Consider the following 56,713-nt stretch of genomic DNA (forward strand, 5'->3'; position numbering starts at 1 on the left):
TGTCGGAGGTCACCCCGTCATAGGCATAACCGATACGAAGGTTCGGCGTGATGCCGAAGTTCACCAATCCCGAGAACGAATCGTCCAATCGGTACGAGGCCCCGATCTCGAAGCGGTCGTAGAACAGCGCGTTCACGTTCACGTCAAAAGACGTCGGCGCAGAAAAGGCGGACTTCACCATGAACGAGGGCTTCAGCTTCGTGTTGTCCGATACCTCGAACACATAGCCCCCCGTCAAAAAGTAGTGGCTCACCTCTGAGCCAAGCTCGTAGCCATCGGCATCAAGGTGCACCGAGTTCAGCATGTTGGGCACGGAAAAGCCAACATAGTAGTGCTCCGTGTAGTAGAACACTCCCGCACCGATGTTCGGCGTGGTGCTGTTGATGTTCTCAGAGAAGAACGGGTCGTTCTCATCGATCACGGACACATCGTCCAATAGGCCGATGTCGTGGAAGGTCGCCCCGGCCTTGATCCCGAACGCCAAACGGTGCTCACCGCCAAGCTTTAGGGTATACGAGAAATCGGCATAGACGTTGTTCTCCATAACCGGACCGATCTGGTCGTTGATGAACGACAGCCCAAGCCCCATATTGCTCCCGATGGGCGCGTGGCCGAAGAAGGTACCCGTGCGTGGCGCACCATCGATGCCGCTCCACTGCCAGCGGTAGAGCACCCCTAGGCTAAGAGCCTCCTTCGAACCCGCATACGCCGGGTTCACTACGTTCATGTTGTACATGTACTGCGTGTACTGTGGGTCCTGTTGACCCTGCATAAATGCCGTGATAAACAGGACTACAATTAAGCATAGTTTTTTCATCTGCTATTAATTATTGCGTTAGTTCTTAGTTTGTTCTTATTTGTTGATATATACCCAAGCGCTACGAGTTTTACCCTCTTCGTACTCCATGGTATAGAAGTACGTCCCGACAGGAAGGTCCTCACCATCGTTGGTCTGGCCGTACCACTCGTTGGTATAGTTGTTCTTAGAATATACCAAGGTTCCTAAACGGTTGAAGATTTCGATCTTGCTTACCCTAAAACTGCTCAAGTCAAAGTTATCATTCATACCATCTCCGTTTGGTGAGATCCCTTGAGGAATGATACAATTTTCCAACTCAATCACATCTGCAGATACTTCATAAGAACAGCCCGAAGCGTTACTTGTCACTACAGCGGTATAAGTCCCTTGAGTTAAAACTGGCAAGGTTAATCCTGACTCTCCTGCTATCAAGCCACCATCTTGAGACCATTCCACAGTTACCTCATCAGCTGTGAAGCCTTCTTCAAGAATTAAAGATATTTCAATAGGCACAGTTGCATTAGGACAAACTTCATAAGCAACCTCATCCGTATTGAATGAAGCATATGGTACGGCATCCACTGCAAGCACCACTTCACCAACAGAGTAACAATCATAAGCTACATTACTTTCAATTCTTACATAGATTGTTTGAGGATTACTAGTATTCTCATATGGAGATTCCAATGCATTGGTACCCGCCTCTGCATCTGCTTCATTTGCATAGTAAGACACAATATAAATGGAAGGATCTTGACCATTCAAAACATCAGCATCTATAGAGGTTAAGTCAAAACTTTCAACGCCATCTCCGGATTCATCATCACACAAATTATAGCTTGTATCGGTAACTGTTGGGGTAGGCCCCGAAATCACCAAGTCGAAAGACGTGGTATCAAAACAGAACGTTGCATTGGCATCCTCTATTCTCGCATAAACAGTTTGAGGGTTCGTAATATTGGAATAAGGAGACGACAAAGCATTGATTCCTGCTTGGGCGTCATCTAAACTTGCATAATAGGTTACATCGAATAAGGATGGATCTTGACCAGCCAATATTCCGGAAGTTTGCATTTCCAAATCGAAATCTTCAATTTCATCACCTGAAGCATCATCACAAGTAATGATATCTTCCACATCATTGGCAATTGCCTCTAACCCCAAAACTATAGTTACTTCATCCTGTGCCTGTGTATCACAATTCTCGTCGTATGCAATTACAGTGTAAGTTGCCGTCTCAGTTACTGTTAAACTAGCAGAAGTTTCTCCTTCAATGATAAATCCATCAGCATACCACTCATAAGTATCAGCGAAAGGAGATTCAGCATTCAAAACATATTCAGGGAATCCACAGAAACTTTGGTCCTCTCCCAACTCTACTTCAATCTCCGAAGTAATGGAACCAGAACCATCAACACTCGCATTGGTCTGCTCTATTTGAATGGTTCCTACACCACCATTAAAATTGGTTACTAATAATACATAGATTTCCCCTTCAATAGCATTATCGATCGTTACATTTTCTACAGAAGCAGCTGAATAACTACAGTCTACAATATTTCCAAAAGGATAGAAATCTGGATTCCAAGTATTGTTTGGACAAGTTGGACAGTCTACCAACAGATCCAAGTCACAATAATCAATTTCATTATCGAACGGCCCCCAAAGTACAAAATCAACATCTAGACCTGTCCCTGTAGGGTTGCCATCTTCATCAAATTGGGTGTTTTGGACAATTTGAATATTGATTGGTCCGGACTCACCAATTTGAAGCACATTCCATGTTGGATTAGGAATACTTCCTAAACAAGCAACTTGCCCCGTAGAAGGGATTCCGATAACATTGGATGCATAAAGAGCTCCTCCTTCACCACAGAAAGGTGTTGCATTTTCACATACCGTATTTTCTGGAGCTTCCTTAATACATAAATCAAACGTGGTTGTTTCTTCGTTAGAACTGAAAGAGAATACTCGTAGATAATAAGTTTCTCCTACTACCAATTCAGGCGTCACACTCGCGGCATTGTTAGAACAGTAAAGCTCTACCAATCCATCACAAGTTCCTTCATAAACCGCATGATCTAAATTAAATGTACCTCCTGAAATGTTAAGTAATGTAATTAATTGCACTTCGTTAAGCGCTGTAAATTCGAACCATACATCGTCATCTGGATCGCCTCCACAAGCTGTAGCAGGAACACCAGAAGGTGTAGCAGCTAGAACCGTTCCGGAAGTTGTCAAATCACAAGAATCATTATCATTAACTTCAACTACAGTGGCGTTACAAGGATTATCATTATCTGGTGGACAAGCCATAACCTGAATTGCCTGACTATTTATAATACAATTTACATCCTGGTCATTACTAATAGTAATTACGATATCCGTAAGGAATGGATATGGACCAAATTGAGTAACTCCAGTTTCGGTAACTTGTACCCCTGTGGTACCCTGATTATCTGTAATTGTAACAGAAGTAGCATCCCCTAAACTTGTCACATCCACATCAATCAAGAACTGATCCCCATTGTCACAATCATCCACAACCATATAAGTAGCTTGAGGATTGATACAAGTAGCACAAGATACGGTATATTCTATCGTAGTCTCACTACCTGAACTACAACTAAAGATACCGTCGGCTTCAATCCAAAAGGAAATGGTATCCCCCTCAGATTGCCAAGTCAAACCAGAAAGATCACCTCCATTTCCATAATAATCTGCTGGAGTCATTTCTGTTCCGTCAGTATTATACACATGTAATTCATCCCATCCACTTTCAACAGTACCTGAGTTAAATGTTAAGTTAAGAGGCGTTCCATCATTACTCGTGAACGTTATAATATTGGTATCTCCATTTGTATAACAATACGTACCAACCAAAGGACCTTCACTACAGTCCACATAATTATCTAAACAAAACTCCTGAGTCAATGAAGGACCAGTAATGATACAATTGGTATCTTCATCATTAGCTAACGTAATTTCAACAGCAGTTCCATTATCATATGGACCAAAAGACAATAATCCAATCTCTGTAATAACCTGAGCATCGCTCTCTTGGTTATCGGACACTGTCAAAGAGGTTGCAGAACCTATATCGGTAACATCTACCTCTACAAAAAACTGAGCGCCGTTGGCACAATCACTTACAACTTCATAAGTAGCCGAAGGATTCACACAAGTTGCACACATAACAGTGAAATCCCATTCTGTCGTACAACAAGAACTTCCAGAGGCACAACTTACAGAACCATCCGAATCAATTTCAAAATACATTGAATCTCCAGTAGAATCAAAAGTCAAACCTGCTAGATTACCTCCATTGTTACCGAAATATAACACTGGCGCAGTATTATCAGCACCATCATATATAATAATGTCATCACAACAACTTTCAATACCTCCACCATTAAAAGTAATTCTAATAGGGCTTCCATCCGTAGATTCAAACAACCAAGCCGTATCATCGTTGTTTCCATAACAATAATTAAGCTCTAAAGGTCCTTCTTCACAATCCACAATATTCAATTCACATTGGTCTTGCGTTAAACTTGGACTGTTTATAATACAATTGGTATCCTCATCATTGCTTACCGTAATAACAACTTCAGTTCCATTGTCAAACGGTCCAAATGAAACCACTCCTATTTCGGTTATTGTTTGAGCATCACTTCCTTGGTCATCTGTAATGGTCAATGACGTTGCAGAGCCTAAATCTGTAATATCAGCCTCTACAAAAAACTGAGGACCATTTACACAATCTTGTACCACTGCATATGTTGCACTTGGATTGACACAGGTTGCACACATTACAGTGAAGTCCCACTCTGTAGAACAACAAAAACTACCCGAAGAACAGCTTACAGATCCATCAGAGTCAATTTCAACAAACAGAGAATCTCCAGTAGAATCAAAAGTCAAACCAGACAGATCTCCTCCGTTATTCCCTGAATACAAAACGGCTCCAGTGTTATCCGTACCATCATAAATAATGATATCATCACAACAACTCTCTATACCCCCTGCATTAAAAGTGATTCTTAATGGACTACCATCACTAGAAGTAAACAACCAAGTAGTATCATCATTATTTCCGTAACAATACGTAATGTTTTCTGGCCCTACTTCACAATCCACAATAATAGTAGGATCGTCCATTGTTGTATAACTTTGCTCTATACAGGTTTCAGTTGTTGTACCAACATTATTATAAGGTGTAATTGTTATATAATATTGAGTTGAATAGCTTAACTCTCCAATATTGTAGGAAGTAACATTCCCAACATCTTCATTATCTAAAATATCATTCCCACCTGCAGTAGTACCTACAGTTAAATAATATCCCGTAGGAATTCCCGATGCTGCAGACCATGTGATATTGCCATCGATTGGAGCATCCACACCCCCATCAGTTGGCATGGTCAAAACAGAATTACATGATGGTGCTTCAGTTGCTTCCTGAACAGCCATTACATTATCATAGTACATATAATAGTCTCCTCCTGCCCAAGTAATATTAAGCCTCAACATAAAATCACTGCCATCTGGAAGATCTGCGGCAGCAACAGTATAGGACATGCTAGCACATTCATTGGAGGTAACATGGTTCTCATCATCAATGGTATCTACATCCACCCAATCTGTACCGTTATTGGTAGAATATTGCACAATAAAATTACCCCAACCCGCGGCAGTGGCATTTGTAGCTGCAGACCAATCCACAATCTTATAATCGAAACTAATAGTTAAATCCGTCTCGTTAGACTCACCAACTATATTTGGTGAGGTCAAGTTACCTGTATTAGAAAAACTGTAAAGATTATCCCTAACCGACTGTCCTGAACACGATTGTGTAGCACTGGCATAAAATGTACTTGTCCATCCCACTGGGATTCCACTGTCGAAGTTTTCATTAATGTTAATTTGCCCAAACGTGGACACCCCCATTAATAATGCTAAAATCCAAAGCGTAATTTTTCTCATAAAATTCAATTTTTATATTAAATGAATCCAAAACACACCCGTAACACATTGACTAAAAGTGCGTTAAAAACAAAACATTAAAAATGATTAATAGCTAATTAAATTCCTGAATTATGATCTATACAGAAATAAGATTCCGAATATAAAAAAAATGCCTATTAACATACCATTAACATTGGCATAATAGATTAAATGCATTAATCTTCGACGAAGTGAATTGGTAGGATTTTCGAAGTAATCAAAGTATTTTTTTAACAAGAATATACACTGGAAAATGATCGCTAAAACCACCCATATATTTCTTTCCTACATAAGTTCTGTAAGGCTGTCCGCTATATTTTCCTTTGTATTGCGACAAGAACTTGTCATTGAATATTTTGGCATAGTCAAACTTATGGGTCCCGGTCTTTGTTTCCAAAAAATTGATGGAACATAAAATCTGGTCGAACAGGTTCCAATGGAACTGAAAATTGATACTACCATGCTCCAAATCCAACAAGGTTTCCATTGGATTAAAAAGTAATTCATGCTTCACCAAATGACGGATGCTCTCATTATCCGGATTATCATTAAAATCACCAAAAATAATAACCTTAGGATTTTCATAATTTAACTTTAGATTATCCAAAATTTCCATGACCATGTTTGCCGCCGCCAGTCGCTTATAGGCCGATTGGGTTTCCCCTTCCCTACGCGATGGCCAATGGTTAACAATAAAGTGCATTTCCTCGCCTTCCAAGAGCCCCGTGACCAGCAAAATATCCCTTGTATAGTCCCGAACCCCATTTTCACCTTCAATAAACACCGTAAAACGTTCGGAATAAGTCAATTCAAACACCTTTTTATTATACAATAGTGCCACATCTATTCCCCGCGTATCAGGAGAATCATAATGTACATACCCATAATCATATCGCTTTAAATCTGGGCTGTGAATCAAATCCTCCAAAACACTATCATTTTCAATTTCTGCCAATCCAACAATAGCTGGTGGGTGCTTGGTTTCCTGCTTTCCTATTTTAGCAATTGCCGAGCCTATTTTGTAGATTTTCCGTTGGTAGCGTCGCTTGGTCCAATGCCTGTCAGAAGTAGGCAAAAAATCATCATCGTTGGTATACGGATTATCCTCAACGTCAAATAAATTCTCAATATTGTAAAACGCTATAGTCTGCTGCATGGTAAAAGGAAATGATTTTTGGAATATTAAGATCTACTCTCAAAGATAACCTTTAAATTATAAAAAGTAAAATGCCCACAATTGCGTAAATTTGCACTTTAATTACATTTATGTTAGAGAAGAAAGACATTTCGCTTGAAAAAGCAGTTCTAGTTGGAATCATTACCAAAGACCAAGATGAAGCCAAGTCTAAAGAATATCTGGACGAGCTGGAATTTTTAACCTATACAGCTGGAGGTGAAGTCGTGGCAAGATTTACCCAAAAAATGGACATGCCCAACCCACGCACCTTTATAGGGACAGGAAAAATGGAAGAGGTTCAAGACTATATTAACGAGTACAATGTAGGCACTGCTATTTTTGACGACGAGCTTTCCCCTGCCCAAGAGCGAAACATAAGTAAGCTACTGAATTGCAAAGTCCTGGACCGAACCAACCTTATTCTGGACATTTTTGCCCAAAGGGCCCAAACAAGTTATGCCAGAACCCAAGTGGAATTGGCGCAATGCGAGTACTTGCTCCCGCGACTTAAAGGAATGTGGACCCACTTGGAACGCCAAAAAGGGGGGATTGGAATGCGTGGTCCTGGAGAAACCGAAATTGAAACTGACCGTAGGATTGTTAGGGATAAAATAGCCTTGTTAAAGGCCAAGATTAAAACAATCGATAAGCAAATGGCGGTGCAACGCGGGAACCGAGGCCAAATGGTTCGCGTGGCACTGGTTGGATACACCAATGTTGGGAAGTCTACCCTAATGAATGTGATCAGTAAAAGTGAAGTATTTGCTGAAAACAAACTCTTCGCTACACTTGATACGACCGTTAGAAAAGTGGTGATAAAAAATTTGCCATTTTTGATGAGTGATACGGTTGGATTCATCAGAAAATTACCTACTCAACTTGTGGAGAGTTTTAAAAGTACCTTGGATGAAGTTAGGGAAGCTGATTTACTGCTGCATGTCGTGGATATTTCGCATCCCAATTTTGAAGAGCACATTGAATCGGTAAACAAAATTTTGGATGAAATAGACAGCGCCGATAAGCCAACTATTATGGTCTTCAACAAAATTGATGCCTACGAAGCAGAACCTTTTGATGACGATGATTTAGTTGCAGAACGCACCAAAGTAAACTATACTCTAGACGAGTGGAAAACCACTTGGATGAGCAAGATTGGAGAGAATGCTTTGTTCATTTCGGCCACCAACAAAGAGAATTTGGAAGATTTCAGAAAACGCGTCTACAATGAAGTAAGGAAAATTCATATTACAAGATTCCCTTACAACCATTTTCTGTATCCAGATTATGATGAAAATTACGACGATGCACAATAAAAAAAGAGCGCTTGAATACAAGCGCTCTTTTCATTTTAATATTTAGCTCCTTAAAACTTATAAGACAAACCTAAGGTATAGTATGTCTGTAATTCATTGTCAACATTATCAAATGTAGGTTCTGTATCTACGAGTGGATCGTATTGCTGTAAGGCATAATTCAAAGCTTCCTGCTTGTTGCTTCTCAAGCCAAAATCAAAACCTATTCCAATGTTCTTCCATAAGGTATACGTGAAAGAATTGGTCCAAGTCCAGTTAGACAAATTCGAGCTTTTATAGCTTAAAAACATCGATAAATTGGTTTTAAAATCTATAGGCCCCAATTTTCTGGTATAATCGGCAACAATTTTAGAACCAAAAGACGATTCAAAAACCGTATCCTCATCACTAAAAACAATATTGTAGTTCAAAGGGTGTACTACTACAATTAAATCCGTAATAGGCGTCCAGGTGGCACCAATACCAAGATCCAAATATCCAGGATCGTTAAAATTGTCCAAAATAGTGGTTCGATATTCCATCAAGGCAGAGGCCGCCAAGTTTTTTGTAATCTTATACCCGTACAAAGACGTTACATTAAACACATCTGTAGTAGGCTGAAAACTATCGTCATCATTAGGATCGTCCTTGTCATCCAACTTTACCCATTTCAAATTCAGATTCAAGGCATTTTTCCAAAAGTACTTTTCCCTATCTAAATTGGCATAGGCATTTACCGTACCTCCAAAATTACCGGAAGAGTTGTTAGGTGCTCCTTGAGCGTACCAGTTTTCAAAGTTAGAAAGACTTCCTCCTACTACTCCAAACGCACCAATTTTCCAACCTGGAAAGGCATCAATTTGGGATTGTAGATCATCCACTCGTTTTTGAATGTCACTTATAGAATCTTTCTTAACCTTTTGTTCCGCTTTTAATTCCTCCAAGGTTTGTGCATTCGTAGCCATAGCACAAGCCACCAACACCAAAGAACACAGTAATTTCTTCATTTTGATTGTTTTATAAATGGGTTTACACCCTACAAAAATAGGTTTTTTCTGAAATCCTCCTAGAATAAAAGCGATGGAAGTCTATTTTTTATACAGCGGCACAGTAGAACAAGCCTCCCCAAACATAATGGATTTTGCAACACGATTCAATCTGGAAACCAACAAGGTATAAGCTGTTTCTGGAATTGGTTTATTGGAACAACCTTTAATGATGACAGGTTTATCTCGAAATTCTTCTACATCCATTTGGGAAACGATCTCTTGAAAAATAGACGCCTCCAAATCCTGAAGATTTCCAACAATCACCTTTTTAGCATATGAAGAAGCTTGAGTAGCAATCAATAGATAGGCCCAAGAGGGAATAATGGCATCAACCGAACAGTGTAAAGCCAAATAACCATCTTGATATTGACTCCAATCGTGTTGCTTTACGTATTCACGAAAGTCCTTCTCCTTTAAAATCAACTCTTGAAATAACCAGTCCTTGATATCGAAAAGTACACGGGCGCCTTTTGGATAAAAATCTTCCAAATCTATAGTTACCAATTTACTATTGGCTACGCGGTTTATAATTTCATCTGCCATGACGCAAAATTACATTTTTATTGATAGCCTTCGGCTTGCAGGGTAAACAATTCGGCGTATAACTTTGGATGTGCCATGAGTTCTTCATGGGTGCCAATTTCCAACACACGGCCTTCTTCCAATACCAAAATTCTATCGGCCTGCCGTACGGTACTAAACCTATGCGAAATCAAAATACTGGTCTTTCCTTTGGTTAAGCCAATAAAACGCTCAAACACTTCACTCTCTGCTTTGGCATCCAAAGCCGAAGTAGGTTCATCCAAAATCATCACTTCCGCATTCTTCATATAGGCTCTTGCCAAGGCCACTTTTTGCCACTGCCCACCAGAAAGCTCCTGACCACTCACAAAACGTTTCCCTAACTGTTGGTCGTAACCTTTACTCAAAGCTTCCACAACCTCGTTTGCCAAACTTAAGCGGGCCGCGTTTTCAATCTTTTCAAGGTTGCCAAGCTCCTTGATATCTCCAATGGCTATATTTTCCTTAACCGTGAATTCATACCTAAAGAAGTCCTGAAAAATAACACCAAAAAATTGCTGATAATCTGCCTTTTTAAACCGATTGATATTTACTCCATCCAAAAGAATTTCTCCCGAGGTTGGCTCATAAAAGCGTAATAGCAACTTGGTGAGCGTTGTTTTCCCGGCACCATTCTGCCCCACAAAAGCCAACTTTTCACCAGCTTTCAAAGTAAAACTAACGCCTTTCAAAATTTGGCGCTCCGAATCTGGATACGAAAAATATACATCCTTAAATTCAAAACCTTGTTGGATATGCTTGGGAAGCGGCACATCTTCTGTTGTATCGGCATCTACGGAAATATCAATAAAATCGAAATAATCCTTTAAATACAGGGCACTCTCCGAAATACGGGTAAATCTTGAAAAGAACTCCTGAAGATTCTTCATCAACCTATTAAAAGAACCCGATAAAAAGGTCAATTCACCCAACGTAATCACACCCGACAACACGCGATATATAATGAATACATAAGCTGCGTAATAACTTATAGACCCCAAAACATTGAACAAAAATCCTAAAGCCGAACGTTTCACAGCCAAGGTTTTATTGAGCTGGTAATATTCTTCGGAAAGATTTCGAAATCGATCTACGATAAAATCGGTAAGGCCAAACAGTTTGATCTCTTTAGCTGTTTTATCGTTGGCACCTATAAACCGTAAATAGTCCAATTCCCGACGTTCCGAAGTCCAACTTCTAGCCAAAGAATACTGCTGTTGGCTAAACCTCACTTCATTGATAAAGGAAGGAATAATACTCAGCACCAACAAAATAATCAGATAGGGTTCAAAATACACAAGTCCGGCTACCAAAGTGGCAATGGAAATGGCGCTTTGTGCTTGACCCAACACATTAGACATCAATCCTACCCTACCCGTAGTTTGGGTACGCGCGCGCTCCAGTTTATCATAAAACTCAGAATCTTCAAGGAGGCTAATCGTCACCTGATTGGTCTTTTTGATAATGGTAACGGAGGTTGCGATATTGTATTCATCTCCCAACAAAGCATCCGTTAGGGAAATGGCCCTACTAATGAGATCTGATAGGATTATCAAGCCAAATTCAATAGCTACATAGGTCCAAAGCTGAGTATACTCTGTGGTTTCAATTGTAGTTTGGGTGACAATCTCATCGATAATCAATTTGCCCACCCATAAAATGACCACGGGAAGTAAGGCTCCAATCAAGCGACAAAAAGCGGACAAGACAAAAAGTTTCTTATTGACATTCCAGATTTCCTTAAAAAACCGAGGAATGTACACCAAAGCATTAAAGGAAGTCCTTATACTGGTCTTTTCTTCATCCTTTATTGATTTGGGTCGATGTCTTGCCATTTGCGTAAATCTTTTTACAAAATAGAAAAGGACTTAATTAAGTCCTTTTTGTTCATATGAATACGAAATGCTACAGCATTCCCAATTCCAATTTTGCTTCTTCACTCATGAGTTCTTGCGACCATGGTGGATCGAAAGTAATCTCTACCTCTGCAGACTTAACGTCATTCAGGGATTTTACCTTTTCCTCAACTTCCAATGGCAAGGTTTCTGCCACAGGACAATTGGGCGTAGTTAATGTCATTAAGATTTTTACATCGTAATCCTCGTTGACAAACACATCGTAAATCAACCCCAATTCGTAGATATCTACAGGAATTTCAGGGTCGAAAATAGTTTTTAAAACCCTTACAATTTTTTCTCCAAGGGCATTGGTATCTATAGTGGTATCTCTCATCTTAATTTAATTGTGTTTGGTATGCTATGGCATACATTTTTAATTGTTTGATCATACTCACCAAACCATTGGCACGGGTTGGCGATAGATGTTCCTTCAATCCAATTTCGTCAATAAAATCGGTATTGGCAGCAATAATATCCGAAGGACTTTGGTTGGAAAAAACCCTGATTAGAATGGCTATGATCCCTTTGGTGATAATAGCATCACTATCGGCAGTAAACACCACCTTTTCATCTTCCAATTGAGCATGCACCCAAACCTTACTTTGGCAACCTTTGATGATATTGTCATCGGTTTTGTATTGCTCATCGATTAATGGCAAGGTCTTGCCCAAATCGATCATATATTGATAACGTTCTTCCCAATCGTCAAACATTGAGAACTCGTCGATAATTTCATTTTGAATATCCTGTATACTCACGTTGTTTATTTTCATACAAAAATACAAAAGTTAGTTGTTATTCAACTTTTTCCGCCAAGGATAGTAATTGAAGAACAAGCGGTTCGATTTCTTTTGGAGGATTGCCATGATCAAAGGAAGGGCTATGATATAACGTCCCTTGATTCGTAATTTTTAGCACGGCAATCAAGGCTCCGTCATACTGATGCGCCTTAGAGGGCACCTCCAAATTTTGGAGTTCGTTTAACTCTAGTTTAGCTACGAAATCATAGATTGAAGACAGCTCTTGGGATGTACACGTCACAACTTTCGGCTCTTGGGCTCTATCCAATTGTACAGTCAACAAATCGCCTTCCAATACAATTCGTTTGTAAGCGCCTCGCGTCAACGCTGAATATTCTATAACATACTGGCGCTTCTCCTGCTCTTGCAACTTTGAATCTTCAATTGCCTGCGCTTTGGTCCCACAGCAACTGTATAACACAAAAAGACTTAAAACTAACAATAGCTTATTCACAAATAATTGATTTTAGATTTTGAATAAAACAGTTACAAAAAAAACGCCAAACTTTGGCTATGACAACATCATTTTAGCCTTTTTAACTCCGGATACCAAAGCATCTATTTCCTCCTTGGTATTATAAAAAGCGAAGGAAGCCCTCACCGTTCCTGGGATTTTAAAGTAATCCATAATCGGTTGCGCACAGTGATGTCCTGTACGGACAGCAATGCCCATTTTATCCAAAATAGTTCCCACATCATATGGGTGGATACCTTCCAAATTAAAGGAAATCACTGAAGTTTTCTCTTCGGAAGTTCCGTAGATTTTTAAACCTTCAATTTCCAGTAATTTTTCAGTGGCGTACTCCAATAACTCATGTTCATAGGTAGCAATGTCATCAAAACCTATCGCGTTTAGATAGTCTATAGCAGTCCCAAAAGCTATCCCACCACAAATATTTGGCGTCCCCGCTTCAAATTTATGAGGCAAATCGGCATAGGTTGTTTTTTCAAAGGTCACCTCTGCAATCATCTCACCACCTCCTTGATAAGGTGGTAATTTTTTCAGCCATTCCTCTTTTCCATACAGCATTCCCACTCCCGTTGGTCCGCACATTTTATGTCCTGAAGCCACATAAAAATCTACATCCAATTTTTGAACATCCGGTTTTATATGTGGACATGCCTGAGCGCCATCAATCAAAACTGCTGCACCTACCGCATGGGCCTTTTCAATTATGGTTTCAATAGGATTGATAGTCCCCAAAGCATTGGAAATATGATTGACAAACACCAACTTGGTATTCTCACTTAAAAGTTCTTCAAAAGCACTCATTACCAAAGCGCCTTCATCATTCATAGGAATCACTTTTAAAGTAGCTCCCGTACGCTCACACAACATCTGCCAAGGCACAATATTACTGTGGTGCTCAAGTGCCGATACAATAATTTCGTCTCCTTGCTTCAACAAAGCAGAAAATCCATTGGCCACCAAATTAATACCATGTGTGGTCCCTGAAGTAAAGATGATTTCATAGGGATGTTTGGCATTAAAATGTGTTTGAATGGTATGCCTCGCCTGCTCATATTTATCTGTAGCCTCTTGGCTTAAACTATGCACCCCCCTATGGATATTGGCATTGTAATGACTGTAATAATCAACAATAACATCAATCACCTGTTGCGGTGTTTGGGATGTGGCGGCATTATCAAAATACACCAAAGGTTTTCCATTCACCTGACGGTTAAGAATGGGAAAATCTTGTCTGATGGCTTCTACTTTAAACATGGTAATGATCTCTCTTTTTATAATAGCCCATAGGCTAACATTGACCCAGTGCAACAAAAAAGGGAAGGGTTTTACATATTGGCCCTTCCCTTAATTTTTGTTTTATAAGTCAAATCCAATATTGACACCCAGTTTTTTGGCAATCAATTTTGTAATACGTTTTTTAATTTCAGGAATTTTAACGGAATCCAATACATTGTTACTGAAAGCGTACATCAAGAGTGCACGCGCTTCCTTTTCTGGAATTCCTCGGGAACGCAAGTAGAACATCGCGCTCTCGTCCAATTCTCCAATAGTACATCCATGCGAACACTTCACGTCATCGGCAAAAATCTCCAACTGTGGTTTCGTATTGATCGTCGCTTTATCACTCACCAAAATGTTATTGTTGGACTGGAATGCATTGGTTTTTTGCGCTTCTTTTTCAACAATCACCTTACCATTGAATACGCCCGTAGCACTATCACCATAAATGCCTTTATAATCTTGATGGCTTTCACAGTTTGGCTCTATATGATGCACCAACGTACTGTGGTCTACATGTTGTTTGTCACCAATAATGGTCACCCCTTTTAGAGTAGAATCGATACGCTCACCATGTTGGAAGAAATTAAGATTGTTTCTTGTCAATTTTCCTCCAAATGAAAAGGTATGTACCGACGCATGACTCTCCTGCTTTTGCTTGATAAAGGTATTATCAATCAAAGACGCATTTTCGTTGTCGTTCTGTAGTTTGTAATAATCTACAATCGCTCTTTTATTGGCAAAAATTTCGGTAACACTATTAGTCAACACAGGGTTGTCCGTCAAACTTTGATGACGCTCGATAATTTGAACATGTGAGTTTTCATCAACCACAATCAAGTTACGAGGTTGCAACATTAAAGCCGCTTCGTTACCAGTTGAAAAATGCACAATTTGAATAGGCTTTTCAACAATTTTATTCTTTGGAATATGAATATAGGCTCCTTCATTTGAAAAGGCCGTATTCAAAGACGTCATGCTATCATCCTTAGCTGCCTTGTTGAAATAATTTTCAATTACCAAGCGGTATTTTGGTTTGGTGATGGCAGAGGACATCAAGCATACATCCACCCCTTCATGGGTAGTTTGTGATAAATGTGAAGAATACTTTCCGTCGATAAAAATGATTTTATACGAATCGATATCATGAATCAAATACGGTTTGATATCCTTGTATTCTATCGCTTTTTCACCTTTGGAAAACAGGCTGTAATCATGCTTTAAAACCGTGTTTAAAGACGTGTATTTCCAAGCCTCTTCTTTTTTGGAAGGAAAGCCTTTTTCCTCAAATGTTTTTATGGCATTGTTTCTTATGGCATGTAGAGGCGAGTGATCTTCTAAGTTATCCTCGAATGCAAAGTAAGAAGCAACTAATTTTTCTTTTAAATCCATATGTTCAATCTTCAATAATCAGTAAGAAAACAACGGTTTTCCAAATTAGGCGTTTACTTCTTCTTTAACCCAATCGTATCCTTTTTCTTCTAATTCATGAGCCAATTCCTTGCCTCCTGATTTTACAATTCTACCTTTATATAACACATGCACATAATCTGGCACGATATAGTCCAGCAAACGTTGGTAGTGCGTAATTACCACCACAGCATTGTCCTTACTTTTTAATTTGTTCACCCCATTGGCAACAATACGAAGGGCGTCGATATCCAACCCTGAGTCTGTTTCGTCAAGGATGGCCAATTTAGGCTCCAACATCGCCATTTGGAAAATTTCGTTACGCTTCTTCTCTCCTCCAGAAAACCCTTCGTTTAAGGAACGTGACAAGAATTTTCTATCGATTTCCAATAATTCGGATTTCTCACGAATCATTTTAAGCATTTCGTTGGCTGGCATTTCTTCCAAGCCTTTCGCCCTACGGGTTTCGTTGATGGCCGTTTTCATAAAGTTGGTCACCGAAACACCCGGAATTTCAACAGGATATTGAAAAGATAAAAAGATTCCCTTGTGGGCACGCTCCTCAGCAGAAAGCTCGTCAATAGACTCACCGTCCAAAAGGATTTCACCTTCTTCCACTTCATATTCTTCCTTCCCTGCGATAACCGAAGCCAAGGTACTTTTTCCAGAACCGTTTGGCCCCATGATGGCATGAACTTCGCCAGGTTTTACTTCTAGGTTAATTCCTCTAAGAATTCCTTTATCCTCAACACTTGCGTGTAAATCAGTAATCTTTAACATACTTATTCTGCTCCTAATTTAATAACATCCTTTTCCTTGTTGGATGCCATAACTTTAATAATCTCTTTTATATCAAAACGGTTGTCCCAACCTTCTTCACCCTCTGGTTTTGGAGTAATCACCCCTCTCACCTGAACGGTTACATAATCGGTTGGTTCTACCTTATAGGCCTTTGCCATATCATCCAACTCATGCATCTTCTCATTAATCACCACGGCATAAACCTCAGATGGCGTGTGCAACACAGCAGCATCGGCATAGTACACAAACTCACCGGTCATTTCCACATACCCATCATTTTTTTGGGCAGTTTCAATTACGGCGTCTTCTGTGACCTCAACTGGTTTTGACTCGTTTTTACAACTTAAAGCCAATCCGGCTATACATAATAATGTGAAGATGTTTTTCATATATGAATTCACTTTTTGGATGTTACACTTTTAATTTCTAATCTAATGCTTATCCTACGGAACCTTCCAAACTAATTTCCAATAATTTTTGAGCTTCCACAGCAAACTCCATTGGCAATTTATTCAACACCTCCTTACTGAATCCGTTCACGATAAGTGCAATCGCTTTTTCAGTATCGATACCACGTTGGTTACAGTAAAAAATTTGGTCTTCACCAATTTTACTGGTCGTGGCCTCGTGCTCAATTTGAGCCGTTTTATTTTTAGCTTCAATGTATGGGAAAGTATGGGCGCCACACTCATTACCCATCAACAAGCTATCACATTGCGAAAAGTTTCTCGCATTTTCCGCTCTAGAATGCACCTGAACCAAACCTCTATAAGAGTTTTGGGATTTTCCTGCAGAAATACCCTTGGAAATAATGGTCGACTTGGTATTCTTACCTAAGTGAATCATTTTAGTTCCGGTATCTGCCTGTTGGAAATTATTGGTAACAGCGATAGAATAAAATTCCCCTACCGAATTATCCCCCTTCAACACACAACTTGGGTATTTCCAAGTCACGGCACTCCCCGTTTCTACCTGCGTCCAAGAAATCTTGGCATTGGTTTCACACAATCCACGTTTGGTTACAAAATTGAAAACTCCTCCTTTACCTTCAGAGTTTCCGGGATACCAGTTTTGAACCGTTGAATATTTGATTTCGGCATCGTCCATAGCAATTAACTCCACCACCGCAGCATGCAATTGGTTCTCATCTCTACTTGGTGCGGTACATCCTTCCAAATAACTTACATAACTACCTTCATCGGCAATTACCAAGGTACGTTCAAACTGACCTGTTCCGGCTTGGTTAATTCTAAAATAGGTAGACAATTCCATTGGACATTTTACCCCTTTTGGAATATAACAGAAACTCCCATCACTAAACACAGCACTGTTTAAGGCCGCATAAAAGTTGTCTTTTTGTGGCACGACAGTCCCAATGTATTTTTTCACCAATTCTGGATGCTCTTGGATGGCTTCGGAAATGGAACAGAAGATGATCCCTTTCTCCGCCAAGGTCTTCTTGAAGGTAGTCGCTACAGACACCGAATCAACCACTACGTCCATAGCCACACCAGCCAATTTCTTTTGTTCATCCAAAGAAATCCCCAACTTCTCAAACGTCGCCAACAATTCTGGATCTACTTCATCCAAACTATTGTATTTCGGCTTTTTGTTAGGTGCAGAATAATAAGAGATCGCCTGAAAATCGGGCTTCTCATATTTTACGTTAGGCCATTCTGGCTCTATCATTTGCTCCCAAGCCCTAAAGGCTTCCAACCTCCAATTGGTCATCCACTCTGGCTCTTCCTTCTTTTTGGAAATAGCTCTAACAATATCCTCGTTCAATCCAACCGGAAAGGTCTCGGACTCTATATCTGTATAAAAACCGTACTCGTATTCTTTGGTTTTTAACTCTTCTCTTAAATCGTCTTCAGTATACTTACTCATTCTCTTTACGCTTCAATTTACAGTGAAAACGACTCACCACAACCACAAGTTCTGTTTGCATTGGGGTTGTTGAATACAAAACCGCTTCCATTTAAACCTCCGGAATACTCCAAGGTGGTACCAATTAGGTATAAAAAACTCTTTTTGTCAACAATAATTTTCACACCATTGTCTTCAAATACCTTATCCTCATCCAATTGTTCTTTGTCAAACTTCAAATCGTAAGACAAGCCAGAACAACCACCACTTTTTACACCTACCCGAACAAAATCGGTTGAAGAATCATAGCCGTCCTCGGTCATTAATTCCACAACTTTCTTTTTAGCCGCTTCTGATACTTTTATCATAATAATGTAGATTACATCTAAATAGACTGCAAATATACAATATAAGTAGGCTTAATCAAGCGAACCTAACATTATATTAGCAAATAGGTCTATAGAAACTATTGATGCCCTAGAGCGCTGTCCATTATCTTAAAAATGATTCCTCAAATCATCCAATAATCCTTAAATTTGCAGCATGATAGAAGACAAGAATCAAGCCCGTACCCCACTTAGTGAACTTGGAGAATTTGGACTTATTGACCATTTAACCAAGAACTTTAAAATCACTCATGAATCTACCATCAAAGGCATTGGTGACGACGCCGCTGTTTGCGATTTTGGCAACCAGCAAGTAGTCATCAGCACCGATTTATTGGTAGAGCACGTGCATTTCGACTTGAGCTATATGCCATTGAAGCACTTGGGATACAAAGCCGTTATGGTGAATCTTTCCGATGTATATGCCATGAATGCCATGGCCAGCCAGATTACCGTGTCCATAGCTGTTTCCAACAGATTCCCTTTGGAAGCTCTGGAAGAATTGTACGCCGGTATCGAAACGGCCGCCAAAATTTACGGTGTAGATGTGGTGGGTGGGGACACAACGTCTTCCACCAAAGGACTACTAATTTCAGTAACTGCTTTTGGAACCGCTAACAAGGAGGACATTGTCTACAGAAGTGGTGCCAAACCTAACGACCTTTTAGTGGTCACTGGAGATTTGGGAGGCGCCTACATGGGACTTCAAGTTTTGGAACGCGAAAAGAAAGTATTTGAAGTCAACCCAAACAACCAACCAGATTTGGACGCTTACACTTATATTATCGAGCGACAACTAAAACCTGAAGCTAGAAAGGACATCGTGAAATTATTAAAGGATCTGGAGGTCAAACCAACTTCCATGATTGATATCAGCGACGGCCTGTCTTCTGAAATTATACACCTATGCAAACAAAGTAAAGTTGGTGCGGAACTTTACGAAAATAAAATACCACTAGATCCACAAGTCATTTCCACCTGTGAGGAATTTGAAATTGACAGCACGACCATTGCTCTTAATGGCGGCGAGGATTATGAATTGTTAATGACGATTTCGCAAGAGGATTTCCCTAAAATTAAGGCCAATCCCAACCTGTCGATTATTGGTTATATAACCGAAGAAAGCAGAGGCATGCATTTAATCACGCGTGGAGAAGAAGCTATCCCAATTATTGCAAAGGGATGGAATGCTCTAAACAGTTAAGAACAGTGATGCTCTAATTTTCGCTTGGTCCTTTTTTCATAAAGTTGACGAAGCAATTCATTGATTTCCTTTCGGGTATCGGTCAAAGGAGTCAATCTACCCGTATCACTGGTAGTTACTTGTTTTTTACAGAACTTACACTCATACTCTTTGACATAGAGCGTAACCTCTTTTTTCATCACGAAATGATGATCGAACAGTTTACAAATTAAAGTTTTCAAAGCGCTATTCAATTAATTATTAGGGACTCCTAACTTAGTAAAAAAATTGAATTGAGCAAGTAATTTAAAGTTAATAAATTAACAGGTTTTTTCTTTCAAAAGGAGAAGATGAAACACTCAGCAAAAACCAACTGAATATCAGTAAAATACAATTTTAAATCGTTTTTCAGAAGCATATCGAAAAACAACTAAATGTTAAAAAGACAAGGAAGGACTTTTCCTTAATAAGCGGCAGATCCCAAAGTTTTAGCCTGCATACGCGTCATGCGTCTGTTGTAAACCTGCTCCAACAAGCTATTTATTTCTTGATACTTAGGAGTGAGTTCTCTTAAATGTCCATCGCTATCAGTAGTCAATTGTCGTTTACAGCATTTACAAGTATACTCCTTAACATGCATCGTTACTTTTTTAGTCACTTCATAATTGTGACCAAAAACACCACAATATAATTTGGCTGCAGAATTGGGGTTAGTAGTTTTTTTCATAATCGCTTGATTTGAGACAGTTAAACTTAATGAAAAAAACAAATTAAATTCGTTAAAACAACCTATTTTTCGATAAACTGAAATATTTTGTAATCCAATTCTTTCTTATTTTCAATATAGCTCATATGCCCATCTGCAAATTCAACCAGTTCAATATCTGAATTGCCCACATAAGCCATAACACTTTCATAATCCAAAACAGGGTCTTTCAACCCGATCACCAACAATTTCTTATACTTAGCATTAACAAATTGTTTCCGTCTATCCTTCCTAATTTTCATCCCTTCCAACGCAGCAATTATTCCTTGCAAAGGTGTTTTGAGCGCTTCGCTACGCACTTGATCTATTACATCAGAAAAACGTTCTCTATTGTCCTCAGCAAATAAATTGGAAATCGCCATACTTACAAAAGCTCTATGGTTTTGCTTAACTGCTTTGACGGCCCTATCCCTATTCAGCTGACGCTCCTCACTATCACCTTCAGCCGTAGAATTCAACAAGCAAACACTCAACACATTTTCTGGAAACAATTCTGCCAAAGCCAAAGCAACATAGCCTCCCATAGAATGCCCAATAACTGCGGCCTTTGAAACCCCTAGATGTTCCAAAACTGCATGCACCATATCCGCCATATCTTCCATCGTGTGGATATAGCCCAAACATTCCGTTTCTCCATGTCCCAACAAATCAATAGCAATTACCTGACAACTGCCATTTAATGTTTTTGTTAGATGCTGCCACATCTTGGCATTCTCCAAAAAACCATGAAGCAGCACAATTGGCTTTCCTTCTCCAGATACTTCAAAATGAACGGAAACCCCTTTATATTGAATCGTCATACGAACACTAATTTAAATTTAAACACAAAGATAAACTTATTGCCAACCACCAAGCGAACACGTCTAGCTTTTCAATCTTTTAATTACAGAAAAGGCCTTGTCAATTAAATGATCTTCAATCAGCACAGTAAATTCATTGGTGGTAGAAACCACTTCATACAAGGAAATCCCCTCCCAAGCCAAACGCTTAAATATTTGATAATACAATCCCGTAATCCTTGAGTTGTCCTGCGGTAAACTTATACTAATGGCAGACAACTGCCCAACCACTCCTATTTGCTGCTCACCCTTAAAGCAGTCTATCACATGAGCCTCCTCCGAGCTTGAAATAATAATATTGCTTTCATGAATTCCTCTTGTGAATGCGTAAAAAATACTTGTATTGGAGGCCACATGTTCCAAAATCTTGGAATGACTATTAATCAAGGTCTTGGAATTTTGATAGGTAAAATCAGTTAAGTTGGATCGCACCGTAATATCCCCCAAACCTTCAAGCATCCTTTTCAATTTAACAGAATTTGCCAAATTTTGAGGCGGACTGTAGCGCCTTAATGCCATCATTATAGCACCGGACTTTACAGGCTTTTTCAACATTTCGCTAACACTTGGCACCAATTCTTCCGCCAAAGCACTATAATTAATAATATTTCTAGACAAAGCCTCCTCCAAAAAAGGCTGCGACACCAATAATTCGGTCACACAAGACGCAATAGTTTTCATTCGGTTAATTATTTAACAATATGTGCAAATTTAGCTTATTTTTTTTATTTTCATTCTGAAACAGCCTCTTATAAATAACTTTGCACCTCAAATAAAGATAAAGACTATGTTAGTATTAAAGTTTGGAGGTACTTCAGTTGGTTCGGTAACCAACATGACCAATGTAAAAAATATCATTAATGACGGCAACAAAAAGATAGTAGTTCTATCTGCCATGTCTGGAACCACCAATGCTTTGGTGGAAATTTCAGAAACCATTAAAGCAAACAAGATTACAGAGGCCAAGCAGTTGGTAGCATCCCTAAACGACAAATACCAAGATGTAATTGAAGAACTACTTCAGGACCAAACCTTGAGCAATGAAGCTCAGGCCTACATTCTTGAAGTAATCAATCTTTTATTGTCTTGCACTGAAAAACCTCATAGCGAATTACTTTATAACACCATTGTATCTCAAGGTGAGTTGCTATCCACCTTTTTGTTTACACAATTCCTAAGACAAGAAGGCATCAATGCCCAGTTAATTTCGGCATTGAATTTTATGCGTGTAGACAAAGCACATGAGCCAGACAACTTCTATATCAAACAAAATTTAAACCGAATCATAAACGATCTTCCTGAGGCCGACATTTATATCACCCAAGGGTTTATTTGTCTAGATGCCGAAGGAGAGGTTGCCAACCTACAACGCGGAGGAAGTGATTATACAGCCACTATTATAGGTGCAGGCATTAAAGCTGATGAAGTTCAAATATGGACAGACATCGATGGATTCCACAACAACGACCCTCGTTTTGTACAGGATACTCACGCCATCTCTAATTTGTCTTTTGACGAGGCTGCAGAATTAGCCTATTTTGGAGCTAAAATATTACACCCTCAAACCGTAATGCCTGTACGCGATTTGGACATTCCGGTAAGATTGAAAAACACCATGGCTCCATCCGCTTATGGAACTTTAATCACCAATGAAATCCACGGTGAAGGCATCAAAGCCCTTGCGGCTAAAGATGGTATTACCGCCATTAAAATCAAATCTGGCAGAATGTTATTGGCACACGGCTTCTTGAAAAAAGTATTTGAAATTTTCGAGAAATACGAAACGTCCATCGACATGATTACCACTTCGGAAATTGCTGTGTCCCTAACCATTGACGATACTACAAACTTATCTCATATTGTAGAAGAATTGGAAAAATTCTCTTCCGTGGAAGTTGACGAATACAGAACGATTGTTTGTGCAGTTGGAAACAATATCGTATACCATCCGGATACGCCTAAATTGTTCCAAATCCTTCAGGATGTCAACATCAGAATGATTGCTTACGGCGGTAGCAACAACAACATTTCATTGTTGATCAATACCAGTGACAAGGTAGAAACCTTAAGAAAACTAAACCGCTATATTTTTGAGACTGAAATGGTCGACTAACCAAATCTCAAAACAAAAAAAGGACGTTGAAAAACGTCCTTTTTTTTATTTCAAATAATGATCAATTATTGATTCATTAAATCTTCAATCTCTTCGGCCTGAATTGGGATATTTGCCATCAGGTTAAATGGCTCTCCACTTGGCTGCACCACCACATCATCTTCCAAACGTATTCCAAAACCTTCATCCGGAATATAAATTCCCGGCTCAACAGTAAACACCATGTTAGGCTGCATAGGCTCTGTCAAAATACCATAATCATGTGTATCCAAACCAATATGATGGCTGGTACCATGCATGAAGTACTTTTTATACGCCGGCCAATCCGGATTTTCATTTTGAACATCAGCTTTATCCAAAAGTCCAAGTCCTAAAAGCTCCGAGGTCATCAATTTTCCAACCTCCACATGATACTCCGCCCAAAGAGCACCTGGCACCAAAAGTTTAGTCGCTTCATCCTTCACCCTTAAAACAGCATTATAAACTTCCTTTTGTCTTTTGGTAAATTTTCCAGAAACAGGAATCGTTCTACTCAGGTCGCTCGAATAGTTTGCATATTCAGCCGCTGTATCAAATAAAATCAAATCACCATCCTTACATTGCTGGTTATTTTCAATATAGTGCAATACATTGGCATTATTTCCCGATGCAATGATAGGTGTATAGGCAAATCCTTTGGAGCGGTTACGCAAAAACTCATGCATCAGTTCAGCTTCGATTTCATATTCCCAAACCCCTGGCTTCACAAAATCCAAAATGCGACGGAATCCTTTTTCAGTGATATCACAAGCCTTTTGCATCAAGGCAATTTCGATAGGATCTTTTACGGAACGCAAACGCTGCAAGATTGGGTTACTCTTGGCCACACGGTGCGCAGGATAGCGATCTTTCAACCATTTTACAAATCGCGCCTCACGGGTTTCAGTTTCAACATTGGCTCTGTAATGCTCATTTGTGTTGATATACACCGTATCACTTTGGGTCATCAATTCAAACAACACTTTTTCCATGTCCTTCAACCAATACACCGTCTTAATTCCTGAAGTTTCAAACGCCTTTTCCTTGGTCAACTTCTCTCCTTCCCAAACAGCAATATGCTCATTGGTTTCTTTTAAAAACAACAATTCCCTGTGCTGCTCCTTCGGACAATCAGGAAAAATCACCAAAATACTTTCTTCCTGATCCACACCACTCAAATAGAAAATATCCCTACTTTGTTGAAATGGCATGGTGCTATCTGCACTAATTGGATAAATATCATTGGAATTAAAAATCGCCAAACTATTGGGCTCCATTTGAGCTGCAAAGTTTTTACGGTTTTTAATAAACAATTCTCGATCTATAGGTAAGTATTTCATAAAATTATATTTAGACAACAAAAGTAATTAGATTCTATCAGGATATCAACTTAATAAGCATTTGTTCCATGTCTGCATTCCTACCAACCTACTCTTAAAAATTATACTATTTTTAAAACTTTTAAGTTATATACAAAACCCCCAATCCTATGAAGATTTTAAAATTTAGCGTATTAGCTGCCATAGCAATGATGATGTCTTGCAGCGAAGACCAAGACGACAACATCCAAACTTCAGACCCCAACCTAATCATCAAATTGAAATTCGATCCTACTCAGGAACGTCTTAATAATTTAGGCCAACCAGCCAGTATTCCAGAAGGCAATGCCGCCCAATCTCCCTCCATTAACCGCATGAGCGCCAACTACATTGAATTTGCACCGGGAGCTTTCACGCCTCTAGGCGAAGGTGAAGTCATTTTTATGGGTGCGGAAACCACAGCAGGAGGCGCCAACGCCATCGACTTTCAAAATGCCACATTTGGTGGCGATGGCGATGTATTTTTAACCGTACCTTTGAGCCAAGTCACTTCTGGAACCTATGAATGGGTGCGCGTTTCCTTAGCCTACCAAGAAGGAGAGATTGATTTACTTGTAAACGGTGCCGATTATACAGGAACTCTGGCAAGTTTTGTGGGCTACAACACCTACATCACATCTTTTGATTTAAATGGCAACACTTTTGAAGTAAACGATAACCGCCTACAAGGATTTTGGGCTTTTGAAGTAGAAGGCTACACTTCTGAAGGGCAAGCTCCAGAAGGCGCCACAACAGTACCAAATCCATTATTTGATTCATCTCCTGTTCCACAGGGATCTTGTGTGGTAACTGGTGAGTTTGAAAACGGCCTGACCATCACCGGAGAAGAGACTCAAGATGTCGAGGTGGTACTTTCATTTTCCATCAACAACAGTTTTGAATGGACCGAAGTAAATTTTGATGGAAAATATGAACCTGCGGCCGGGGAACAGGTGGTAGACATGGGACTAAGAGGCTTAATTCCAATGGTATCAAATTAAGACCATTTTCAATCTGTTTAAAATCATTCTAAATACTTAATTTAAACTACAGCCCTTTGCCTAAATCTCTTTTGAAGTGTATCTTTGTTCGATAAAAATTAACTTCAAAAAAATGAGCGGATTTCTTAAATCTTCGATAGGAAGAAAAGTGGCCATGGCACTTTCGGCCTTCTTCCTAATGTTTTTCTTAATAATTCATTTAGCGGTAAACATTACATCACTTTTTAGTCCCGATTTATTCAATGAATTATCACATTTCATGGGAACAAATCCTTTGGTGCAATTGGCCTTACAACCTGTATTGATATTTGGTGTTGTATTCCACTTTGTGATGGGTTTTGTATTGGAATTAAAAAACAGAAAAGCCATTGGTGTAAAATATGCACAAAACAATGGTGGAGCCAATTCAACTTGGATGAGCCGAAACATGATCATCAGTGGTATTGTTGTATTAGCATTTATTTTGCTTCACTTTATCGACTTCTGGATTCCTGAACTTAACGTAAAATACATCCACGGCGATATGTCTGGATTATTGCCAGATGGCGAAAGCTACCGTTATTTTGAAGAACTACAACACAAATTTGCATCTCCTATCCGAGTGGGAGCCTATGTAATTGCGTTTGTGCTTTTAGGTTTACACTTGGCTCACGGATTTACTTCGGCATTCCAATCTATGGGAGCTACTGCCGGACGTAAAAAAACGATGCAACAACTAGGGAAAGCGTATTCTGTAATTATCCCTCTAGGATTTATCATTATCGCGTTATTCCATCACTTTAACCATTAATCTTAAATACAAAATGGCTTTAGATTCAAGAGTACCAAAAGGTCCAATTAAAGATAAATGGACAGACTATAAAAATAAAATCAACCTGGTGAACCCAGCCAACAAGCGTCATATTGATGTTATCGTTGTGGGAACAGGTTTAGCAGGAGGTTCTGCTGCGGCTACCTTAGCCGAATTAGGGTATAACGTAAAGGCTTTTGCCTACCAAGATTCACCACGTCGTGCACACTCCATTGCAGCACAAGGGGGTATTAATGCCGCCAAAAACTATCAAGGTGATGGTGACTCCACTTATAGATTATTTTACGACACCGTAAAAGGTGGCGATTACCGTTCTCGTGAAGCGAACGTATACCGCTTGGCTGAAGTATCTGCCAACATCATCGACCAGTGTGTGGCGCAGGGGGTTCCTTTCGCTAGAGATTATGGTGGATTGTTGGACAACCGTTCGTTTGGTGGGGTTTTGGTATCCAGAACGTTTTACGCCAAAGGACAAACAGGACAACAATTATTGCTAGGAGCCTACTCTGCCATGAACAGACAGATTGCTCGTGGGAAGATTGAAATGTTCAACAGACACGAAATGTTGGACGTTGTAGTGGTAGACGGTAAGGCCAGAGGTATTATTGCCAGAAACCTTATTACCGGTGAAATAGAGCGCCACTCTGCACACGCGGTTGTGATTGCATCTGGTGGATACGGAAACGTGTATTTCCTATCAACCAACGCAATGGGATCCAACGCTACTGCAGCTTGGAAGATCCATAAAAAAGGGGCTTACTTCGCGAACCCTTGTTTTACGCAAATTCACCCAACATGTATTCCTCGTTCAGGTGATTACCAATCTAAGTTGACCTTGATGTCAGAGTCCCTTCGTAATGATGGACGTATTTGGGTTCCTAAAAACATGGAGGATGTAATGGCCATTCGTGAAGGTCGCAAAAAGCCTACCGATTTATCGGAAGACGAAAGAGATTACTACTTAGAGCGTCGTTACCCTGCTTTCGGAAACTTGGTGCCACGTGACGTAGCGTCCCGTGCAGCAAAAGAGCGTTGTGATGCCGGTTACGGTGTGAATGCCACTGGAGAAGCGGTGTACTTAGATTTTGCTTCCGCTATAGAACGCTATGGTAAGGAGCAAGCTAAAATTCACAATATTGAAAACCCAACAGAGGCTAAAATATACGAGTTAGGAAAAGGAATCGTAGAAGCTAAATACGGGAACTTATTCCAGATGTACGAAAAGATCGTTGATGAAGATCCGTACAAAACTCCAATGATGATTTACCCTGCAACCCACTATACAATGGGTGGTGTTTGGGTAGACTATAACTTGATGACTACCATTCCAGGATGTTACTGTATTGGTGAAGCCAACTTCTCAGACCACGGAGCAAACAGACTTGGAGCTTCAGCCTTAATGCAAGGTTTGGCCGATGGTTACTTCGTATTACCATACACGATTGGAGATTATTTGGCCGATGATATTCGTACAGGAAAAATCTCAACAGACTCTAAGGAATTTGAGGAAGCCGAAAAAGCAGTTACAGACCGTATCAACTTCTTCGTAAACAATAATGGAACCAAATCTGTAGACTACTTCCACAAAAAACTAGGAAAAGTGATGTGGGACAAAGTAGGGATGGCACGTAACGAACAAGGTTTAAAAGAAGCTATGGCTGAAATTAAACAGATTCGTGAGGATTTCTGGAAAGACGTAAAAGTACCAGGGAATGCCAACGAAATGAACCCTGAATTAGAAAAAGCAGGTCGTGTGGCCGATTTCTTGGAATTGGGTGAGTTGTTCGCTAAAGATGCCTTAATGAGAGAAGAGTCTTGTGGAGGTCACTTTAGAGAAGAATCTGTTGAAGAAAGCGGCGAGCAAAAAGGAGAAGCAAAACGTAACGATAAAGACTTTGCTTTTGTTGCTGCATGGGAATATAAAGGGGAACCTGCCGATGCCGTGCTACATAAAGAAGAACTAGAATTTAAAGATATCGAACTAAAACAACGTTCATACAAATAAGATTGACATTATGAATTTAACACTTAAAATTTGGAGACAGAAAGACTCGAATGCAAAGGGTCAAATGGTCGATTATAAAGTTACTGATATTTCAGAGCATATGTCTTTTCTTGAAATGATGGATGTTTTGAACGAACAATTGGTAAACACCGGAGAAGAGCCAGTAGCCTTCGATCACGACTGTCGTGAAGGTATTTGCGGAATGTGTTCGCTCTACATTAATGGTGAAGCACACGGTCCAGACCGTGGAGTTACCACCTGTCAGTTGCACATGCGTATGTTCAAAGACGGTGACACCATTACCATCGAACCTTGGAGAGCTGCGGCATTTCCTGTGATTAAGGATTTAATTGTAGACAGAACCTCTTTTGAGCGCATTCAGCAAGCAGGAGGGTATATCTCGGTAAACACGTCTGGAAATACACAAGATGCCAACGCAATTCCTATTTCTAAGCATGCTGCCGATGAAGCCATGGACGCCGCCACCTGTATCGGGTGTGGTGCCTGTGTAGCCACTTGTAAAAACTCTTCTGCAATGTTATTCGTAGGAGCCAAGGTATCTCAATATGCCCTATTACCACAAGGACAGGTAGAAGCTACAGACCGTGTAATGAACATGGTGAAACAAATGGATTTAGAAGGATTCGGTAACTGTACCAACACAGGAGCTTGTGAGATTGAATGTCCTAAAGGCATTTCATTAGAGAACATTGCTCGCATGAACAGAGAGTTCTTAAAAGCTACTATAAAAGGATAAGCCTTTCATAGCGATTGATATTAAAAATCCTAAGCAACACTGCTTAGGATTTTTTTTGTTTCTTTAGCATTCATTTACAACCCATGAAACAACCTACAACCTTCTATAAAACCCAATTAGAAAATCATCAAAATCGCTTAAAGCAATTCAATAAAAAATTGGTAGCTTTAAGCTCTCTGCGCCTAACGGTCTTTTTGGTTGCTGCCATCGGCATTTACTTTACCTTCAGCACATGGCAGGTTGCTTTGGCAATAGGAGTTATAGGAACCATTCTATTTGTATTCCTGCTATCCAAATACACCGATTTAAAACGTCAGCGAGCCTTAACCAAAGCCTTGATCAACATCAATGAAGCTGAATTGCAAATGCTCTCTGGCAACTATGACAAACAGCCTACTGGAGAAAAATTCCTAGATCCGCACCACGCCTATAGTTTAGACATTGACCTCTTCGGAAAAGGCTCTTTCTTCCAAACCATAAACCGAACTAAAACTAAAGAAGGCAAACAGTATTTGGCCAATACCTTAACCGCCAATAACATTAAAAACATCGCCGAACGCCAAGAAGCTATCAAGGAACTCACCAAGCTCCCGGAATGGCGCCAAAACTTTTCGGCTTTGGCGTCCTTGATTCATGTAGAAACACCAAACAAGGACATTATCCATTGGCTACAGCATTACAAACCCTTTGCCAACCAACTATTAAAATACCTTCCTTTAGGCTTTAGCATGGCATCTTTAGCGCTATTGGCATTAACGGTATTCCAGCTCATCCCAATGTCCATCAGTGGCTATTGGTTGTTATTAGGACTCATGATCACGGGGCGTCATTTAAAGAAAATAAACATACTTGCCGCTCATACCGATAAAGTAAAAGATACGTTTCGTCAGTATGCACAATTATTGCAACAAATTGAAGGACAAACGCTCCAATCTAAACTCCTTACAGAGAAACAAGAACAGATTCAATCCCATCATAAAAAGGCGTCGGACATATTTGGACAATTGTCTGGCTACCTCGATGCTTTGGATAATAGAAACAACCTGATCTCCGCCGTTTTTGGAAATGGCCTGTTCCTAACCGACCTAAAACATAGTTACCATATCGAACAATGGATAGCAACTTATAAGGACGTCACCAAGGAATGGTTTGAAGTGGTCTCCTTCTTTGAAGCTTATAACTCTTTGGCCAATTACGCCTTCAACCAACCTAACTTTGTGTACCCTAAAATTGTGCAGGACCAATCCCTTATCCATGCCAAAGGCTTGGGCCACCCTTTGTTGGATGCCAACAAACGCATTGCCAGCGACCTCATCATCAACAATCAACAATTTTTTATTGTCACTGGCGCCAATATGGCTGGAAAAAGCACCTTTCTACGTACCGTCTCCCTGCACATCGTGATGGCCAATGTCGGGCTTCCGGTATGCGCCCAAGAAAGCAGTTATCACCCAATCAAGTTGATTACAAGCATGCGCACCACCGATTCCTTGACCGATGACAGCAGTTATTTCTTTTCAGAATTGACCAGATTAAAATACATCGTCGACGCTATCCAAGACGAGCCTTACTTCATCATCTTGGACGAAATCCTGAAAGGCACCAATAGCACTGATAAAGCCATTGGCTCCCGTAAGTTTGTAGAAAAACTAGTCGCTACCCATGCTACGGGCATCATTGCCACCCACGACTTGAGTTTATGTGAAATTGAAAAAGAATTACCACCAGTTGCCAACTATTATTTTGATGCCCAAATAGTAAATGACGAACTGTTTTTCGATTATAAGCTCAAAAAAGGCATCTGCCAAAACATGAATGCCAGCTTCCTATTACAGAAAATGGGGATTGTGTAATCATATAACAGCATCACAAACACATTACTTCTGTCCCTTTCAAATGCAAGACTTCGCAACCCAATCTCTGAACTTTCAAATTCCCCCTTCGAAGGGGGACTAAGGGGGATGTCAGATTACCGTTAAAAATTGAGTTTACCACATTTTTGGACAAGCAAAAAATAAAAACACACCAAACAAAAACAAACCACACAAAATATCAATATTGGGTTATTCCTACATCCTTTTAATATCTTAATCAGCCATTTCTAATGAATACCTACATTCACTTACAAATAACTTAAAACATGCCTTTACAAAAACATAGATTTAAAAATTTAGGATCAATACTCCTTACGTTTATTCTGTTCACCCTTGTTGTTAGCCAAAGCCCATCACCTACAGTGGAAATTATCAAAGAATATGAAGGAGATTCGAAATTTATAAAAAAATACGACAAATCATTTAAATCCATGGGTTATGAAAACTATTCATATCTAACTATTATACAGGTAGATGAGAGTGATAAGATTACTGTAAAGGCTCAAGATAGTACTTTATATTCAGGAACACCACAAATGTCGTATTTAGGTTTTAGTTATAGTTTATATCTGAACCGAGATAAAAGCTATGAGCTTTTTATTAATGGGGAGCAAATTAATATTGATTCCCAACAGCTAAAAAAGTTTAGGATATTAGAATTAAGTCTTTCTACTGACAGTTATTTTAAAATGAAGAAAAAAATCCTATCAAATAAAAAATACACCTTAACATATACCAATCTAGGAAGGAGCTATAGATAAATATCAAAAACCACCCCAAGATTTTGTACTTTTAAAGGATGACCCATGAATTCAAAAACATCCTAGAACAGGCTCATAGCAACCAAAAAAGACATTTAAAACACGTCTTGGCAACCGTGGTGGCTCTAGACGGCTCCTCCTACAGAAAACCCGGAGTACAGATGCTTATTGACGAAAACGGTCATATGACGGGCGCGGTAAGCGGTGGATGTGTGGAAAAGGAAGTCGTGCTGCAATCACTATCGGTGTTCAAGAAGGGTATACCCAAAGTGATAACCTACGACGGGCGCTACCGATTGGGTTGTGAGGGAACCCTTTTCATTCTATTGGAACCCTTTAGCATCACAGAAGAAACCTTTAACACCATACAAAAAGAACTATCGGCACGTCGCCCTATGCAATGGATCTCCTATTTTCAAAAGGAAGACAAAACAGATGCCTCGTTTGCTTCGGTGTTAGGGCTTGAAGATGGTAGACACATAAGCTTTAGGACGGACGCGGATGAAGTGAGTTATCAAACTGACAACAACAGCTTTCAACAGGAATTTACCCCACTCTCACGTTTGATTATAATTGGAGCCGAACACGATGCCGTACAGCTTTGCAAATCGGCTGTCCAATTAGGCTGGGAAGTCCTTTTAATAGCTTCCCCAAACGACCCCAAGTCCGAATTAGATTTTCCAGGCGTCACCACCATACACCACCTCAACCCAGAGCAGGAATGGCCCTTGCCTATCGATTCGCATACGGCCATTGTGCTCATGACCCACAACTATGCCCGCGACCTGCACTTTGTGTTACAGCTGACCCAAACCCAGCCTTTTTACATGGGCATTTTGGGCTCTTATCACCGTAGGGAAAAGCTTCTTAATGCACTCATAGAACACCAACCCGATATTGCTTCGGAATTTTTAGATGGTATTTTTAGTCCTGCCGGTATTGCCATTGGCGCCATCACACCACAGGAAATTGCCCTTTCCATTCTTAGTGAAATCATTGCGGTAAAGCGCCATCGGGAAGTGCCCTCGCTTCGCTCCTACCTCTGGAATATCCATCCATAACACTACAAGACCTATGTCACACAGTGCCATCATCGTTTTAGCTGCAGGGGAAGCTAGCCGCATGCACCAAATCAAGCAATTGTTGCCTTATAAAAGCACCACGCTTTTAGGCCATGCCCTTACAACCGCGCTTAGCACACATGTCAATACTATCCTTTGTGTATTGGGCGCCCATAGCAAAACAATCTTAGAATATGGACTTCCGAATAACGTCATACCTATAGAAAACATACATTGGAAAGAAGGCATGGGAAGAAGCATTGCAGCAGCTTTACAATATCTAAATGAAGAGCTGCCAACGGTCAACACAGTTCTATTCACTTTAGCAGACCAACCCTTGGTCACCATCGATTATTTAAATAGAATGCTGAAAACGTCACAAGAGCATCCTTCCTCCCTTATCGCTACCAACTACGGAACTTCAATAGGCGTTCCTGCCCTATTTCCGAAGCGCTATTTTGAAATGATAAAGTCATTACAGGGAGAAACCGGTGCCAAAAGCATTCTTAAGGCACACCAACGGAACGTCATAGCCTTGACACCCAACTTCGAGAACTTGGATGTTGACACTCCCGAAGCCTATCAAAAGATTTTAAAACTGTAAATCATCCTACAAACTTAGGTTGTTGCGACACTACCATATACGGTTGCCTGTAGTAACGTGTACCCGTAGCTTTATAGAGCGCATTGGCCAAAGCTCCTGCCACAGGAGGCAACGAAGGCTCTCCAAGGCCTGTAGGCGCAATACCATTGTCCACAAAAAATACGGCAATTTCCAAAGGCGCCTCATTGTTTCGAATAAGGTGGTACCCATCAAAGTTTTGCTGTTGAGTGGCCCCTTTTTCAAAAGTCAACTGACTATACATACAATGGCCTATACCGTCAATGATGCCACCCTCAATCTGGTTAATGGCCCCTTCCTTGTTCACCACAATCCCACAATCTACCGCACACCACACTTTTTTAATACGAATATTGGCATCGTCCACCTTTTCCAAATCGAACACCTGTGCCACATAGGAATTATGCGAATAATAGGCCGCTACCCCGCGGTACACATTTGGCATTTTACTTCCCCAATTGCTTTTGTCACGTACCAATTTCAGGACGCCTGCATAGCGTTCAGGATCGTAATCATTACGTTCACCCACCGGATTTTTGATGGCTTTATCAAACAACTGTAACCTAAAATCGATAGGATCTTTACCTGCAGCTTCGGCAACTTCATCCAAAAAGGACTGTTCAGCGCCCGCCACAAAATTGGACCGTGGTGCTCGCCAAGCCCCCGTAGAAATATTGGTATCCATACCATAATGCGTGGCCTTGTAATTCTCTACCGTACCTGCCGGAAACCTATCTGGAAACAATGGACTCGACGGAATCCCAGCCCCCTTAACTTCAAAAGCGGTAAGATGCCCCTTCTTGTCTAAAGTTGCTCGGTATTGTATATGGTACGACGGACGGTACGTCCCCTGCGTCATATCATCTTCTCTGGTATAGATTAATTTTATAGGCCCACCATAAGCTTTAGAAATAGCGGCCGCCTCCAAACCAAAATTCCCATAAAGGCGTCTTCCAAAGCCGCCACCCATTCGGGTCATATCCACAAAAATCTTGGACTCTGGCATGTTCAGCAAGCCTGCAGCCGATTGCCGTAACTGTTCTGGGGTTTGTATGGGGCCAATAAGCCGTGCCTTATCTGCGGTTACGTCCGCAAAAAAGTTCATGGGTTCCATAGTATTATGGGCCAAAAAGGCACCGGTATACCCGCTTTCTATCACTTTATCTGCCGAAGCAAAAACTCCATCGGGGTCACCATCCTTTCGACCTACCTCTCCTTCACTCTTATCAAATACACTGCTAAAACTGTCCAAATGAGCTGAAGTGGCTTCCAGAGTCCCCACAGTTTTCCAACGCGCCTCGAGGGCTTCTTTGGCTTTCATCACCTGCCAAGTGCTGTCGCCTACCACTACCAAGAGTTCATTAAAGGCATTCACATCAGACCACTGTGGCTTGTCCAAAGCCGTATTCACGGTAAATATCTTTTTAATTCCCGGCATGCTCTTTGCCTTGTCGGCGTTATACCCATCCAACTGCATTCCAAAAGCAGGCGGATGCACAATCATGGCAATGGCAGCACCCTTTTCCATATAATCCAAACCAAACAGCGGCTTTCCTGTAACAATGCCCTTGCCGTCCACATTTTTCACAAAAGTCCCAATCAACTTAAAATCTTTTGGGTCTTTTAGTGGCACCTCTTCGGGAATTTCAATGGTGACTGCTTCCTTCAAGAGGTCTTTATAAACAATACTTTTTCCGCTAGGCAAATGTTTTACCATGCCCTTGTCAGTCACCAATTCATCGGGAGACATGCTCCATAATTTGGCTGCCGAAGCCAGCATTAAATAGCGTGCCGTAGCCCCCGCCATACGCAAACTGTCCCAACCTTGACGGATGGATTGACTCCCTCCCGCCAATTGGCGTGTATATTTTTCGGTGTCCAAGGGCGCCTGTTCTACCTGAACTTGGTCCCAGTCCACATCCAATTCCTCGGCCACAATAAGCGGCATCGAGGTTTTAACGTTCTGTCCTATTTCGGGGTTAGGCGACATGATGGTCACCGTCCCGTCTTCATTCATCCTGATAAACGCGTTGATATTGAAGAGGCCCTCAACCACTTCGGCATTACTGCTACTGTGCGCCAAGCCCGAAAGCCAACTAAACTGCAGCATCAAACCGGCCCCGCCCACTGCGGAAACCTTTAAAAACGAACGTCTATTGAAATGGGTTTTAATATGTGTCATGGCTGCTTACAGTTCTTTGGCGGCCATCGCTACGGCCTTATTGATTCTGGTATAGGTGCCGCAACGGCACAGATTGCCAGTCATGGCATTGCGAATATCGTCTTCGGAAGGGTTGGGATTGCGCTCCAATAGGGCGGCCGCACTCATAATCTGTCCTGCCTGGCAGTAGCCACATTGGGCCACATCTACTTCCAACCAAGCCTTTTGTACCGGGTGCGTACCATCTTTGGAAAGTCCTTCGATGGTGGTGAGTTTCATGCCCTCATTGGCCACAGCACTTACCGGCAAGGAACACGAGCGTATCGCATTGCCGTTTAAATGAATGGTGCAGGCTCCGCACTGCCCAATGCCGCAGCCGTACTTGGTACCCACCAATTGTAAATGGTCTCTCAAGACCCAAAGTACGGGGGTGTCGGCGTCTACATCAACCTGATGTATGGCCCCATTAATGTGCAAGCTGTATTGTGGCATAGTGTGCAGTTTAGTGATTGCTAAAGAATTAAAGTTATAAAAATTTTAACGGTTTTTGGGAAGCCTTAGCAGAACTTTAACGAATGGTAACATTACTGCGCACTGTGAATTTACATTGAAGAATGTAGGTTTTAGCAACCGAGCTTTAAAACGTATTGAAACCTTAAAAAGTGGTACTTCATGCCTAAATCTTTATTATGCGATGTCGATTTTTTTGGAATAGCTTTTTTATAATTCCACCTAAGATTTTACTGAATTTCATTTTTTACAAACACTGGTAATTCCTTTCTATACTCTTCCATGTCTGGCTTGAGTATCCAATTGTAAAAATATGGTGTTGGCTCTCCTCCTGTACTGCTAAGCGAATCTATTTCTTGAAGCAATTCAGAATAACTTTCCAAATGCACTCTCATTTTAAAGTAATCTACAAGAATTATAGAATCATTTGGATGCAACTGCATTCTATGCTCAAGTAAATTTACATTAGCTCTAATGTTATTTTGAGCAGCCCCTATTTCCCCCTTTTTATAATTTAAATAGGCGTTCGACAAATTCAAACTATATTCCTTAAAAGAGGTATCTAACCCTTCAGACTTTTCCAACAAATCATTCAATTCTGAATATCTTTCTGAAAAGAATAGAATTGGAAAAAGCACACTCATATTTTGATCCTTCAATCCAACCTTTTTAAGGTAGCCAGATTCATTCATTAACACATAAGCACTATCTAATGAACTTACCTGTTCAGTCATCATATAGTTAAAATTCAATTTCTTAACCTTACGCTCAATGAGCTCAAAATCATTCTTGTTAGAATCCTCAACTTGATATTTTTGGTTCTTACAAGCAACCAAAACAGAAAGAACCAACAAATTGGCCGTCAATATTTTTTTCATTGGATTATATATAAATTGGAGTTTTATGAAATCACATTTTTTTTTCTCCCATATGCGTATGCATTAAAAGGATAAAACTTTAGGCATAAAATTAGTAATTCAGTTTTCAATCCCTAACGCCTAAGAATTAATTTTTGTGTAACACTGTTTTATCGTAAGCTTCTTGGTACGATAACGACATGCGAAAAACTCCATAAACTTCTACTAATAAATAAGTTTATAAAAACAGTTTATTAATACCTCTTCCTACTTCGCTTTCGTCCCGCCAATACCTGTCTAGCGGCTTCATGCGCTTCGGGTAGTCTACAGGAATCATTCATGATGCGGCGTAATTCGCCATTGGTTCTGTTCGCAAACTTTCCCATTAAATAGGTTACGCGCTCATCATCCAAAAACAGGTACCGATTCACTTTACCATTCCTCCCTCTATACCCACCATGAGCACTTTGGTTGGGATGCAACTCCAAGCGCACTTGCAGATAAAATAAAAATGATAAGAGCATAAACACACCACCCCCCAAAGGAATTAAACGATTAGGATTGATTGTATTCAACCAATCCTCACTTCCTTTAAATACCGCAACAAATACCACCATACAACTAATGAAAAACACACCCAAAGAAGTTTTGTGCAGTTTCAAAAAAATGTTGCAGGAAGGACATTGCAACCTACCTTTAGGTTGAGTCGCAAAGAATATAGAAACCAAACCAATACGGTGGTTACAATTGAGGCATCTGGCCATAGAATAGATTAAGCAAGCGCCCATAAGACGCGGTTGGTTTATAATACCAGTCCAATATAACCATTTTTACCACACTTAAAATTCCAGAATTGCAGCTCCTCTCTGCACCCTAACAATGCCCTGCATCAAACCATACAAACTAAAGACTTGTTATGGCTTGGTTCGTGTTTGGTTCGAGGGTGCTTCTGTAAAATGGTTTGGTTGGAAATATGGTTAAAAACCTACTTCCGCCATGGGCGGAACACGGCGGTCTGCAAAAATAGGGAACGAAGAATCGAAAGTGCAACGCGCAGCGTTTGGCATGTAGCTTCGGGAGTGAACGGTAACTGTCAAGGACAGATAATTTCCTCAGACCGTCTTGATTTTTTGGCTTGGTTTATACTGAGCCTGACGAAGTATTGCATCAAGGCAAATGCGAAGCATTCATGAATACCATAAAATAATTTGAATGAATAAAACGAACGTAGAATAAACACGGCACTGCCAGAAAAACAAAAAAGCTGAACTTAAGTTCAGCTTTTTATTTGTCGGGATGACTGGATTCGAACCAGCGACCCCTAGCACCCCATGCTAGTACGCTACCAGGCTGCGCTACATCCCGTTGTGACCTGCTGATTTTTAAATCAGCGATCAAAAATAAGCAACTGCCCCTATTCATCAAAACCTAAACTCATCAAAATTGAGGTATTTTATAGAGATACCAAACCATCTTGCTATGGCATGGACAGTTCCATCAAAGAAGGATTTTCTAAAAAAAATAAATAAAGTTACTAAAACAAGCTCAAGACACCCCTACCCAAGTATCCATAGCCCTAATTTGTGCCTTATAATCTTTAGGAAGTAATACACTTTTGATAACGTCATCGAGATATAGGTATCGACTAAGTATGTACAGAGGCACTACAGGCCCCAACCAAGCAACACCTGTAAAACCAAGCAACTGTTTTACCAGAGTAGGCACTACCAACTTTTGGGCTTCCAACAAAACTTGGTATCTGAAATTGCCCAAGTGTTTGCGGTATTGTACAAACAAATCTTCAGTATAGCTACTTTGTTGTAGATGGTCCTTTAAATGTTTTTCCCGTACGGGCAACCAAGCCTTATAATTGGGCGGCAGTTCCTTGAGCCCCATTCGCAGGCCTACCCTATAAAACACATTGTAAACCTCATCCTTCTCCTCGGGCATCAATGGTTTCTCCAATAATTCATAGGCTGCAATGGAATAATAGATGAGCATAAACAACACATCCCGATAGGCCCAATCCGGAATGACAGCACCACGGCTTTGCTCTACCGCCGTATGTATCTTTCGCATGGCGTCAATGGCTTGATGCGCATCAGGCACTGAAGAAAACACAATGTTACGAGCATAGGCCACCGTAGAAAACAAGCGTCCCAAAGGATCCTGTGGCAACTTCCCAGTAAAGTACAGCCAATCCACCGCCTTGTTTAGGGCAAACTCGGCAGAGGCTCCCGCAAAAATAAACAGGATGGTATCGCTCTTGCCCCAGATACTCCGCACCACCGATGCCTTTGAAACGAAATAGTCCATAGCCTTTTGTTGAGACTCTAAGGTACGGAATATTGGAAAGAGAAATGAACATAAGGAATCGCAAAAAACAGCAAGAAAACCTCTACAGACAACTGAAAAAAAATTATATTAGTCCTAATGAATGATGCATTAGTAACACATTATGCCAATGATTTCAAAAACCTAAAAAGAGGTTACAACAAGGGACTTGGAAAAGCACCTCACAAACCAATACTATTGGTTTCTATAATCGAGCTCATTCAAAAAAAGACCATTACCTCCAATAGAATTTACATTACCTCTGATCTGCTTTTGGCATTTAAAAACAATTGGAACAAATTAGTAGATACCAAACATAGTCCCAATTTTGCACTCCCTTTTTTTCATATGAGAAGTGAACCTTTTTGGCATTTGGTAACCTACATTGGTTTAGACCTTAAACTCACAAGTTCCAAAAGCATCAAGAGCTTTAAAAGCCTTAATGAAACTATAGCCTTTGCAGAGATAGACAAAGTGCTGTTTGAAATTCTATCAACCCCACCTGAAACCAACATTTTATTACAACTATTATTAGACCAGTACTTCCCTGATACAAAGACAAATTTCTATGCTATAATTGGCAATGAAACAGAGAGTAAAATTGAACAGCAAATCTTACACGAAGAAAGTTCGGTTTACCAACACCATATTTGGGAACTAAGAGCAACACTGAATGATGATGAATTTGAAGAAGAACTATTTATAAGAGGAGGCCTATTTAAAAAGGCTATCCCTAAAATCTATAATTTCTCCTGCTGTATATCTGACATGAAAGTCATATCAACCACAAATGCACAAATGGTGGATGCCTGTCACATTGTACCTTTCAGTATATCAAAAAATGATACTATTCCAAACGGTATTTCTTTATCACCAAATCTACACAGGGCTTTTGACAGAGGTTTAATAACCATAAACAAAGATTATATTGTAAGGGTGTCCCCAACTGTTTCCGAAAATGATTCTGTATACTCCATCTCTCAATTTGACGGAAAGCAGATCAAGCTTCCTAACAACATCAAACACTACCCTTCCCCAGAGAGCTTAACTTGGCATAACAAGGAAATTTATGCCATATAGTATGGCCCTAAAACCCAATCATACAATCAAGAACCTTAAATAAGACACCTTTTTCCATAAAAAACTTGGCAAGTTGGCTAATGGAGTAAAATGCAGTCTGTGTTCGCAATGCAGCCAAAACACTGGAGAAAACCCATATAAAACACAAAAGCCACCCAATTTCTTGAGTGGCTTTCTCTAAGCTTGCTCCCCCTCTTGGGCTCGAACCAAGGGAGATTTTTACTTTATTTACAGTCACTTACTGAAATCAATTTTTAATTGGTATCCGAATTGTATGCCTTTTCTTATGATTATATTCAAAAAAAATTAATGTTTTAATATATTTGAAGTTAGTAAATAAAAATTAACCACCATTAATGTCTTCACCAAAATTACCTTTATACCTAGATAATGCCTCTACAACAAAAGTAGACAAAAGGGTTTTGGAAGAAATGCTACCCTATTTCACCGAACTTTTCGGTAACGCATCTAGCAGCCATAGTTATGGAAAAGTTGCCAAGCATGCCATTGAAAAGGCTCGTAGTCAAGTTTCAGATTTAATAAATGCTAATGACAATGAAATTTTGTTCACCTCAGGTGCCACTGAGGCAATAAACCTAGGAATAAAAGGGTATGCCGAAGCCAACTCACACAAAGGAAATCATATCATTACAGTCAAAACGGAACACAAAGCCGTTTTAGCTACCTGCGAATATTTGGAATCCAAGGGATATGAGGTTACTTATTTAAATGTTGACAAAAATGGTCTGATTTCTTTAGACCAATTGAGAAGCTCTATATTGGATAACACCATCCTTATAGTGGTTATGTATGTGAACAATGAAATTGGGATTATACAGCCAATCCGTGAAATAGGATTAATGGCAAAAGAATATGAAATCACCTTTTTTTGTGATGCCACCCAAGCAGTAGGTAAAGTCCATATCGATGTTGAAAAAGATAATATCGATATGCTATGCCTTTCAGGACATAAATTAAACGGTCCCAAAGGTATAGGAGCACTTTTCATGAGGAGAAACATAGAAATCACCCCATTAATACATGGCGGTGGGCAAGAAAAAGGCTTAAGAGGAGGCACTTATAACACCCCACTCATTGTTGGCTTGGGAAAAGCCTGCCAATTAGCTTTGATAGAATTTGAATCAAATATTTTCAATTTAATTTCTAAGCGAAAAAGATTAGAAAATTATTACGAAAAAAATAATTTAGGCCTTATAAATTTCAAAGAATCCCCTAGAGCCCCTCACATATTAAGTATTACATTATATGATTATGAAGCTGAAGAATTTCTTATGATTAAATCTAAAGAGTTTGTTGCATCTACTGGGAGTGCTTGCAACTCAGAAATCATGGAAATTTCTCATGTTTTAAAAGAATTAGATTTTAATCAAAATAATAACATTATTAGAATTAGCTTTTGATGACCCTGAATCATTTAGAAAAGATTTTTTATACCTATAGCCACCTTGAAAAGGCTTCAGATTACCAATATTTTGAGGATGTTGAATCCTGCGTATACTTTTGGTACTACCCAATAAACTTCAAGCAAAAAGGACAAACCATAAATCATATTGTTAAGGATTTTTTTGAAAATTCCTTACCCATATATAACCAGATAAATTCTCTAGAATTAAAGGATAACAATAAAAAAATGTACGTAACAACAGGAGCATTTGAGCCTTACACTCCGCCAGAAATTAAAACAAATAACGAGGACCAATTATTCTTTAACAGATTTAATGAAATTTTCAATTACTTTTCAACATTGAACAAACCTATTTATATAGGTAAATCTACAAGGCTCGAATCGTCTATCAAAAAAAGAATAAAAGAACATATTGAATTAAAAACAGACTTTTCAAGAACTCTTGATATTAAACTTAAAAGTATAAATGCAAATATTGAAATTGATGATTTATTAGTTCGAGTATTAGACGTTGAAAAATTGCGAAAAGAAAGATTCAATAATTACATTGACAAAGATTTTGATTTCGCATTTTTTTTAGAAAAATTATTAATAACATTATATAAACCCTTCTACAATATAAAGCAATGAATATATCACAAACAAATCAAACCTTTTCAAGCAATTATACCTTCCTTCACAGTAATTTTGATTGGCTAAACCTTGACAACACTTTTGACTTTACAATTCAATCATTGGTTGTTTCTGCCCCCTTTTTTTCCTTAAAAGACGACTTAAAAATTCTAGACGATCTAGGAGACTACAAGGATCTTGGCTTTGAATTACTTGTTCAAAGAGATATTGATAAACAAAGGGTCAAAACTGAAATTGTAGAAAACTATTTAGAAGTGGAGGGGAAAACTAACTTCTTCCCCCCAATTGTAGTGGCCTTAATACCTGGTTACAAATCCTTGAAAGAAAATGGAAAATGCTTTAAAACAGTAGTGGACGATCAAAATCCAAATAGTCTGATGCTCGATATCGGAGGAAGCTCTATTATACAAACTTTTCAAAATGAAGGATATGAGAATGACCTTAAAAAATTCTTCCTATCTAAACAAATAAAATATGGAGAATTAAAATGGGATAAAGAAAAAACAAATGCCATTATTATTGATGGACAGCATCGCTTTTATGCACTAAAAAAATTCATGCATTCTAGCCATATAGAATTAAGCAAATGTTTTTTTCCTGTCAATTTTGTTGTGATAACACCAGAGCCCAATAAAGAGGTTTCGGCTGCACAGTACATAAAACTTTCTAGGGAATTGTTCATTGATATTAATAAAAACGCCAAACAAGTATCTCATACTAGACAAATCCTTCTTGACGATATTGACTTTAAAATGTACTTAACTCGAAATTCCATAAAGCAATATAACATTACTGAGGATGAAGACTTCATTCAGTGGGAGGAGGAAAAAGGAATAGAATTTTTAAGTAAAATACCACAACCACTTGTAAATTGGAATTCAGAATTAAATTCTAGAGACCAAGAAAACATTAAACTATTTAATCTCGCTCAGATTACCTCCACTTCACTCCTGCATAAGATAATTAAAGATTTTATTTTCACTCCAAACAAGAAAGAAAACACAAATATTTTTAAGACCCTTTTTAGAATTTTGGAGTTAGACGAATTATTACCTGAAGAAGGTTCTCCAGACGAATTACATCTGAATACACTTCAAACTAAAAAGAGCTTATTTGAAGACAAAATTAAGGATATAGAAGAAGAGATTTTAGAAGCAGAAAAAGAATCATTAGGCGATCAAGAATCAGATTACCAATTAATAATAGAACAGGCTAAAAAGAGAATTACCGTATTAAATGAAAATGCTCTAAAATTTGAACCAAAGATGAATGATTGGCTATCCAAGAAATTTTTCTCAGAATCAAGTTCGGGCAAATATTTTTCCAAGTTCTACTCTCAATTTAAGCCTTATAGAGAAACAATAAAACTAATACAGCCCTTTTTTAATGAGCCAGAAAAATCCAACAAGGAAATAATTAATGCATTAATTGACCCAAAACAAGGTAATAAAAAAACTAATTATCAATTCAAATCTGAGTCCACCACGGAGAGATTTAACATACTTTTTGACGAATTAAATAGACTAAAAAAGGAATCTGTAGATGTAAGGTACACCGTTTTCCAAAGGGCAATTTTTTCTGAATTACCCAAAACATTAGATTTAATTAGTATTCTTTTCCCTGATGACACAATAGACACTGCAATTTCAAAATATATAGTAGCATTATCCTCGGTTTACTCAAAGGGATTACTCAATAAAGATTTGAAAATTCAAATTGAAGACGATTTATTTGAGGACGCCTTTGAAGGGTACTCTGTAAAAGAAATCCACGTTTGGAGAAACATCTTAATTTCAGACAATTTATCAGGGTTAAAATACAGAGATTCCGACACAATAAAAATTGCAGACCTAATCAGGATCTTTGTTATGGCAGAAGCTAAGAAAAAGGAACTAAACGACTTAAAATCAGAATACGGAACAAGAGTTAGCACTTTGATAACCCAAATAAGGAATGCTTATAAGTCATCTTATGAAAAGGAAATAAAAGAAAAATTAGGACTGAATAACTTAAACGAAGTTCGTGAGTTAGAAGGGTACGATAATTATAAATTTGCCTTACAGCTTGAACAGATTATTGCTCTAACAATTAATAAAAAAATCCTTGAATAAATTAAAACAGCTACAATATAAAAGTTTATTAATCAATAAAAAAAGGTTTGCGTACAACGGCAAACCTTTTTCGAAATAAAGTTAAATACTAAAATCAAATAAAACAGCTAGCACAACCTTCTCCTTCTGCCTGCAAAATTTCATCTTGCCAAGATTGCCCTGTTCTTGACCTGCTCTTTTCGCGACTCATTCTCAAATAATGCTCTTTCTTAATTGCATTTACTCGCTCAGGCTTTTTAAGATCTTCAAGACGTTCCGACATCCAAGTATAACCCTCTTTTTCATACTCCATAGCCTGTTCAAATAAATCAGGATGTTGCTCCAACAACCACACCCATTCAATTTTTTGTTGATAAAAACAAAAATAGCATCCTGACCTGCTTCGAGAATATTCACCTTCCTTTACCACCCCATTTATTTCCACTTCATATTTAAGCGGCATATAATATGCAGGAATACCAACCCCGGATTCCTCAAGAAATTTGAAAACATCTTCCAAAACTATAACCTCATCATTATCTATCAAAGGGAATTCATCCAACTGTCCAACAGGATAATCCGTAGTCTTCAAATACTCAAACACCACCCTATTGAACAACTTAACATCCGTATCCAGCAAAGCATTTAATTTTTGCCTCTGTGTATATTTTGGAGAAATCGGTTGTTCAACATACTGGATTAAATTATTAAGCGTATTATCAGAGGCTAAACTCCTATACTTATCAATCATAAAATCCATATTACCGTTGGACAATATCTTTTTTATAACATCTTCGCTCCAAATATTTTTTCTAAAAGGAAAAATAGTTTGAATATTTTCTCTTTTTGAAATATAACCTTCCCGATTTTCATCCCCTCGTATACCTACATAAGAAATAGTTGGTTGATCACCCACTTCCGACTCAAAAGCCTCCAATTTCATCTTATTGGTACACCATCGAGCAGTAGCGGATGGTAAATACCCTCCATATATAGCTAAAAAATGGTCAAAAGGATTCTTTATTGGAGAGGCCTCCTCGTCAAAAGATTTGAACAACTTAATCCCTCCTTTCAAAATCGAATGGAGAGCATCTATCATTTCATACGTTTCATTTAGCTCCTTTCCAGTATCACAAGTATAATACTCAATATCTATTTCAGGATAATAATTTTTGTGCATATAAACAGCTAAAGCAGCACTATCCTTACCTCCAGAAATACCCAATAAATGTTTAACCTTGCTCATATTCAATATTCATTTCTTGTGAAAGCAATTCTAACAGCAATTCCTTTCGTTCAACATCATTTAAATTCTTTAACGTCAATCTTACCTGACTCTTGGTTTCTTTCAATTCCTCAGACTGTACAGCCCCCAATACAAAGCTTTCATCAGTAGGAACCCCATTCTCACCATAAAATCTGATAGCATATTTCTTTCCTTTTGATGAAGAATTATTGTATTTATGGATATCCACAGCCTTAATAAGCCCCATAGACAAATCTTTCATAGATTCTCTTAAAACAAACTCCTCCTCATCCAACATACTCGCTATACTCTTTCCTAAAGCCACATCCGCCACAGACTTTAACCAACTAGTCCTATCATCCAAAGGAGAAGTCAATCTTTTAAAGAATACTAACTGCTTATGACTCAACAAAGCCTGCTCAATACCATCTAATTTCCCTGTAATCTCACTTTTATAATCCCCAAAATTAGATGAATTACAATAGAATGATTCTACTATTACGTTCTCTATTCGATTAAGCAACTCATCGTAAACTGTCCTAATTTCCCTTATCGCGTCTTGAATTTTTTTTGTATAAGAACCTAAAACCTTAACATCTTCTTTGATAGCTAATGAATGGTAACCTAAAGCAGCTGGAAACTGATTAAATAGCGCATCCTCCGGATCCTTAGAATTAACAATAGCTTCTCTAAGCGCAATAGCTCCCGCAGATAGATTCTTGGTTTTCAATGCATAATCATTCAATCCTCTTTGAAACCGCAAAAAGTTTCCAAAAATTGACAAAAATGTTGTTTGCGAACCTGCAACAGAATCTCCAATCTGCACAAGTTCTTTATAGCTTTCCAAAAGATTCATTTTCAAACCTGAAACGTCATAACTTTTTATAAAAAAATCATTTGGCTTTTTATGTATTAAATCCAAAGCGTCTTCAGCCAAAAATGGCATAAACCCTCCATCAACATGAAATAAAGCATAATCTTCCCTTTTCGCTATTAAAAATATAGGAATCCAAAAGTCAACAAATCCCTTTTTCAATTTGAAAGGTTTTTCTTTTAAAATATGGTAAAAATCATTTAAATTTCTTTGATTAGATATAGTACTATTCAAAAACTCCTCCGATTTCTTCCAAAGATTATATAAATTAGACTTCTCTGAAGGCATATCCAATTTATAATACCCTATATCCATATTTTCTTGATGAATCCCAGTATCTTTCAATAAGCTTACATAAATCGCTTTCTCAGGAGGAAACTTCCCCTTCTCAAAACCAATATCTTCTAATTCTTCTTTCCCAAGCAAAGTTCTAAACAAAGCTTTTCTAGCAGTGTTAATTTGAGAACTTAAAAACTCCTTATTGATTAACTCGTTTTTAAACAAGGGCGTTTCTGGATACAAAATACTTGAACAAATGTAAGACAACTTATTATAGAGCTTGTGTTTATTCTCAACCTTCTCAACTTTACCTCTATGTATCCAAACATTTTGATTGTTATTAAAAAGCTGATTAGCAACTAAATCATTTAACCTATTTAGATGGTACTCTTTTTCGTCATTTAGCAACTTAAGAGCATTTTTGTCTTGTTGATGCTTAACTAATAATTTTTCAAATTTTAATATCGTTAAAACTTCTTCTCTAATCTTTGCTGAATTGTTATAAATCACAAAAAGATTATCTTCATGCTCTTTAGATTTCTTTTTAACCTCAGAAAGTTTGGCATTATTAAAGATTAAATTAATATAACCGTCTATTGGACCTTCAGCCCCAGTGACTTCCGAAAGCGCATCCAATATTCTAAATTCAAAAAATCTATTTGTCCCTGAAACAAAAGAATATTTCTTAGCCAGCAAAATCGGAAAATCAATTCTACTTAAGATCTCCCTCGATAAAGAAAACTGAGTATTTATTTCTTTGGTTACCAATAATAACTCGGAATCAATATCGATATCAGTGCCATCCAAAAAATTGATTTTATTACTATGCTTATAAAATCTAATTATTCCTGATTTTTCAAGTGTATCTAAAATTTCTTTAACCGAAACATTTCTAGTCAAATCAAAATATTCAACAATAAACTCCTTATCAAACAACCCTCCTACTTTAGAGAAAATATTAACTAAACTAATGGTTTTGACAACATCAGCTACTATCTCAAAATTGTCATCAAAAATAAGTTCAGTCTTTTCAAGAACCCTAAACGTAGTAAGCCATTGAGCTCTGTGAGGGTTTTCCTGACTATAAATTTCAGCAGGGAGAGAGTTTACTATATAATCATAAACATTGGAAACACTAAAAAAATCCGCGCCAAATTTCTTAATAGAATATCTCGTAGTGTCCCATAAAAAAGAAAAAAGGGACCTTTCATTTTGGCCATACCTTTGCAGTGAATTTACAAGAATGCTTGCAGACAACCAATCCATAGGGTAAATAGCCTCGGACAAATCATCACTAACTTTTGTTTTAAGGCTCACCAAATTTGATTCTTCAATGAGTTCTATCAAAGACAGATGTCTATTGGTCAGATTTCTAGGCATTTCAAATACCTTCAATCTTTCACTCGCGAAATGAATTAATTGTTCAACTGGCTCATTGAAAACCAAATCCACAAACCTTCCCTTTACCTTTTCCCACTCCAGCCTATCTTGACTAGAAAGATTCTTCCCGTAACTAGAAAAATTTTGGTGCAGTGTAATAATAAAAAAGACATTTGTTTCATCATTATTCGCCCACTCGGAAATTAGCTGCAACAAGTAAATATCATCAGTAGCTTTGTTTTTTGACGCATATTCCAACAGTTTACCAAACTCATCTATTACTAAAATTAAGCCTTGGTTGTTTTTTTCTGCAACTGCCCTTCTTTTTTCTAATGTATTTACAATATCGGAGGAACTAGCAGACCTTTTCAAATTTAAAACATCAGAAAGCACTAAGCTAAGAGATTCATTTTGACCAACAATTTTAATGAACTCAAAATCAAAGACTTTATTCTCGTCCTCAATAATATTGGTAAAAAAATTAGCCTTGCCATTCAGATTCTGCTCAACAGCCCATAAAAAAGAGGACTTACCAGTCCCATAGTTACCTATTAAATTAAATGATTTATTTGCTCCATAATTATGAAGAAATATTCTATCAAAAATTTCTTTACCGTTAGCTGTTGGAATGTAATCAATCTTCTTGGATTGATCTCTTATTATATTGGTAGATATGCTATTAGTATAACTCATAATACTTTTTAAGTATATCGTGTTTAAATGTTGTTGTTATTTTCTTTAACTGAATTTGTCTGACACCTGCATCGTCTTTGAAAACAAATTCTTTATAACTAGTCGCAAGTTCATTTAAGATCATGTCTAACTTATCATCGGAAAGACACAAATATGCCCCAATGCTAATTCTAATATCATCAAAACTTATTGCTGTCTCATCCTCAAATTCCGTCATCAAACAATAAGCAAAAACTTCAACAGGAACATTGTGATCACCCTTATTTATACAATACACGGATTGGCCATAATCATTCTTCCTACCTGTATTAGAAATTAAATTGAGAGAAAGAAGAGGTACATTAAAATCATCTTCTACGGTTTTATGATTTTTAATAGGAGCCACATAAGTCCTAATAAAAACCTTATAATCGTTAACCAACGTTTTTTCAGCAACATTTTTTTGCTCTTTATCCCTAAGCTCTTTATCTATGAATCTAAACACTTGAAATTCACTAAACTCCCGAGTAGCCTTATCAGAAAAGTAGTCAGCAAATATTAATTTATATATTGACGCATATCCACATTTACAAATAAGATATTGCAATAACCATAGTGAGCCCTCACTTTCAAGATATGGGTCTAATTTGTCAGTTATAAACAATAAATCTGCAATTTCTGTTTTATTCACATTGTCATCTATCAACCCAAAAGCTCGTAACCAATATTGAATTGACCTTACCATATTTTTCCCAACACCCAAAAGAGAAATAGACTCATCTTTTCTAAAAACATCCTTATCATTTTGATTTTCAATAAGTTGAAGTCCTTTTAAAATCCATTGTTCTTTACAATGAAAAGTATCATGCCCTGAAAATCTTAAGGTTTCACTATTTGATGTCATCAGATTTTATCGTATTATTAATTATGTTGCAATTTAAGCAAATTGGGTGAGTTCATCCATTTAGGGATTTCTTTTTATACACAATTCCTCAACAATCAACATAATAAACTGACTATCAATCTTTAATACTTAAAAAAATGAATTCTAAAAATAAAAATTGGCTTACAAGTAAAGAAGCAACAAAAGAAGCCAAAATTAATGATTGCGATCTAATGCACTACAGAATCCAAGGAAAATTAATTTTTGAAAAAAGAGGCAATGCCTATTTTTACGCCAAAGAAAGTATTGAACAACTAAAACAAGAATTATGACAAATTTTCCTATCCTGTCAAAATTTAAATTAGATAACCAAAACACTTAATTTCGAACTGTTAAATAACAAAAGTTCAATAACCTTTTCAACTCATTGCCTCCTTAATATTACACATAATGCCACATATAACCTCCACTTTGCTCACGCTCACCTCTACACACCCTAGCTATACAGGATTTGGAAATACCAGTAGCTCTTGATGCAGCAGCCACGGAACCATAATTGGCAATTACTTCGCCAGAAGGAAAAAGCTGTTTGACTTCCTTTTTCCTAAAATCCTTAGTTGGATTGAAAGGTACACAAAAATTGTAGCTCCAGTAAAATCCTTTGCAGGTCTTGTTTTGCCCTATGCATGCATTCCCTATGGAAGTTTTGACTGCATTAACTGCATTAGCTGCATTTTCCAAAGAATCATATTGAGCTACCAAACTACCATCAGTAGTATTATACTGGTATACCGTTTTTTTAAAACCACCTCCAGCATCTGAGTTATAACCAGTCTGCTTACTATTGTATTTCAGGATATTTTCCTTTTCCATTCTGGCAAGTTCATCCAAGTCATTTGCAGAATCCGTCTGCATCCAACTGAATGCTTCTGGACCATGGGTTGCAATAGCTTGATGGAATTTATTAAGCTCTCCTCTATTAGCTCTTTCCTCATGGTCTATTTTTCGTTGCTCCAAACTGTTTGTTGTGGCACCTACGTAAAATTCGCCAGTTACCTGACATTTTACTGTATAGATGATGCCTGCCTGTTTTTTGTTATTTTCCATAATAATAAACTAGATAAAAGGCAGGATGGGCAAGTAAATCTTTCTTAAAATCAATTAATTATATACTATTATACTCTAAGAAAAAAAACTTACCCTTCTTACCTTTAGCTCTTCATTTTCTCTTCAACATATACTTTTTCACTCCTTTGACTTTAAGCTCTTTAAATCCTTTAGCCTTTAAAACCTTCCCCATCTCCACTGGAGATAGAGCCTTTAATATCACAGTACTTTTCTCATAATTAGAGATGTAATTAATGGTCTCAGTTGCATTCATAAACAAAACTCCTTTCCCCTTGGTAAAAACAGGCAAAAAATACTTCGATAATAAAACCTCTTCCTGAAGCACCTCCCTATATTGCTCATTATGCTTATTAATTTTCTGTATATCCTTTTGGTCAAACCAATATTGAAAATTTTTCTTGAAAAGATAAAATCCCTGAGAGTAAGCATTATCTAATAATTGGCTATCGATTTTTTTAAATCCTGATATTTCGAATACCAAAAACCGTCGATTCCCAGTAACATCCACTAAGATCTTCTGATTATTAGAACTCCCAATAAATGAAGCTCTTCGAACATAATTTTCAGCAAATACACCATAAGGTCTTCGCTCCCTAATCACCTCCTTCGTAATAATTTCTTTAAAGGCTTCTGCCTCACTTCGACTAAACGTTCCTACCTCCTCCAAATTTATTAGCATACATTCCGCTAATAGAAACACAGAATCCTTTCTCGTGGGATCAACTTTTCCAGAAGATAAATAATCTTTAAGTTCAATTGGCAATAACCCTTGAATCCAAGATGATTTTCCGAGTCCCTGAGGACCAATTAGAATTAATGCACAATGATTTGTAATATTCTGGCTATATGCACAACCAATCATAGCCACAAACCATTTTTTAAATGCCCACTGAAAAACTTTATTATCGGTAGAATTTACGGTACATGCCAAACTTGTGATGAAATCATTGCTCCCATCCCATGTCTTTAAATTTTTGAAATAGTCCATTATTGGATTAAACCTCGGGACAAAATCGGATTGCAAAAGATCCCTTAAAGCTGCCTTTCCAATTTTAAGATTTTTATTGGAAAGCTCTCGATACATCGAATTTAGATAATAATCATCTAACAATTTTAGCGACGAAGATCCTCCCGAATTCTTCTTAAAAAAAGTTCTATTCAAAACCTCATTATACTTAAAAGTGTACTTTCTCTTCAAATACACCTCAACATTTGAATAATTCATAAGAATTAAGTTTAAATTAATAAACGACCTCTTATCCAGTACACGAGGTCATTGATGTACTGGAATTATAAAAACAAATGTATCTGCTTATTTATTGGTGAAGAAATATTTTTGGTGAACCATTTTCCACCAAAAAAATAAAAACTATCTCGGTTGCAATTTCATCAAAATTTCTTTTAACTCCTGAATGTTCTTCGGCGACCAATTCTTCCTATGAGTGTAATGCGAAACTCTATTCCCCATTTTCTCAGGAATCTCCCTATCTCCCTTGAACAGAAAATACTTCTCTAAATGCCTTCCAATCACAGAAGGCTTAATATCTTCTTTGGCTATTATACCCATTTCATAAAATTGAGCGAATAAAAAAGCTAAATTCTCTTTTGATATGGTAAAGGGGATTTTTTCAATTTTTTTCACATCCTCACCCTCATCACTTAATTCCAACATCCTTTCAATTAAATAGTCCTTAACTCCCAGTATTTGACTATTAATCAACTCCTTAATACCAAAAGAGTATATCTCCATTTCTTCTATCAAACTAATCTTTTCGATATATTCTGATTCCAATTCATTATAATACCCTAATTTTTCCTGAACTGAATACTTACACTCTACTTTACGACGATTTTCTATTATCCCAATCTCATTTCTACAAACCGTTTCTATTGACGGCATTAAATAATCCTTATAAAACTCAACCTCCTGTTCCTTCTCTTTTGCAACCATCTCTCTAGCAACCACACCTTCAGGATCTTCATAAGGTTTAAAACTAATTTCATACCATTTGTAATTGAGTTTTATTGGTTCTTCATCAAAAGACATCCTATCTATATCTGTTACATCAATTTGTTTTCCACATTTTTTACAAAAATCAAGAAAGATGCCAACTGAACCATTAGAATTAAGTAGGTCATCCAAAGTTAAGTTCGGATAAGAAAAATACATATTAGATTTCATAACAATAAATTACACTGAAAAACGTCCCAAAATACAAATTAGACATTATCCAGTGTAATTTTCTGATACATTTTCAGTGGTTTTCTTTAAGGACTAAACCGTCTCAAAAATATCGAGTAAACAAAATGCAGCATAAAGTCCAACCTATAGATTGTTTTAGCCATTAATTATGACTAATGGAGTAATATTCTGAAATGATAGTAGTAATATGCTTTTTTCGCTATGATAAAAACTGTTATGCCAGAAGAGGATAGCTTCACGGCTTCCACCTTCACCAACTCTCCCTTCTTCAAATCCCCTATATCATTAGCAACCTGAACATTAAAAGGACAATACAGCTCTTTCAATTTATTGTACCAAGTAATAATCATTATACTTTGAGGAGAACAGTACTTAAACAATTCAGCCATCTCGTTCTTTTCCATATATTTATACAAGGCTCAAGCAAATTACCTGAGCCCATTTTAGCTATTAATTATTAATTAAGATACCAAAGACCTGTTTTGTTTTTGAGTGAATTATACAGCGCTTGGGTAATCCCGTACGAGTTGACACTACGATCCAAAAATGTATCGATATAACTGCTTTTGTTGGCTCCTGTCAATAAATTGAAGAAGTTCCAAAGGTTTAAATCTCCATTTTGGTCCTGTGAAAAATTTTCATCCTCGTAATAGGCTTTAGCCACTGCATTGACCTGCCCGTCATTCAACAGCATTGGAATCAGTCCTTCCTTCTCCTTTTTGGGTAAATGTGCATAGAGCCTACATCGTCCCACCAATTGGGCAAATTGATGCTCCCTTAGCTTGTACTTAGAAAAGCTTTGCATTTGGTTTAAGTGCTCCTGCATTTGGTAATCACCCATTAGAAACATAAGCTGCTTTTTTAAGTAATCCACACTGGAACTCCTTATATCACCTGCATAGCCATCACTGGACACACACATATTACAGCAGACCATATTTCTGAAGCCAATGAAAAACTTGAATTTTTCCATGCCCTTTTTACTGTATAGATTCTCTTGATTGTATGCACGAACACCACCCAAAACTAGATTTAACTGATTGCCATTGACATCCAATGTAATACTAGGCAACTCCACACCAAACATCATCCTTTCGTAATAAATGGTCTTTTCGCTGTCCAAAAGATCCTTTACAGGTTTGCCAATTGCCGATGGAATCCTACCCTTGACAATATGGCTTACTCTGATTTCTGGTGGCATTATTTGCTGTCCTCCAAAAACCTTTTGGGCACAATCAAAGGTTACATCGATAAACTCCTGATGGGAAATGGTACATTCATTATCTTTTGAAAATACTGGAATGGTACAATCCTTCTGTAAATGAGAAAGGCTAACTTCTTTTGTGTTAGCCTTTATAAATGGAGAATTACTTCTCGTTACGATATTTTCGTCTGGAACCATTAACTGGTCTTTGTTAACTATTTGAATTTCCATTTCTAATTTGGTTTTTAGGTTCTATAATTTGATTATTCGGCACTACCTGAGAAGAAGAATCCTCCAAAATTGCCTTTCGGTTCATGATATCTGCTAATAGCAGTTTTTGTTGATTTGGGTATTTGGCATAGATATGCCTCAATCCCTCAACAGTTTCACAACTATTGATTTCGGTTTTAGCCTTTTCAAAATCAAAACCATTGTTACACCATTCCATAAGTTTCCTGCCTATGGCTGCATTGATGACAAATTCTGGTTTGTTCATAAACAATCCAGTCCTATCCTTTGAAGCTTTTGCCATGTGATTTTCATTCAGTAATTCAAAATTGGCTGTGAGCTCATACTCAAAACCCTCACGGGTAATTTCCTTAGTCCCATGCTTGACTACTTTGGTTTTTCCGTTGGAACCTACATCCAAAGAATAATCTATTTTACTCCTCACAGTTGTAATTATATGACATGTGGATTGTAAAATGGCATCTATAAAGGCTTGATGCCGTTTGCTTACTGGAGCCCAATCCTGAAACCTTCCTCCAAGTTTCTCATGGATTTCCAAACAACCTCCAGTTCCGTTCCATTCGTGGGTTATACTGTCTACAATTACTACCTCCATTCCGGCAGATTCACATAATTTGATAGCCTTCACGTATCTTTCAGGACTATATGGTGGTTCAAGACACACTGTATTGAAATCCCCCAAATGAGCATACAATGAAGCTGATTGGTTTTCAGTATCAATAACTACAATTTTAGAGTAGTCATTTGTAATACCATATGCCAACAACAATGCTGAGTAGGTTTTTCCAAAGCCTGATGCTCCACTTAACCCCAAACGCAACTTAACTTGTTGGCGTTGTGCTTTTTTTATTTCCATAATGTAATTTGATTAGTGTTAAACTATTTTGTAGTTACGGTGTGTATATAAAAAACATAGAGGCACTAATGCCTCTATTGTTTGAACAACACCATATTTACATCACCTCCGATTCTTCAACAATCGAAGCATTGGCTTTATCTGAAACTCCGTCATGATATTCCCAACGGTGTTCAAGTGTTATAATTTCACCCGTCTCAGGAACTGTGAATTCATAGGGTTCTGTTTCAACCCTTACAATTTCCCCTGGAAATTGGCTACCAATTAGTTGTTGGCAGGTTTCTTCATCAAATGTACTGGACACAGTACAGGTTTTAGCTGTAAAATACATACGCCCAGTTTCCTTACTCCTAACAGGCATTACCCCTCCTTGGAGTACCAAAACAAAAAACTCATCTCCTTCCTTTGATTCTCTTTTCTTGAAATCTTTAATTGTTACCATAATAATTGATTTTATAAACAACGGCGGGGCACCATGCCCAACTCCAAGTAAGGGAGGGGTGATCAACTAATTATTATGGTCTTGCGTAGATATAGTTTGGTTTGAAAAAAAAAAAATTCTGAACCACCCAAAGCAGCCTCCAACTCTGAATTTACTTCATAAGACTTATTAAAAAATATTTTCATTTTATAAAAATATCGAACCATAAAGATCATCCCTCACTATGCAAACCTATTGAAAC

Annotated in this window: 51 protein-coding genes and 1 tRNA gene; 16 read left to right on the forward strand and 36 right to left on the reverse strand. The window is 38.3% G+C overall.

Features of this window, described 5'->3' with window-relative positions; genetic code table 11:
• The 3 genes from ZA05_RS11715 to ZA05_RS11725 all read right to left on the reverse strand — a co-directional run.
• The coding region (locus ZA05_RS11715) for a type IX secretion system membrane protein PorP/SprF (protein WP_053991931.1) at nucleotides 1-817 on the reverse strand (817 nt) is incomplete at its 3' end.
• 36 nt (nucleotides 818-853) lie between these two features.
• Nucleotides 854-5,785 (reverse strand): gliding motility-associated C-terminal domain-containing protein, encoded by a 4,932-nt coding sequence (locus ZA05_RS11720; RefSeq protein WP_053991882.1) that lies wholly within the window; start codon nucleotides 5,783-5,785, stop codon nucleotides 854-856.
• A gap of 238 nt (nucleotides 5,786-6,023) precedes the next feature.
• Nucleotides 6,024-6,962 (reverse strand): endonuclease/exonuclease/phosphatase family protein, encoded by a 939-nt coding sequence (locus ZA05_RS11725; RefSeq protein WP_053991883.1) that lies wholly within the window; start codon nucleotides 6,960-6,962, stop codon nucleotides 6,024-6,026.
• A 110-nt stretch (nucleotides 6,963-7,072) separates the two neighbouring features.
• Here ZA05_RS11725 and hflX point away from each other — a divergent pair, with 110 nt between their 5' ends.
• Complete coding sequence (gene hflX, locus ZA05_RS11730) at nucleotides 7,073-8,296, forward strand: GTPase HflX (protein WP_053991884.1); 1,224 nt, start codon at nucleotides 7,073-7,075, stop codon at nucleotides 8,294-8,296.
• A gap of 50 nt (nucleotides 8,297-8,346) precedes the next feature.
• Here the strand turns inward: hflX and ZA05_RS11735 are convergent, their stop codons facing one another.
• The 12 genes from ZA05_RS11735 to ZA05_RS11790 all read right to left on the reverse strand — a co-directional run bounded on the left by ZA05_RS11735 (nucleotide 8,347) and on the right by ZA05_RS11790 (nucleotide 18,778).
• Nucleotides 8,347-9,282 (reverse strand): DUF3078 domain-containing protein, encoded by a 936-nt coding sequence (locus ZA05_RS11735; protein ID WP_053991885.1) that lies wholly within the window; start codon nucleotides 9,280-9,282, stop codon nucleotides 8,347-8,349.
• A gap of 81 nt (nucleotides 9,283-9,363) precedes the next feature.
• Nucleotides 9,364-9,867, reverse strand: a complete 504-nt coding sequence (locus ZA05_RS11740; protein ID WP_053991886.1) for a DUF2480 family protein — start codon at nucleotides 9,865-9,867, stop codon at nucleotides 9,364-9,366.
• A 17-nt stretch (nucleotides 9,868-9,884) separates the two neighbouring features.
• Nucleotides 9,885-11,720, reverse strand: a complete 1,836-nt coding sequence (locus ZA05_RS11745) for an ABC transporter ATP-binding protein (protein WP_053991887.1) — start codon at nucleotides 11,718-11,720, stop codon at nucleotides 9,885-9,887.
• Between the two features lie 70 nt (nucleotides 11,721-11,790).
• Nucleotides 11,791-12,117 (reverse strand): DUF59 domain-containing protein, encoded by a 327-nt coding sequence (locus ZA05_RS11750; RefSeq protein ID WP_053991888.1) that lies wholly within the window; start codon nucleotides 12,115-12,117, stop codon nucleotides 11,791-11,793.
• Between the two features lies 1 nt (nucleotide 12,118).
• On the reverse strand, nucleotides 12,119-12,541 hold the full coding sequence (locus ZA05_RS11755) for a SufE family protein (RefSeq protein WP_053991932.1): 423 nt from the start codon (nucleotides 12,539-12,541) through the stop codon (nucleotides 12,119-12,121).
• Nucleotides 12,542-12,578: 37 nt separating this feature from the next.
• Nucleotides 12,579-13,037, reverse strand: a complete 459-nt coding sequence (locus ZA05_RS11760; protein ID WP_053991889.1) for a hypothetical protein — start codon at nucleotides 13,035-13,037, stop codon at nucleotides 12,579-12,581.
• 57 nt (nucleotides 13,038-13,094) lie between these two features.
• Nucleotides 13,095-14,309 carry an aminotransferase class V-fold PLP-dependent enzyme gene (locus tag ZA05_RS11765; RefSeq protein WP_053991890.1) on the reverse strand — a complete coding sequence of 405 codons (1,215 nt, stop codon included), beginning with the start codon at nucleotides 14,307-14,309 and terminating at the stop codon, nucleotides 13,095-13,097.
• Nucleotides 14,310-14,411: 102 nt separating this feature from the next.
• Nucleotides 14,412-15,725 (reverse strand): Fe-S cluster assembly protein SufD, encoded by a 1,314-nt coding sequence (gene sufD, locus ZA05_RS11770; RefSeq protein ID WP_053991891.1) that lies wholly within the window; start codon nucleotides 15,723-15,725, stop codon nucleotides 14,412-14,414.
• A 45-nt stretch (nucleotides 15,726-15,770) separates the two neighbouring features.
• On the reverse strand, nucleotides 15,771-16,523 hold the full coding sequence (gene sufC / locus ZA05_RS11775) for a Fe-S cluster assembly ATPase SufC (protein ID WP_053991892.1): 753 nt from the start codon (nucleotides 16,521-16,523) through the stop codon (nucleotides 15,771-15,773).
• A gap of 2 nt (nucleotides 16,524-16,525) precedes the next feature.
• Nucleotides 16,526-16,933 (reverse strand): hypothetical protein, encoded by a 408-nt coding sequence (locus ZA05_RS11780; protein ID WP_053991893.1) that lies wholly within the window; start codon nucleotides 16,931-16,933, stop codon nucleotides 16,526-16,528.
• 49 nt (nucleotides 16,934-16,982) lie between these two features.
• On the reverse strand, nucleotides 16,983-18,431 hold the full coding sequence (gene sufB, locus ZA05_RS11785) for a Fe-S cluster assembly protein SufB (protein ID WP_053991894.1): 1,449 nt from the start codon (nucleotides 18,429-18,431) through the stop codon (nucleotides 16,983-16,985).
• A 17-nt stretch (nucleotides 18,432-18,448) separates the two neighbouring features.
• Complete coding sequence (locus tag ZA05_RS11790; RefSeq protein WP_053991895.1) at nucleotides 18,449-18,778, reverse strand: iron-sulfur cluster assembly accessory protein; 330 nt, start codon at nucleotides 18,776-18,778, stop codon at nucleotides 18,449-18,451.
• Nucleotides 18,779-18,953: 175 nt separating this feature from the next.
• Here ZA05_RS11790 and thiL point away from each other — a divergent pair, with 175 nt between their 5' ends.
• Nucleotides 18,954-20,000: a thiamine-phosphate kinase gene (gene thiL / locus ZA05_RS11795; RefSeq protein ID WP_053991896.1), complete on the forward strand. Its 1,047-nt coding sequence runs from the start codon at nucleotides 18,954-18,956 to the stop codon at nucleotides 19,998-20,000.
• On the opposite strand, the gene ZA05_RS11800 is transcribed toward thiL, so the two are convergent.
• The 4 genes from ZA05_RS11800 to ZA05_RS11815 form a co-directional block, all read right to left on the reverse strand.
• A complete protein-coding gene (locus ZA05_RS11800) occupies nucleotides 19,997-20,179 on the reverse strand; it encodes a hypothetical protein (protein ID WP_231632489.1) in 183 nt (60 codons plus the stop codon). The genes thiL and ZA05_RS11800 overlap by 4 nt on opposite strands.
• Nucleotides 20,180-20,442: 263 nt before the next feature.
• Nucleotides 20,443-20,706, reverse strand: a complete 264-nt coding sequence (locus tag ZA05_RS11805; RefSeq protein ID WP_053991898.1) for a hypothetical protein — start codon at nucleotides 20,704-20,706, stop codon at nucleotides 20,443-20,445.
• Nucleotides 20,707-20,768: 62 nt separating this feature from the next.
• A complete protein-coding gene (locus ZA05_RS11810; RefSeq protein WP_053991899.1) occupies nucleotides 20,769-21,545 on the reverse strand; it encodes an alpha/beta fold hydrolase in 777 nt (258 codons plus the stop codon).
• Nucleotides 21,546-21,608: 63 nt separating this feature from the next.
• Nucleotides 21,609-22,265 carry a hypothetical protein gene (locus ZA05_RS11815; RefSeq protein WP_053991900.1) on the reverse strand — a complete coding sequence of 219 codons (657 nt, stop codon included), beginning with the start codon at nucleotides 22,263-22,265 and terminating at the stop codon, nucleotides 21,609-21,611.
• Between the two features lie 106 nt (nucleotides 22,266-22,371).
• Here ZA05_RS11815 and ZA05_RS11820 point away from each other — a divergent pair, with 106 nt between their 5' ends.
• Nucleotides 22,372-23,697 carry an aspartate kinase gene (locus tag ZA05_RS11820; protein WP_053991901.1) on the forward strand — a complete coding sequence of 442 codons (1,326 nt, stop codon included), beginning with the start codon at nucleotides 22,372-22,374 and terminating at the stop codon, nucleotides 23,695-23,697.
• Nucleotides 23,698-23,762: 65 nt separating this feature from the next.
• Here ZA05_RS11820 and ZA05_RS11825 read toward each other — a convergent pair whose 3' ends face one another.
• Nucleotides 23,763-25,055 carry an aminopeptidase P family protein gene (locus ZA05_RS11825; protein WP_053991902.1) on the reverse strand — a complete coding sequence of 431 codons (1,293 nt, stop codon included), beginning with the start codon at nucleotides 25,053-25,055 and terminating at the stop codon, nucleotides 23,763-23,765.
• Nucleotides 25,056-25,204: 149 nt separating this feature from the next.
• Between ZA05_RS11825 and ZA05_RS11830 the strand changes: the two genes are divergently transcribed.
• The 8 genes from ZA05_RS11830 to ZA05_RS11865 all read left to right on the forward strand — a co-directional run bounded on the left by ZA05_RS11830 (nucleotide 25,205) and on the right by ZA05_RS11865 (nucleotide 33,947).
• On the forward strand, nucleotides 25,205-26,074 hold the full coding sequence (locus tag ZA05_RS11830; protein ID WP_053991903.1) for a hypothetical protein: 870 nt from the start codon (nucleotides 25,205-25,207) through the stop codon (nucleotides 26,072-26,074).
• Nucleotides 26,075-26,186: 112 nt separating this feature from the next.
• Complete coding sequence (locus tag ZA05_RS11835) at nucleotides 26,187-26,864, forward strand: succinate dehydrogenase cytochrome b subunit (RefSeq protein ID WP_053991904.1); 678 nt, start codon at nucleotides 26,187-26,189, stop codon at nucleotides 26,862-26,864.
• 13 nt (nucleotides 26,865-26,877) lie between these two features.
• Nucleotides 26,878-28,890, forward strand: coding sequence for a fumarate reductase/succinate dehydrogenase flavoprotein subunit (locus ZA05_RS11840; protein ID WP_053991905.1), 2,013 nt, complete (start codon nucleotides 26,878-26,880; stop codon nucleotides 28,888-28,890).
• A 10-nt stretch (nucleotides 28,891-28,900) separates the two neighbouring features.
• Nucleotides 28,901-29,647 carry a succinate dehydrogenase/fumarate reductase iron-sulfur subunit gene (locus ZA05_RS11845; protein WP_053991906.1) on the forward strand — a complete coding sequence of 249 codons (747 nt, stop codon included), beginning with the start codon at nucleotides 28,901-28,903 and terminating at the stop codon, nucleotides 29,645-29,647.
• Between the two features lie 83 nt (nucleotides 29,648-29,730).
• Entirely contained in the window at nucleotides 29,731-31,500 is a 1,770-nt protein-coding gene (locus tag ZA05_RS11850) for a DNA mismatch repair protein MutS (RefSeq protein WP_053991907.1), read from the forward strand.
• Between the two features lie 287 nt (nucleotides 31,501-31,787).
• On the forward strand, nucleotides 31,788-32,282 hold the full coding sequence (locus ZA05_RS11855; RefSeq protein ID WP_053991908.1) for a hypothetical protein: 495 nt from the start codon (nucleotides 31,788-31,790) through the stop codon (nucleotides 32,280-32,282).
• A gap of 38 nt (nucleotides 32,283-32,320) precedes the next feature.
• Nucleotides 32,321-33,343, forward strand: coding sequence for an XdhC family protein (locus tag ZA05_RS11860; protein ID WP_053991909.1), 1,023 nt, complete (start codon nucleotides 32,321-32,323; stop codon nucleotides 33,341-33,343).
• A 13-nt stretch (nucleotides 33,344-33,356) separates the two neighbouring features.
• Complete coding sequence (locus tag ZA05_RS11865) at nucleotides 33,357-33,947, forward strand: NTP transferase domain-containing protein (RefSeq protein ID WP_082333764.1); 591 nt, start codon at nucleotides 33,357-33,359, stop codon at nucleotides 33,945-33,947.
• Between the two features lies 1 nt (nucleotide 33,948).
• On the opposite strand, the gene ZA05_RS11870 is transcribed toward ZA05_RS11865, so the two are convergent.
• The 6 genes from ZA05_RS11870 to ZA05_RS11895 form a co-directional block, all read right to left on the reverse strand.
• A complete protein-coding gene (locus ZA05_RS11870) occupies nucleotides 33,949-36,147 on the reverse strand; it encodes a molybdopterin cofactor-binding domain-containing protein (protein ID WP_053991911.1) in 2,199 nt (732 codons plus the stop codon).
• 6 nt (nucleotides 36,148-36,153) lie between these two features.
• Nucleotides 36,154-36,618: a (2Fe-2S)-binding protein gene (locus tag ZA05_RS11875; RefSeq protein WP_053991912.1), complete on the reverse strand. Its 465-nt coding sequence runs from the start codon at nucleotides 36,616-36,618 to the stop codon at nucleotides 36,154-36,156.
• A 248-nt stretch (nucleotides 36,619-36,866) separates the two neighbouring features.
• Complete coding sequence (locus ZA05_RS11880; protein ID WP_053991913.1) at nucleotides 36,867-37,514, reverse strand: hypothetical protein; 648 nt, start codon at nucleotides 37,512-37,514, stop codon at nucleotides 36,867-36,869.
• Between the two features lie 233 nt (nucleotides 37,515-37,747).
• On the reverse strand, nucleotides 37,748-38,155 hold the full coding sequence (locus ZA05_RS11885) for a hypothetical protein (RefSeq protein ID WP_157514703.1): 408 nt from the start codon (nucleotides 38,153-38,155) through the stop codon (nucleotides 37,748-37,750).
• Between the two features lie 629 nt (nucleotides 38,156-38,784).
• Nucleotides 38,785-38,858: transfer RNA gene (locus ZA05_RS11890), tRNA-Pro, on the reverse strand.
• Nucleotides 38,859-39,038: 180 nt separating this feature from the next.
• The gene (locus ZA05_RS11895; RefSeq protein WP_053991915.1) at nucleotides 39,039-39,809 is read right to left on the reverse strand and encodes an oxygenase MpaB family protein; all 771 of its coding nucleotides are present in this window, start codon (nucleotides 39,807-39,809) and stop codon (nucleotides 39,039-39,041) included.
• 117 nt (nucleotides 39,810-39,926) lie between these two features.
• Here ZA05_RS11895 and ZA05_RS11900 point away from each other — a divergent pair, with 117 nt between their 5' ends.
• The 4 genes from ZA05_RS11900 (at nucleotide 39,927) to ZA05_RS11920 (ending at nucleotide 45,077) form a co-directional block, all read left to right on the forward strand.
• Nucleotides 39,927-40,907: an HNH endonuclease gene (locus ZA05_RS11900; protein ID WP_053991916.1), complete on the forward strand. Its 981-nt coding sequence runs from the start codon at nucleotides 39,927-39,929 to the stop codon at nucleotides 40,905-40,907.
• 356 nt (nucleotides 40,908-41,263) lie between these two features.
• Complete coding sequence (locus ZA05_RS11910; RefSeq protein ID WP_053991918.1) at nucleotides 41,264-42,328, forward strand: cysteine desulfurase family protein; 1,065 nt, start codon at nucleotides 41,264-41,266, stop codon at nucleotides 42,326-42,328.
• Nucleotides 42,328-42,963, forward strand: coding sequence for a hypothetical protein (locus tag ZA05_RS11915; protein ID WP_053991919.1), 636 nt, complete (start codon nucleotides 42,328-42,330; stop codon nucleotides 42,961-42,963). Before ZA05_RS11910 ends, ZA05_RS11915 begins: the two co-directional genes overlap by 1 nt.
• Nucleotides 42,960-45,077: a DNA sulfur modification protein DndB gene (locus tag ZA05_RS11920; protein WP_053991920.1), complete on the forward strand. Its 2,118-nt coding sequence runs from the start codon at nucleotides 42,960-42,962 to the stop codon at nucleotides 45,075-45,077. The genes ZA05_RS11915 and ZA05_RS11920 overlap by 4 nt, the downstream gene beginning before the upstream one ends.
• Before the next feature lie 94 nt (nucleotides 45,078-45,171).
• Here ZA05_RS11920 and ZA05_RS11925 read toward each other — a convergent pair whose 3' ends face one another.
• The 3 genes from ZA05_RS11925 to ZA05_RS11935 are packed head-to-tail and all read right to left on the reverse strand — an operon-like array spanning nucleotide 45,172 to nucleotide 50,411.
• Nucleotides 45,172-46,302, reverse strand: a complete 1,131-nt coding sequence (locus tag ZA05_RS11925) for a phosphoadenosine phosphosulfate reductase family protein (RefSeq protein WP_053991921.1) — start codon at nucleotides 46,300-46,302, stop codon at nucleotides 45,172-45,174.
• A complete protein-coding gene (locus ZA05_RS11930) occupies nucleotides 46,289-49,528 on the reverse strand; it encodes an AAA family ATPase (RefSeq protein ID WP_053991922.1) in 3,240 nt (1,079 codons plus the stop codon). The genes ZA05_RS11925 and ZA05_RS11930 overlap by 14 nt, the downstream gene beginning before the upstream one ends.
• A complete protein-coding gene (locus ZA05_RS11935; protein WP_053991923.1) occupies nucleotides 49,515-50,411 on the reverse strand; it encodes a DUF4007 family protein in 897 nt (298 codons plus the stop codon). Before ZA05_RS11935 ends, ZA05_RS11930 begins: the two co-directional genes overlap by 14 nt.
• A 137-nt stretch (nucleotides 50,412-50,548) precedes the next feature.
• Here ZA05_RS11935 and ZA05_RS18355 point away from each other — a divergent pair, with 137 nt between their 5' ends.
• Complete coding sequence (locus tag ZA05_RS18355) at nucleotides 50,549-50,722, forward strand: hypothetical protein (RefSeq protein ID WP_197276091.1); 174 nt, start codon at nucleotides 50,549-50,551, stop codon at nucleotides 50,720-50,722.
• Nucleotides 50,723-50,831: 109 nt separating this feature from the next.
• On the opposite strand, the gene ZA05_RS11940 is transcribed toward ZA05_RS18355, so the two are convergent.
• The 7 genes from ZA05_RS11940 to ZA05_RS11970 all read right to left on the reverse strand — a co-directional run bounded on the left by ZA05_RS11940 (nucleotide 50,832) and on the right by ZA05_RS11970 (nucleotide 56,472).
• Nucleotides 50,832-51,497, reverse strand: coding sequence for a GIY-YIG nuclease family protein (locus tag ZA05_RS11940; protein WP_053991924.1), 666 nt, complete (start codon nucleotides 51,495-51,497; stop codon nucleotides 50,832-50,834).
• Nucleotides 51,498-51,609: 112 nt separating this feature from the next.
• Nucleotides 51,610-52,743, reverse strand: coding sequence for a VapE domain-containing protein (locus tag ZA05_RS11945; RefSeq protein ID WP_053991925.1), 1,134 nt, complete (start codon nucleotides 52,741-52,743; stop codon nucleotides 51,610-51,612).
• 144 nt (nucleotides 52,744-52,887) lie between these two features.
• Complete coding sequence (locus tag ZA05_RS11950) at nucleotides 52,888-53,661, reverse strand: hypothetical protein (protein ID WP_157514704.1); 774 nt, start codon at nucleotides 53,659-53,661, stop codon at nucleotides 52,888-52,890.
• A 212-nt stretch (nucleotides 53,662-53,873) separates the two neighbouring features.
• Nucleotides 53,874-54,125 carry a hypothetical protein gene (locus ZA05_RS11955; protein ID WP_053991927.1) on the reverse strand — a complete coding sequence of 84 codons (252 nt, stop codon included), beginning with the start codon at nucleotides 54,123-54,125 and terminating at the stop codon, nucleotides 53,874-53,876.
• A gap of 53 nt (nucleotides 54,126-54,178) precedes the next feature.
• A complete protein-coding gene (locus ZA05_RS11960; RefSeq protein ID WP_053991928.1) occupies nucleotides 54,179-55,156 on the reverse strand; it encodes a DUF3871 family protein in 978 nt (325 codons plus the stop codon).
• Nucleotides 55,137-56,030, reverse strand: coding sequence for an AAA family ATPase (locus ZA05_RS11965; protein WP_053991929.1), 894 nt, complete (start codon nucleotides 56,028-56,030; stop codon nucleotides 55,137-55,139). The genes ZA05_RS11960 and ZA05_RS11965 overlap by 20 nt, the downstream gene beginning before the upstream one ends.
• 97 nt (nucleotides 56,031-56,127) lie before the next feature.
• Nucleotides 56,128-56,472, reverse strand: coding sequence for a hypothetical protein (locus ZA05_RS11970; protein ID WP_053991930.1), 345 nt, complete (start codon nucleotides 56,470-56,472; stop codon nucleotides 56,128-56,130).
• Between the last annotated feature and the right edge of the window lie 241 nt (nucleotides 56,473-56,713).

The sequence above is a fragment of the Mangrovimonas sp. TPBH4 genome (genome assembly GCF_001280505.1).
GTDB lineage: Bacteria > Bacteroidota > Bacteroidia > Flavobacteriales > Flavobacteriaceae > Mangrovimonas_A.

Excerpts from the sequence above, each read along its gene's own strand:
- ZA05_RS11720 (WP_053991882.1), bottom strand. The coding sequence starts at position 5,785 with ATGAGAAAAATTACGCTTTGGATTTTAGCATTATTAATGGGGGTGTCC.
- ZA05_RS11725 (WP_053991883.1), bottom strand. The coding sequence starts at position 6,962 with ATGCAGCAGACTATAGCGTTTTACAATATTGAGAATTTATTTGACGTT.
- hflX (WP_053991884.1), top strand. The coding sequence starts at position 7,073 with ATGTTAGAGAAGAAAGACATTTCGCTTGAAAAAGCAGTTCTAGTTGGA.
- ZA05_RS11735 (WP_053991885.1), bottom strand. The coding sequence starts at position 9,282 with ATGAAGAAATTACTGTGTTCTTTGGTGTTGGTGGCTTGTGCTATGGCT.
- ZA05_RS11740 (WP_053991886.1), bottom strand. The coding sequence starts at position 9,867 with ATGGCAGATGAAATTATAAACCGCGTAGCCAATAGTAAATTGGTAACT.
- ZA05_RS11745 (WP_053991887.1), bottom strand. The coding sequence starts at position 11,720 with ATGGCAAGACATCGACCCAAATCAATAAAGGATGAAGAAAAGACCAGT.
- ZA05_RS11750 (WP_053991888.1), bottom strand. The coding sequence starts at position 12,117 with ATGAGAGATACCACTATAGATACCAATGCCCTTGGAGAAAAAATTGTA.
- ZA05_RS11765 (WP_053991890.1), bottom strand. The coding sequence starts at position 14,309 with ATGTTTAAAGTAGAAGCCATCAGACAAGATTTTCCCATTCTTAACCGT.
- sufD (WP_053991891.1), bottom strand. The coding sequence starts at position 15,725 with ATGGATTTAAAAGAAAAATTAGTTGCTTCTTACTTTGCATTCGAGGAT.
- sufC (WP_053991892.1), bottom strand. The coding sequence starts at position 16,523 with ATGTTAAAGATTACTGATTTACACGCAAGTGTTGAGGATAAAGGAATT.
- ZA05_RS11780 (WP_053991893.1), bottom strand. The coding sequence starts at position 16,933 with ATGAAAAACATCTTCACATTATTATGTATAGCCGGATTGGCTTTAAGT.
- sufB (WP_053991894.1), bottom strand. The coding sequence starts at position 18,431 with ATGAGTAAGTATACTGAAGACGATTTAAGAGAAGAGTTAAAAACCAAA.
- ZA05_RS11790 (WP_053991895.1), bottom strand. The coding sequence starts at position 18,778 with ATGATAAAAGTATCAGAAGCGGCTAAAAAGAAAGTTGTGGAATTAATG.
- thiL (WP_053991896.1), top strand. The coding sequence starts at position 18,954 with ATGATAGAAGACAAGAATCAAGCCCGTACCCCACTTAGTGAACTTGGA.
- ZA05_RS11800 (WP_231632489.1), bottom strand. The coding sequence starts at position 20,179 with ATGAAAAAAGAGGTTACGCTCTATGTCAAAGAGTATGAGTGTAAGTTC.
- ZA05_RS11805 (WP_053991898.1), bottom strand. The coding sequence starts at position 20,706 with ATGAAAAAAACTACTAACCCCAATTCTGCAGCCAAATTATATTGTGGT.
- ZA05_RS11810 (WP_053991899.1), bottom strand. The coding sequence starts at position 21,545 with ATGACGATTCAATATAAAGGGGTTTCCGTTCATTTTGAAGTATCTGGA.
- ZA05_RS11815 (WP_053991900.1), bottom strand. The coding sequence starts at position 22,265 with ATGAAAACTATTGCGTCTTGTGTGACCGAATTATTGGTGTCGCAGCCT.
- ZA05_RS11820 (WP_053991901.1), top strand. The coding sequence starts at position 22,372 with ATGTTAGTATTAAAGTTTGGAGGTACTTCAGTTGGTTCGGTAACCAAC.
- ZA05_RS11825 (WP_053991902.1), bottom strand. The coding sequence starts at position 25,055 with ATGAAATACTTACCTATAGATCGAGAATTGTTTATTAAAAACCGTAAA.
- ZA05_RS11830 (WP_053991903.1), top strand. The coding sequence starts at position 25,205 with ATGAAGATTTTAAAATTTAGCGTATTAGCTGCCATAGCAATGATGATG.
- ZA05_RS11835 (WP_053991904.1), top strand. The coding sequence starts at position 26,187 with ATGAGCGGATTTCTTAAATCTTCGATAGGAAGAAAAGTGGCCATGGCA.
- ZA05_RS11840 (WP_053991905.1), top strand. The coding sequence starts at position 26,878 with ATGGCTTTAGATTCAAGAGTACCAAAAGGTCCAATTAAAGATAAATGG.
- ZA05_RS11845 (WP_053991906.1), top strand. The coding sequence starts at position 28,901 with ATGAATTTAACACTTAAAATTTGGAGACAGAAAGACTCGAATGCAAAG.
- ZA05_RS11850 (WP_053991907.1), top strand. The coding sequence starts at position 29,731 with ATGAAACAACCTACAACCTTCTATAAAACCCAATTAGAAAATCATCAA.
- ZA05_RS11855 (WP_053991908.1), top strand. The coding sequence starts at position 31,788 with ATGCCTTTACAAAAACATAGATTTAAAAATTTAGGATCAATACTCCTT.
- ZA05_RS11860 (WP_053991909.1), top strand. The coding sequence starts at position 32,321 with ATGACCCATGAATTCAAAAACATCCTAGAACAGGCTCATAGCAACCAA.
- ZA05_RS11865 (WP_082333764.1), top strand. The coding sequence starts at position 33,357 with ATGTCACACAGTGCCATCATCGTTTTAGCTGCAGGGGAAGCTAGCCGC.
- ZA05_RS11870 (WP_053991911.1), bottom strand. The coding sequence starts at position 36,147 with ATGACACATATTAAAACCCATTTCAATAGACGTTCGTTTTTAAAGGTT.
- ZA05_RS11875 (WP_053991912.1), bottom strand. The coding sequence starts at position 36,618 with ATGCCACAATACAGCTTGCACATTAATGGGGCCATACATCAGGTTGAT.
- ZA05_RS11880 (WP_053991913.1), bottom strand. The coding sequence starts at position 37,514 with ATGAAAAAAATATTGACGGCCAATTTGTTGGTTCTTTCTGTTTTGGTT.
- ZA05_RS11895 (WP_053991915.1), bottom strand. The coding sequence starts at position 39,809 with ATGGACTATTTCGTTTCAAAGGCATCGGTGGTGCGGAGTATCTGGGGC.
- ZA05_RS11900 (WP_053991916.1), top strand. The coding sequence starts at position 39,927 with ATGAATGATGCATTAGTAACACATTATGCCAATGATTTCAAAAACCTA.
- ZA05_RS11910 (WP_053991918.1), top strand. The coding sequence starts at position 41,264 with ATGTCTTCACCAAAATTACCTTTATACCTAGATAATGCCTCTACAACA.
- ZA05_RS11915 (WP_053991919.1), top strand. The coding sequence starts at position 42,328 with ATGACCCTGAATCATTTAGAAAAGATTTTTTATACCTATAGCCACCTT.
- ZA05_RS11920 (WP_053991920.1), top strand. The coding sequence starts at position 42,960 with ATGAATATATCACAAACAAATCAAACCTTTTCAAGCAATTATACCTTC.
- ZA05_RS11925 (WP_053991921.1), bottom strand. The coding sequence starts at position 46,302 with ATGAGCAAGGTTAAACATTTATTGGGTATTTCTGGAGGTAAGGATAGT.
- ZA05_RS11930 (WP_053991922.1), bottom strand. The coding sequence starts at position 49,528 with ATGAGTTATACTAATAGCATATCTACCAATATAATAAGAGATCAATCC.
- ZA05_RS11935 (WP_053991923.1), bottom strand. The coding sequence starts at position 50,411 with ATGACATCAAATAGTGAAACCTTAAGATTTTCAGGGCATGATACTTTT.
- ZA05_RS18355 (WP_197276091.1), top strand. The coding sequence starts at position 50,549 with ATGAATTCTAAAAATAAAAATTGGCTTACAAGTAAAGAAGCAACAAAA.
- ZA05_RS11940 (WP_053991924.1), bottom strand. The coding sequence starts at position 51,497 with ATGGAAAATAACAAAAAACAGGCAGGCATCATCTATACAGTAAAATGT.
- ZA05_RS11945 (WP_053991925.1), bottom strand. The coding sequence starts at position 52,743 with ATGAATTATTCAAATGTTGAGGTGTATTTGAAGAGAAAGTACACTTTT.
- ZA05_RS11955 (WP_053991927.1), bottom strand. The coding sequence starts at position 54,125 with ATGGAAAAGAACGAGATGGCTGAATTGTTTAAGTACTGTTCTCCTCAA.
- ZA05_RS11960 (WP_053991928.1), bottom strand. The coding sequence starts at position 55,156 with ATGGAAATTCAAATAGTTAACAAAGACCAGTTAATGGTTCCAGACGAA.
- ZA05_RS11965 (WP_053991929.1), bottom strand. The coding sequence starts at position 56,030 with ATGGAAATAAAAAAAGCACAACGCCAACAAGTTAAGTTGCGTTTGGGG.
- ZA05_RS11970 (WP_053991930.1), bottom strand. The coding sequence starts at position 56,472 with ATGGTAACAATTAAAGATTTCAAGAAAAGAGAATCAAAGGAAGGAGAT.